The 51,011-nt window shown below is 55.0% G+C and carries 46 protein-coding genes, 1 pseudogene and 1 riboswitch; of the genes and pseudogenes, 31 read left to right on the top strand and 16 right to left on the bottom strand.

Annotated features, from left to right (window positions below; all coding sequences use genetic code 11):
- Positions 1-176: 176 nt before the first annotated feature.
- The gene (locus tag L0H14_RS03075; protein ID WP_367618697.1) at positions 177-449 is read left to right on the top strand and encodes a hypothetical protein; all 273 of its coding nucleotides are present in this window, start codon (positions 177-179) and stop codon (positions 447-449) included.
- Between the two features lie 53 nt (positions 450-502).
- On the opposite strand, the gene L0H14_RS03070 is transcribed toward L0H14_RS03075, so the two are convergent.
- Both L0H14_RS03070 and L0H14_RS03065 read right to left on the bottom strand, forming a co-directional pair.
- The gene (locus tag L0H14_RS03070; protein WP_301418295.1) at positions 503-709 is read right to left on the bottom strand and encodes a hypothetical protein; all 207 of its coding nucleotides are present in this window, start codon (positions 707-709) and stop codon (positions 503-505) included.
- A complete protein-coding gene (locus L0H14_RS03065) occupies positions 706-2,325 on the bottom strand; it encodes an acyl-CoA carboxylase subunit beta (protein WP_301418297.1) in 1,620 nt (539 codons plus the stop codon). Before L0H14_RS03065 ends, L0H14_RS03070 begins: the two co-directional genes overlap by 4 nt.
- A gap of 74 nt (positions 2,326-2,399) precedes the next feature.
- On the opposite strand from L0H14_RS03065, the gene L0H14_RS03060 reads away from it, so the two are divergent.
- From L0H14_RS03060 to L0H14_RS03010, 11 genes are all read left to right on the top strand, one after another.
- Positions 2,400-3,131: a biotin--[acetyl-CoA-carboxylase] ligase gene (locus L0H14_RS03060; protein ID WP_301418299.1), complete on the top strand. Its 732-nt coding sequence runs from the start codon at positions 2,400-2,402 to the stop codon at positions 3,129-3,131.
- 28 nt (positions 3,132-3,159) lie between these two features.
- Positions 3,160-3,699 (top strand): PH domain-containing protein, encoded by a 540-nt coding sequence (locus L0H14_RS03055; RefSeq protein WP_301418301.1) that lies wholly within the window; start codon positions 3,160-3,162, stop codon positions 3,697-3,699.
- The gene (locus L0H14_RS03050) at positions 3,696-4,853 is read left to right on the top strand and encodes an adenylate/guanylate cyclase domain-containing protein (RefSeq protein ID WP_301418303.1); all 1,158 of its coding nucleotides are present in this window, start codon (positions 3,696-3,698) and stop codon (positions 4,851-4,853) included. The genes L0H14_RS03055 and L0H14_RS03050 overlap by 4 nt, the downstream gene beginning before the upstream one ends.
- Positions 4,853-5,575: a PP2C family serine/threonine-protein phosphatase gene (locus L0H14_RS03045; protein WP_301418305.1), complete on the top strand. Its 723-nt coding sequence runs from the start codon at positions 4,853-4,855 to the stop codon at positions 5,573-5,575. The genes L0H14_RS03050 and L0H14_RS03045 overlap by 1 nt, the downstream gene beginning before the upstream one ends.
- A 7-nt stretch (positions 5,576-5,582) precedes the next feature.
- Positions 5,583-7,790, top strand: coding sequence for an NAD-dependent DNA ligase LigA (gene ligA / locus L0H14_RS03040; protein WP_301421381.1), 2,208 nt, complete (start codon positions 5,583-5,585; stop codon positions 7,788-7,790).
- Positions 7,787-8,854 carry an inositol monophosphatase family protein gene (locus L0H14_RS03035; RefSeq protein WP_301418309.1) on the top strand — a complete coding sequence of 356 codons (1,068 nt, stop codon included), beginning with the start codon at positions 7,787-7,789 and terminating at the stop codon, positions 8,852-8,854. Before ligA ends, L0H14_RS03035 begins: the two co-directional genes overlap by 4 nt.
- Complete coding sequence (locus L0H14_RS03030) at positions 8,848-9,387, top strand: GNAT family N-acetyltransferase (RefSeq protein WP_301418311.1); 540 nt, start codon at positions 8,848-8,850, stop codon at positions 9,385-9,387. Before L0H14_RS03035 ends, L0H14_RS03030 begins: the two co-directional genes overlap by 7 nt.
- Complete coding sequence (gene gatC / locus L0H14_RS03025) at positions 9,380-9,646, top strand: Asp-tRNA(Asn)/Glu-tRNA(Gln) amidotransferase subunit GatC (protein WP_301418313.1); 267 nt, start codon at positions 9,380-9,382, stop codon at positions 9,644-9,646. The genes L0H14_RS03030 and gatC overlap by 8 nt, the downstream gene beginning before the upstream one ends.
- Positions 9,646-10,920: an amidase gene (locus L0H14_RS03020; RefSeq protein WP_301418315.1), complete on the top strand. Its 1,275-nt coding sequence runs from the start codon at positions 9,646-9,648 to the stop codon at positions 10,918-10,920. Before gatC ends, L0H14_RS03020 begins: the two co-directional genes overlap by 1 nt.
- Entirely contained in the window at positions 10,917-12,389 is a 1,473-nt protein-coding gene (gene gatB, locus L0H14_RS03015; protein WP_301421380.1) for an Asp-tRNA(Asn)/Glu-tRNA(Gln) amidotransferase subunit GatB, read from the top strand. Before L0H14_RS03020 ends, gatB begins: the two co-directional genes overlap by 4 nt.
- Positions 12,390-12,496: 107 nt before the next feature.
- Positions 12,497-13,561 (top strand): FAD-binding oxidoreductase, encoded by a 1,065-nt coding sequence (locus L0H14_RS03010; protein ID WP_301418319.1) that lies wholly within the window; start codon positions 12,497-12,499, stop codon positions 13,559-13,561.
- Here the strand turns inward: L0H14_RS03010 and L0H14_RS03005 are convergent.
- Positions 13,558-14,391, bottom strand: a complete 834-nt coding sequence (locus L0H14_RS03005) for a phosphotransferase (protein WP_301418321.1) — start codon at positions 14,389-14,391, stop codon at positions 13,558-13,560. The two genes, L0H14_RS03010 and L0H14_RS03005, sit on opposite strands and share 4 nt — an antisense overlap.
- A gap of 528 nt (positions 14,392-14,919) precedes the next feature.
- On the opposite strand from L0H14_RS03005, the gene L0H14_RS03000 reads away from it, so the two are divergent.
- Entirely contained in the window at positions 14,920-15,606 is a 687-nt protein-coding gene (locus tag L0H14_RS03000) for a hemolysin III family protein (RefSeq protein ID WP_301418323.1), read from the top strand.
- Positions 15,607-15,913: 307 nt separating this feature from the next.
- Complete coding sequence (locus tag L0H14_RS02995; protein WP_301418325.1) at positions 15,914-16,801, top strand: VOC family protein; 888 nt, start codon at positions 15,914-15,916, stop codon at positions 16,799-16,801.
- A 116-nt stretch (positions 16,802-16,917) separates the two neighbouring features.
- Here L0H14_RS02995 and L0H14_RS02990 read toward each other — a convergent pair whose 3' ends face one another.
- Both L0H14_RS02990 and L0H14_RS02985 read right to left on the bottom strand, forming a co-directional pair.
- Positions 16,918-17,562, bottom strand: coding sequence for a VOC family protein (locus L0H14_RS02990; protein WP_301418327.1), 645 nt, complete (start codon positions 17,560-17,562; stop codon positions 16,918-16,920).
- A 141-nt stretch (positions 17,563-17,703) separates the two neighbouring features.
- Positions 17,704-18,798: a hypothetical protein gene (locus L0H14_RS02985; RefSeq protein WP_301418329.1), complete on the bottom strand. Its 1,095-nt coding sequence runs from the start codon at positions 18,796-18,798 to the stop codon at positions 17,704-17,706.
- A gap of 146 nt (positions 18,799-18,944) precedes the next feature.
- A riboswitch (SAM riboswitch) is annotated at positions 18,945-19,056 on the top strand.
- 75 nt (positions 19,057-19,131) lie between these two features.
- Here L0H14_RS02985 and L0H14_RS02980 point away from each other — a divergent pair.
- From L0H14_RS02980 to L0H14_RS02970, 3 genes are read left to right on the top strand one after another with little or no spacing between them, the layout of a single operon-like run.
- On the top strand, positions 19,132-20,469 hold the full coding sequence (locus L0H14_RS02980) for an O-acetylhomoserine aminocarboxypropyltransferase/cysteine synthase family protein (protein WP_301421379.1): 1,338 nt from the start codon (positions 19,132-19,134) through the stop codon (positions 20,467-20,469).
- A 16-nt stretch (positions 20,470-20,485) separates the two neighbouring features.
- Positions 20,486-21,619 (top strand): homoserine O-acetyltransferase, encoded by a 1,134-nt coding sequence (locus L0H14_RS02975; protein WP_301418333.1) that lies wholly within the window; start codon positions 20,486-20,488, stop codon positions 21,617-21,619.
- A 6-nt stretch (positions 21,620-21,625) separates the two neighbouring features.
- Positions 21,626-22,261: an alpha/beta hydrolase gene (locus L0H14_RS02970; RefSeq protein ID WP_301418335.1), complete on the top strand. Its 636-nt coding sequence runs from the start codon at positions 21,626-21,628 to the stop codon at positions 22,259-22,261.
- Between the two features lie 23 nt (positions 22,262-22,284).
- Here the strand turns inward: L0H14_RS02970 and L0H14_RS02965 are convergent, their stop codons facing one another.
- Positions 22,285-22,515, bottom strand: coding sequence for an RNA-binding S4 domain-containing protein (locus tag L0H14_RS02965; protein ID WP_301418337.1), 231 nt, complete (start codon positions 22,513-22,515; stop codon positions 22,285-22,287).
- 115 nt (positions 22,516-22,630) lie between these two features.
- Between L0H14_RS02965 and L0H14_RS02960 the strand changes: the two genes are divergently transcribed.
- From L0H14_RS02960 to L0H14_RS02950, 3 genes are read left to right on the top strand one after another with little or no spacing between them, the layout of a single operon-like run.
- A complete protein-coding gene (locus L0H14_RS02960; protein ID WP_301418339.1) occupies positions 22,631-24,007 on the top strand; it encodes a glycine--tRNA ligase in 1,377 nt (458 codons plus the stop codon).
- Positions 24,008-24,874 carry a GNAT family N-acetyltransferase gene (locus L0H14_RS02955; protein ID WP_301418341.1) on the top strand — a complete coding sequence of 289 codons (867 nt, stop codon included), beginning with the start codon at positions 24,008-24,010 and terminating at the stop codon, positions 24,872-24,874.
- Positions 24,867-26,087 carry a YibE/F family protein gene (locus tag L0H14_RS02950; RefSeq protein WP_301421378.1) on the top strand — a complete coding sequence of 407 codons (1,221 nt, stop codon included), beginning with the start codon at positions 24,867-24,869 and terminating at the stop codon, positions 26,085-26,087. Before L0H14_RS02955 ends, L0H14_RS02950 begins: the two co-directional genes overlap by 8 nt.
- Before the next feature lie 39 nt (positions 26,088-26,126).
- Here L0H14_RS02950 and L0H14_RS02945 read toward each other — a convergent pair whose 3' ends face one another.
- From L0H14_RS02945 to L0H14_RS02935, 3 genes are all read right to left on the bottom strand, one after another.
- A complete protein-coding gene (locus L0H14_RS02945; protein WP_301421377.1) occupies positions 26,127-26,444 on the bottom strand; it encodes a hypothetical protein in 318 nt (105 codons plus the stop codon).
- Positions 26,445-26,584: 140 nt separating this feature from the next.
- A complete protein-coding gene (locus L0H14_RS02940) occupies positions 26,585-27,781 on the bottom strand; it encodes an MFS transporter (RefSeq protein ID WP_301421376.1) in 1,197 nt (398 codons plus the stop codon).
- Complete coding sequence (locus tag L0H14_RS02935) at positions 27,778-28,470, bottom strand: bifunctional 2-polyprenyl-6-hydroxyphenol methylase/3-demethylubiquinol 3-O-methyltransferase UbiG (protein WP_301421375.1); 693 nt, start codon at positions 28,468-28,470, stop codon at positions 27,778-27,780. Before L0H14_RS02935 ends, L0H14_RS02940 begins: the two co-directional genes overlap by 4 nt.
- Before the next feature lie 255 nt (positions 28,471-28,725).
- Between L0H14_RS02935 and L0H14_RS02930 the strand changes: the two genes are divergently transcribed.
- Genes L0H14_RS02930 through L0H14_RS02915 form a run of 4 tightly spaced genes read left to right on the top strand, consistent with a single transcriptional unit; the run spans position 28,726 to position 32,957 of the window.
- Positions 28,726-30,222: a CoA-acylating methylmalonate-semialdehyde dehydrogenase gene (locus tag L0H14_RS02930; protein WP_301421374.1), complete on the top strand. Its 1,497-nt coding sequence runs from the start codon at positions 28,726-28,728 to the stop codon at positions 30,220-30,222.
- A gap of 8 nt (positions 30,223-30,230) precedes the next feature.
- Positions 30,231-31,286, top strand: coding sequence for an enoyl-CoA hydratase/isomerase family protein (locus L0H14_RS02925; protein WP_301415828.1), 1,056 nt, complete (start codon positions 30,231-30,233; stop codon positions 31,284-31,286).
- Positions 31,287-31,302: 16 nt separating this feature from the next.
- Positions 31,303-32,181 (top strand): 3-hydroxyisobutyrate dehydrogenase, encoded by an 879-nt coding sequence (gene mmsB, locus L0H14_RS02920; RefSeq protein ID WP_301415830.1) that lies wholly within the window; start codon positions 31,303-31,305, stop codon positions 32,179-32,181.
- 2 nt (positions 32,182-32,183) lie between these two features.
- Entirely contained in the window at positions 32,184-32,957 is a 774-nt protein-coding gene (locus tag L0H14_RS02915) for an enoyl-CoA hydratase (RefSeq protein ID WP_301415832.1), read from the top strand.
- 187 nt (positions 32,958-33,144) lie between these two features.
- On the opposite strand, the gene L0H14_RS02910 is transcribed toward L0H14_RS02915, so the two are convergent.
- Positions 33,145-34,905, bottom strand: coding sequence for an AMP-binding protein (locus tag L0H14_RS02910; protein ID WP_301415834.1), 1,761 nt, complete (start codon positions 34,903-34,905; stop codon positions 33,145-33,147).
- Between the two features lie 333 nt (positions 34,906-35,238).
- Between L0H14_RS02910 and L0H14_RS02905 the strand changes: the two genes are divergently transcribed.
- From L0H14_RS02905 to L0H14_RS02890, 4 genes are read left to right on the top strand one after another with little or no spacing between them, the layout of a single operon-like run.
- Positions 35,239-36,441 (top strand): acyl-CoA dehydrogenase family protein, encoded by a 1,203-nt coding sequence (locus L0H14_RS02905; protein ID WP_301415836.1) that lies wholly within the window; start codon positions 35,239-35,241, stop codon positions 36,439-36,441.
- 12 nt (positions 36,442-36,453) lie between these two features.
- Positions 36,454-37,215, top strand: coding sequence for an SDR family NAD(P)-dependent oxidoreductase (locus tag L0H14_RS02900; protein WP_301415838.1), 762 nt, complete (start codon positions 36,454-36,456; stop codon positions 37,213-37,215).
- A gap of 44 nt (positions 37,216-37,259) precedes the next feature.
- On the top strand, positions 37,260-38,414 hold the full coding sequence (locus L0H14_RS02895; RefSeq protein ID WP_301415840.1) for an acetyl-CoA C-acetyltransferase: 1,155 nt from the start codon (positions 37,260-37,262) through the stop codon (positions 38,412-38,414).
- Between the two features lie 54 nt (positions 38,415-38,468).
- Complete coding sequence (locus L0H14_RS02890; RefSeq protein ID WP_301415842.1) at positions 38,469-40,043, top strand: fatty acyl-CoA synthetase; 1,575 nt, start codon at positions 38,469-38,471, stop codon at positions 40,041-40,043.
- A 20-nt stretch (positions 40,044-40,063) separates the two neighbouring features.
- Here the strand turns inward: L0H14_RS02890 and L0H14_RS02885 are convergent, their stop codons facing one another.
- Together L0H14_RS02885 and L0H14_RS02880 are read right to left on the bottom strand one after the other, a co-directional pair.
- Positions 40,064-41,821, bottom strand: coding sequence for an AMP-binding protein (locus L0H14_RS02885; protein WP_301415844.1), 1,758 nt, complete (start codon positions 41,819-41,821; stop codon positions 40,064-40,066).
- Positions 41,822-41,920: 99 nt separating this feature from the next.
- Positions 41,921-42,943 (bottom strand): LLM class flavin-dependent oxidoreductase, encoded by a 1,023-nt coding sequence (locus L0H14_RS02880; RefSeq protein ID WP_301415846.1) that lies wholly within the window; start codon positions 42,941-42,943, stop codon positions 41,921-41,923.
- A 244-nt stretch (positions 42,944-43,187) separates the two neighbouring features.
- Between L0H14_RS02880 and dusB the strand changes: the two genes are divergently transcribed.
- Positions 43,188-44,336, top strand: coding sequence for a tRNA dihydrouridine synthase DusB (dusB, locus tag L0H14_RS02875; protein ID WP_301416003.1), 1,149 nt, complete (start codon positions 43,188-43,190; stop codon positions 44,334-44,336).
- Between the two features lie 72 nt (positions 44,337-44,408).
- The gene (locus L0H14_RS02870; protein ID WP_301416005.1) at positions 44,409-45,743 is read left to right on the top strand and encodes a deoxyguanosinetriphosphate triphosphohydrolase; all 1,335 of its coding nucleotides are present in this window, start codon (positions 44,409-44,411) and stop codon (positions 45,741-45,743) included.
- Here the strand turns inward: L0H14_RS02870 and L0H14_RS02865 are convergent.
- The 3 genes and pseudogenes from L0H14_RS02865 to L0H14_RS02855 form a co-directional block, all read right to left on the bottom strand.
- Entirely contained in the window at positions 45,740-46,531 is a 792-nt protein-coding gene (locus tag L0H14_RS02865) for an NAD-dependent deacylase (protein ID WP_301415848.1), read from the bottom strand. The two genes, L0H14_RS02870 and L0H14_RS02865, sit on opposite strands and share 4 nt — an antisense overlap.
- Positions 46,528-47,241: pseudogene (locus L0H14_RS02860) on the bottom strand (NAD-dependent deacetylase). Before L0H14_RS02860 ends, L0H14_RS02865 begins: the two are co-directional and overlap by 4 nt.
- A gap of 258 nt (positions 47,242-47,499) precedes the next feature.
- Entirely contained in the window at positions 47,500-48,120 is a 621-nt protein-coding gene (locus tag L0H14_RS02855) for a hypothetical protein (RefSeq protein ID WP_301415850.1), read from the bottom strand.
- A 230-nt stretch (positions 48,121-48,350) separates the two neighbouring features.
- Here L0H14_RS02855 and dnaG point away from each other — a divergent pair, with 230 nt between their 5' ends.
- Positions 48,351-50,216: a DNA primase gene (gene dnaG / locus L0H14_RS02850; RefSeq protein WP_301415852.1), complete on the top strand. Its 1,866-nt coding sequence runs from the start codon at positions 48,351-48,353 to the stop codon at positions 50,214-50,216.
- Positions 50,217-50,336: 120 nt separating this feature from the next.
- Here dnaG and L0H14_RS02845 read toward each other — a convergent pair whose 3' ends face one another.
- Entirely contained in the window at positions 50,337-50,753 is a 417-nt protein-coding gene (locus tag L0H14_RS02845) for a hypothetical protein (protein WP_301415854.1), read from the bottom strand.
- Positions 50,754-51,011: the final 258 nt, after the last annotated feature.

The raw sequence follows: 51,011 nt of genomic DNA, 5'->3' as shown, positions 1-51,011 counted from the left end.
TGCTGTGCTGTTTGGGGCGTTTCAAGCGCTCACTGATATAGGTGTGGAAATACCAGCCGGCCAGGTCTGTATTGTCGTGGGACCTCCGGCCCCGGACTCTGCTTATTATGCGGTGATTGTTGCGCTCGGGGTGCGATCGCTGCCAAGGGCAGCGTGAAGCGGCCATGGCTGTGGGCATGACGCCGACAGGATCGCTTCGAGTCGTAGAAGTCCCACAATCGCTCGTAGCGATGCTGCCGTCTTTGGTCGCGCAGTTTGTGATTATCCTCAGGGACTCAGCACTGGGTTATATCATCGGCTTTTCTGAGTTACTGCGCTATTGTAGGCATCTTGGTGCCGGCTATGGCAACATTCTGCAGGCAATGGCAGTGGGCGATGGGGCATCCCCCGGGATGGTGAATTTTGCCGCGAATGCACCAGATGAACATGACAATATGTCAACTACATAAGCTCAGGCAATTATTCGCCAAGACCGGACGAAATGACGGCAGAACAGCCTAGCTTAGTGGCCTTTCGGCAAGGACTGCCAGGATTCCACGTCAGTCCAGGTCGAGGTGACCCGACGTTGAGTCGCATCATCAACAGGCGGCTGTGCCGGGGGAGTGTCGATCAGTTGTGTGTTAACGACTGCCAGTAGGGCGGCGGTTTCTTCTTCGGACAGGTGTGTGCCGTGGACTGTAATGCCGGTGGATTCAGGTTGCGTGGTCATAGAGGGATATTTCCATGCTTCTTGGCAGGACGGGATTGACGTTTCGCTGCGGTGGCGCGAAGTGCACGAACCACCTGAGCACGAGTTTCTGACGGGGCAATGACTGCATCAATATATCCAGAGTCTGCTGCCTCGTACGGATTCAGCAGTGCCGTTTCGTAGTCCTCGATCAACTCAGCGCGACGCGCTTCGACATCGTCGCCGGCTTCCTCTGTGGCGATGAGATCACGACGATACAAAATATTAACGGCACCCTGTGCGCCCATCACGCCAATCTGTGCTGTCGGCCATGCCAGGTTGAGATCGGCACCGAGTTTCTTAGAACCCATCACAATGTACGCGCCGCCAAAGGCCTTGCGCGTGATGATTGTGATTTTTGGGACGGTAGCCTCAGCGTAAGCATAAATGAGCTTGGCGCCACGACGAATAATACCGGAATGCTCCTGGTCCACGCCCGGGAGGAATCCAGGGACGTCGACAAGGGTGACGATCGGAATATTGAAGGCGTCACAGAAGCGCACGAACCGTGCCGCTTTTTCGGAGGCAGCAATGTCTAAGGTGCCGGCCAACTGGGATGGCTGGTTGGCAACCACGGAAACGGTGCGTCCTTCGATGCGACCCAGTCCAACAATGATGTTGGGAGCGTAGCGTTCCTGTACTTGCAGGAGCGCGCCGTCATCGACGATGGTGGCAATAACGTCCAACATGTCATAGGGCTGGTTGGCTGAATCCGGGATGATGGTATCGAGTGCCAGATCGTCAACGGTAGTTTCTAGATCCTGGTGGAACGTGGCTTCCTGGGAGATGAAGTTGTGGGCTGGAAGGTAATCCAGCAATTCAGAGACCCAGTCAAAGGCATCCTGTTCATCGGCTGCCATATATGCGGCAGTACCGGAGGTCTCATTATGCTGACGAGCACCACCCAGGGTTTCCATGTCGACTTCTTCACCGGTCACCGATTTGATGACATCAGGACCCGTAATGAACATGTGCGATGTTTGATCGACCATGACCACGAAATCTGTCAGGGCTGGCGAGTAGGCTGCACCGCCGGCGGCAGGTCCCATGATGATAGAGATCTGTGGGACCACTCCGGAAGCCATCACGTTATTGCGGAAGATATCAGCAAACATGGCCAGCGAATCCACACCTTCTTGGATGCGAGCGCCACCGCCGTCATTGATAGCGATCAGCGGGAAACCATTGGTTGCAGCAAATTCCTGGGTTTTAACAATTTTCTCGCCGTTGACCTTGGACAGCGAACCCCCAAAGACGGTGAAGTCTTGTGCAAAAACTGCCACATTACGACCGTCAATGGTGCCGTAGCCGGCGACGACGCCGTCGCCTTCTGGATGACGGGCGTCCATACCGAACGCGGTGGTCCGGTGGGTGCGCAGCTGGTCGAATTCGACAAAAGAGTCGTCGTCCAGCAGGGCGTCGATGCGTTCGCGTGCGGTTTGTTTGCCCCGGGAGTGTTGGCGATCGACGGGTCCTTGTCCAGTCGGCAACACTGCTGCTTCGCGCCGGTGGAAATAGTCTTCAAGTTTGCCAGCCGTCGTAGTGATGTCCGGGGTGGTAACACCCAGGTTTTCACCAGTGCGTTCGGGGTTGGTCAACGGGTCCTCCAGGGTAGAGTATGGCCTGTATCGTGGATAATACTACCGGTTGTATTTTGTGAAGGTTGTAGTGCGTGGCGAAAAAGGACCATCGATGGATCGCCTCAGGCGTGTATTGGGCTGATCAAGTAGCCTCCACTCAGGACGTTGTTGTAGCTGCTGACACAGATTTTGCTCATGGGGACGTGTTCGCAACAGACAACCAGACGGCCGGGCGAGGTAGACTGGATCGCCACTGGGATACCCCGGCTGGCACCGCTGCCGCCATGTCCCTGGTCCTTCGTCCCAACCTTGAGCCGCAGCTGCTTGGCATGCTAACACTCGTGGTTGCCGACGCGTTGGTGCGATGGTTTCGTGAACTTGGTGTGGATGCCGGCGTCAAATGGCCCAATGATGTGCTGGGTGCAGATGGCAGGAAACTGTGCGGCATTTTGGCGCAGTGGTTACCTCAAACCAATACCGTGGTGGTTGGTATAGGCACCAACTTAGAGTTTGGCGAAACCAGAGCCGTGGATACCGCTGCTGCGCTGGCCGACTACGGTGTGACTTTGGCGGCACAAGACTTTGTGAAGACAGCCCGCCAGCAGGTGATGGATGCGGTAGAAGAATTTGTCGCTGATCCGGTTGCACAGCGTGTAGAACCGACCATGTTAACGATCGGGCAGCGCGTGAAGGCGATCTTGCCGGATGGTAAAGATGTTGTCGGAACGGCTATTGGTCTGGGAAGGACGGGTAGCCTATTAATACAAGACGAAGCGGTGCACGAAGTTTTCGCCGCAGATATTGTGCATTTACGCCCTGCGTGACGCGGTGCTATTGGTTTCAAGGAGGGGCATGCGATCACATTATGTGACAGGTGAACACCTGCTGGTGCGCACCCGAGCGCACCCGTCGGTGCTAGTTCGGCCTGCCTGGAATCTGGTGCTCTGGGCCGCCGCGGCCGGTTTCATCTCGGGTGTGTTATCCAGCTACGCCCTGCCAGAATTTCTGCGAACCGCAGCGACGACCTTGACCACTATTGGTCTTGGACTCATCGCTATCGGCGTGTTTCTGAGCGTGGTACGTCCGGTGTGGCAGTGGTTGGTTTCTCGATATGAAATCACAACTCACCGGGTGGCACATAAACTCGGAGCTATCGCGGTCAAACGCCACTGGGTTGCCCTGCACTCGCTCGTCTCGCTACAAGTTCGCCAGTCACGCAGTCAGCGTCGCAAAGGATCCGGGGATCTACATTTGATGAACTCCCGCGGTCAAACGTGGGTATTGCATGACATCCCAAAAGTTTTAGAATTTCAGACGCTGGTCGATACAGAACGGTTTGGTTCCTATGGTCGGTACACCAGCGGTCCGCTCAGTGAAAGTAGGGGCATGTGAGCAACGATTCAACCGATGGTATCTACACGGATCCCACACCCACCAAGCCCCTGGACATTGTCCAATCGGGCTCACCGACATCTGCTGACCTCGGAGATGCCGAGCCATTTTCTGAAACCTGGACCCAAGCGATCAAGGTGCTCGACGAGGAACTCATCGGCGGCCCGCGCTATTTGACCCCACGAGCCCTCGCCAAGGAACTGGGTGTTTCTGTGGTCTCGGCTCGCAAGATCTGGCGTGCGATGGGCTTTCCCAATATTAAAGCCGATGAAAAGATGTTTACTGAGCAGGATGTGGCAGCAATGGCCACAATCGTGGAACTGGTGCGTGAAGATGTCCTGAACGAAGAAACCGCCATTTCAGTGGCTCGTTCAATCGGCCAGATGACCGACCGCATGGTGGTCTGGCAGATTGAAGCGCTGGTTGAAGACAAGATGAACGCAGAACAGCTTTCAGATCCAGTGGCTCGGCGTGAGGTCGTCCGTCTTTTGCCATCGGTGATCGAATCACTCGAAGACGTAGTCACGTACTCGTACCGCAGACAACTGAATTCGGCACTGCAACGCCTGACCGTACGGGTCGAAGCAGGCTTAGTGGCATCGGAAGAAGGGCGCGACGGTACAGAAGATGACGCGCCGTTGCCGTTAGCGCGGGCCGTTGGTTTCGCCGATATGGTTTCCTACACGGCGCTCTCTCGCACGATGAGCGAGCGCACGCTTGCGCAAATGGTGCAGCGATTTGAACAAACCTGTGCCGAAATCATCGCGGTCGGTGGTGGGCACTTGGTCAAAACCGTAGGTGATGAAGTGCTCTTCAACGCGGAAACCCCAGAAGCCGGCGCCGACATTGGCTTGGCGTTATCGCAGGCGCTGAGCGAAGACCCGGTGCTTCCTTCGGCTCGTGTTTCTGTGGTGTGGGGTCGTGTGCTCTCCCGCTTGGGCGATATTTATGGGCCCACTGTGAATTTGGCGGCCCGCTTGACTGCACTGGCCGACCCCGGGACTGTGTTGGTGGACCAGCTCACCGCAAACGTTCTGGCCGACGACGAACGGTATATTCTTATTCCACAACCGCCGCAATCGGTACGTGGATTTGGTCCGATTAATCCATCAATGCTCTTGCGCGGCGCCGGAGATGGGATAGAGGTTGACTAATGTATAGCTTTACGGCTGCAGCTGCTACACATGTGGGGCACGTACGAGACCTCAACGAAGATTCCTACCTGGTGCGCGATGGGCTGTTCCTGGTCGCAGACGGTATGGGCGGTCACGATGGAGGCGAACTCGCCTCAGCGGCCGTTGTCCAGACGTTTCGCCAAGCCTGGGAAGAAAATACCCAGCCATTAGAACTGGCCAGCTTACAGGAGTGGCTCACCCAGGCGAATCGCGCCGTATATGACATAGCCGAAGGGCGAGCAGGGACCACGTTGACTCTGTTAACCAACGTGTTCCACCAGGACAAAGACCAACTGGTGGTAGCGAACGTTGGAGACTCCAGGACCTATCGCTACCGGGCCAATGACGAAGCGTTCATCCAGTTGACCCAGGATCATTCTGCGGTGGCCGAGATGGTCCGGCTCGGCCAACTCACCGCAGAAGAAGCGCGTGAACATCCGGCACGCAACGTGATTACTCGAGCTGTTGGATCCTCGTTGCGGTTACTTGCCGACGTCGTCCTCCTGGACGCCGAAGTTGGCGACCGGTTTCTCCTATGTACTGACGGGCTGACCGGTGAAGTCGAAGACCAGGAAATCGGATTGGTGCTGGCATCAGCGTCATCGGTGCAGGATGCTGCAGATCAGCTGGTTGAACTCGGCCTGGAGACCGATGGCTCAGACAACATCACAGTGCTCGTCGCCGAAGTGACGGAGCAATAGCAGTACAATGTCAGGTGTGAACACTCCTGATCCTGAACTGCTGGAACGATACGAAGAGCTCAAAGACCAGGTGCGCTACCACCGCCGTGCCTATTACGTTGATGACGCCCCGGAAATTTCAGATGCCGCGTTTGACGCATTATTTCGTGAACTGGAAGATCTCGAGTCCTTACATCCCCAGATTGTGACCGGTGATTCACCAACCCAAGAGGTCGGTGGCAACGCAGTATTCTCTCCGGTTGAACACCTCAGCCAAATGTACTCGCTGGAAGATGTCTTCTCGGTGAGTGAGCTACAAACATGGTTCAGTCGGGTCGGTGGGGGACTGCAGCGTGTAGGGGCTGGCGATGATGTCGGCTGGTTAACTGAAGTGAAAATTGACGGCCTTGCTATCAACCTCGTCTACGAGAACGGGACCTTGGTTCGGGCCGCAACCCGTGGCGATGGCCGAGTGGGCGAAGACGTGACCCGTAACGTTTTGACCATCAAAGAAATCCCCAACCGTCTTGTCGGCGATGATATCCCAGAACAGCTCGAAGTGCGCGGCGAAGTGTTCATGCCGATCAAGGACTTCACCGAGTTCAACGAAGCGCGTGTAGAAGCCGGCGAGGTTCCCTTTGCGAACCCGCGTAATGCTGCTGCAGGTTCGCTACGACAAAAGAATCCGGCTGAAACAGCCAAACGCCCGCTGGCCATGTTTGTCCACGGGCTAGGCATCGTCTCCGGGACGACCATCACTTCTCAACACCAGGCATATGACCTGTTACAGCAGTGGGGATTGCCCGTCTCGCCATATACCAAACTGTTCCATGGGACATCTGACGAGGTCGCCGAACAAGTAGAGCATTACATTAGCTACTACGGCGAACACCGTCATGACCTCGTCCACCAAATCGATGGCATCGTCGTCAAAGTCGACCGCGTGACCTATCAGCAGCAACTTGGTTATACCTCGCGGACGCCGCGATGGTCGGTGGCCTACAAATATCCGCCTGAAGAAGTGCACACCAAATTGCTCGACATCCTGGTCAACGTCGGACGGACTGGACGAGTCACTCCCTATGCGGTTATGGAACCGGTGTTTGTGGATGGCTCTACCGTATCGATGGCCACCCTGCATAACCAGGATGTGGTGAAAGCCAAAGGCATCAAAATTGGTGACACCGTGGTGCTGCGCAAAGCCGGCGACATCATTCCAGAAATCGTAGGCCCAGTCATGCCGTTGCGTGGCGACGACGCCGTCGACTTTGTGATGCCCAGCAACTGTCCTGCGTGTGACACTGAACTGCGCTCCATGAAAGAAGGCGATGTCGACCTTCGTTGTCCAAACGCCGAAAGCTGCCCGGCACAACTTACCGGTCGCATCGAACACGCAGCCTCGCGCGGAGCATTCGACATCGAGGCTCTGGGCGAAGAAGCCGCCACCTGGCTCACCAATGGGCCCGGGCCCGACCCGGCAGAGAATTCCGGTGTTGTTGAACCCACCGGCGCAGGTGTATTAACCTCCGACGCCCAACTCTTCGAATTGGCTGAATCCGGCGATGAGGCGCTGAAAGCGCAGCTGGCGGATGTCTACGTATGGCGCCAAAAACGTTCCAAGGGCCAACCAACAGGCGGCTGGGAAAAGGTGCCCTACTTTTACACCCGGAGTGGCAACCCAACAGCCAACACCAAGCGGCTCTTTGAGGAACTCGAAAAAGCCAAACAGCAACCACTGTGGCGCGTACTTGTAGCCCTGTCCATTCGACACGTTGGCCCAACCGCGGCCCGAGCGATCGCCGCATCTTTCGGCTCCATGGAAGCCCTCCGTACGGCAGCATTGGCAGAAGACTACGAACGCTTCACCTACGTCGACGGCATTGGTGAAGTCATTGCCACAGCAGTCATGGAATTCTTTGCCACCGACTGGCGCCTAGCCATCATCGATGCCTGGGCGCAGGCCGGGGTGACCATGGCCGATGAAGTTTCCGAAAACTCAACGCTGTTAGAGGGCGTGACCATCGTTGTTACCGGAACGCTGGAGCAATACACTCGTGACTCGGCAAAGGAAGCGATCCTTTCGCGCGGCGGTAAATCCACCGGTTCGGTTTCCAAAAATACCGACTACCTGGTTGCCGGTGGTAACGCCGGATCGAAACTCACACGCGCTGAGGAACTGGGCGTGACAGTATTAGATGAGCAAGGATTCACCGAACTGTTGGCAGGAGAACGATGAAGGCTTTTTTAGCGGTTGCACGAGCTGCAGCACAGGCCGGTGCCGCCCAACTAGCCCGGCGTCCAGACAACACTGCACCGTTAGGCATTGAAGATTTGGGCGCAGAAACCAAATCTTCTGGTTCCGACTGGGTTACCGACTTCGATCGGCAAGCCGAAGACGCGATTCGCTTCGTGCTGCAATCGTACCGACCACACGACGAAATATACGGCGAAGAATATGGCGCCACAACCGTGGATGAACCCAGCGGATACCGCTGGTCAATCGATCCGCTAGATGGCACGACGAACTTCATTCGTGGGCTACCGCACTACTGTTCCTCGGTGGCAGTCGAATACCATGGACAATGGATTGCCGCAGCGATTGTCGCACCAGCTCTGGGTCGTTCGTGGTGGGCTGCGGCAGGATCAGGCGCCTACACCTCGATTGACGGGCCGCTGGATGTCGGTCTCACCGGTCGTCCTGCAGAACCAGTTCGACTAGCCGGGCCTGTGTTGGGTCGATCAGGACGTCTTTTAGCTTCTGGGTTCGCCTATGATTCCGCACGTCGGGTATTCCAATTTGAACAATTGCAGCGCATCTTAGGCGACGGCGACTTCGCGGATATGCGCCGAGCGGGTTCGGCCGCACTGGACCTCTGTTTAGTGGCCGACGGCACTCTGGACGCCTATGCCGAATACGGTTTGCAGGAATATGACTGGGCCGCAGGTGCACTCATAGCAGAAGAAGCCGGTGTACCCGTGCGTCGCGCAGCCTGGCCCCAGTCTGACACCACACCGGACTGGACACTCGCCGGCGATATCGGCATCCCGCACCCCGAGCTGGACCTGGATCCGCAGCATCCAATTGGGCGAACCACCCTCAACGGTACAGTTGATACCAATGATCCGGCGGGCTGGATTCAGGAACAGGCCGCTGCGTTCGGAGGACAGGACCGTGCCTGGACAGTTAAAAATTTCACCGTGGAGTGCGTCATCAGCTCAGGCATGGTGACCGTCACGGCAACTGGCCCAGCCGATGGCGTCGAGGCACTGAAGCAGCAGTTGAAAGAGGTCCGTTGGTAACCATCCGACCTGCTACGGTACGAGATTATCCCGCCGTTGCGGAACTGACATATCGAGCATATGTCGAATCTGGACACGTCGCCGCTTCAGATCCATACGCTGCACAACTGACGGATATTGAAGCTCGTGCAGCACAGCTTTTCGTTGCCGACGTTGATGGTCAAATAACCGGTAGCGTGAATATCGCCACCCCCGGGTCATCATTGATCGAGGTTGCCAACGGCAATGAACTCGAATTTCGCATGTTGGCCGTCCACCCGGACTACCAAGGTCAGGGCATTGGCCGTGCGCTAGTGGAGTTCGTGCTGGACTACGCTCGAAAAAACGACCTTTCCCAGGTGGTCATGACCACCATGGCCTCAATGACCACCGCCCAGGCGATGTACACCAGCTTAGGGTTCCAACGTGCACCAGACCGAGATTGGAATCTATACACCGCCGGTATCGTGGACTACGAACAAGGACTTGAAACCTTCTTCGTCTATGTCCACCCTTTAAACTTAGGACATCTAGTAAAGGAGAATCATGGTTGACAACATAGCAGCGACCGCCCATATAGCCCTGACGGAGGAAGATCGTCAACGTCTGATCACAGAGTTCGACCCGATTATTGCTTCGCTGGCAGTGACCGCAGATGACCAGCTACCAGTCACCGTTAACCCGCTGCCCGTCACCAACAAGCTCCGCGCTGACGTCGTCGCGAACGAGCTGTCCAACGAGCAGGCGCTCTCAGCAGCCCCAGAAGCCCAAGATGGACAATTCATGGTTCCCGCAATCCTGGACGGAGAATAATGCATCTCACACAACTGACTGCCACCCAAATGGCGGCAAAACTTCGTGCCGGTGAAACAACGGCCGTCGAGCTCGTACAAGCCCACCTGGATGCAGCCTCGACCGCATTCGTTTACATTAACGCTGACGACGCACTAGCTGCCGCCGCAGACGTCGATGCCGGCAACTATGATCATTCGCTGGCTGGTGTCCCGGTAGTCCTGTCGGATGTGTTGGTCACTGAGAACATGCCAACTGCTGCCGGATCCGCTTACCTCGACGGTTGGGTTGCCCCCTATGAAGCCACCGCTGTGGCGCGCCTACGAGCAGCCGGCTTACCAATTCTGGCCAAGGCTCGGGTTTCCGAATTCGGTATGGGACAAGACTCAGGAGCTCACGAAGCTGTAGCCAATCACCAAGCGCCTTTCGCAGTGGTGTCAGATACCGCAGGCACAGCGGGTCAAATTGCTGCAGAAACCGGCGTCGTCGCCGTCAAACCGACCTACGGTGCGATCTCGCGCTTCGGTCTCGTTGCAGCCGTCTCTTCGATGGACACTGTCACGCCGATTGCACGAAATACCGCTGATGCTAAAGCGTTGCACGAAGTCATGGTCGGGTCAGACGAATTGGACCCGACCAGCGTGGAATACGACTGGGACTTTTCCGCTGATTCAGCGATCTCAGGCAGCACCGTTGGCGTGCTGAATGAACAACCAGCCAACGTCTCTGTCGAATCCTGGGCAACATATCAGACCGGTTTGAAAACCCTGCAAGACGCTGGAATCGCCACGACTGAGATCACCATGGATACCCTGTCACAGGCATCTCAGGCAGCCCATATTATCGGGGCCGCAGAATTTTCAGCCAACCTGGCAAAATTCGACGGCATTCGCTTTGGGAACCGCGTTACTCCGGACAACGGCACGGTCCAGGACGTGATCATGGCATCGCGCGGTGCCGGATTCGGGTACGAAACCAAGCGCCGCATTATCGTCGGGACACACATGCTGTCCTCGGGGATCATTCACTCCCACTTCTATCCGGCACAAAAGATCCGCACAGCCATCATCAACGAATACAACACCGCGTTTAACACCGTTGATGCCATTGCCGTACCAGCGGCAATACAACAGGGCGAAGAATTCGAATCCACCAACGCAGGTATCGGTGCCTCATTGGCAGGCCTGCCCGCTGCAAGCGTGGCCGGCGTACACATTTGTGCACCAACCTATGCAGACGAACTGGTCTACCGCATCAGCGCCGTCGTTGAAACCACGGCAGGAGCAACAGCATGAAAACCGCATTACAAACCTACGAACCCGTTCTCGGCTTTGAAGTTCACGTAGAACTCAATACCGCGACCAAAATGTTCTCCACGGCCACCAACGCGTTCGGAGATCAACCCAACTCCAACGTGACCGCAGGGGACCTGGGAATGCCGGGCACCCTGCCAACCATCAACCAGGCCGGTATCGATTACGGCATCAAACTTGGTTTGGCACTGAACTGTACGATCGCGCCGGAATCTCGTTTCGCCCGCAAACAGTATTTCTACCCGGACCTGGGCAAGAACTATCAAACATCCCAGTTAGAACCGGCCATCGCTTATGACGGCTACGTGGACGTGGAACTCGACGATGGCGAAATTTTCCGTGTCGAAATCGAACGCGCCCACATCGAAGAAGACGCCGGCAAGCTCACACACATGGGTTCTACCGGTCGCATCCATGATGCATCAGCCTCGCTGGTTGACTACAACCGGGCCGGAGTGCCCCTGGTAGAAATTGTCTCGCGCCCCATCACCGGAGCAGGCGAACGTGCACCAGAACTCGCTCGTGCTTACCTGGCCACCATCCGAGACATCGTCAAAGCACTGAACGTATCCGATGCCCGCATGGAACGCGGCAACATCCGTTGTGACGCCAATGTCTCGGTGATGCCGATTGGATCTGAAACTTTTGGTACCCGCACAGAGACCAAAAACGTGAACTCCACACGCGCCGTCGCGGCTGCCGTGGAATCTGAAATCATTCGTCAGGCCAAAGCTTTAGACACGGGCGAATCTATCACTCAGGAAACACGTCACTGGGATGAAGAAGCCCGGTCTACTCGGTCCGGACGACCAAAATCTGATGCCGATGACTACCGGTATTTCGCTGACCCAGACCTGGTGCCAATCGTTACTGATGAAGCCTGGATTGAGCGCCTACGTGCTGAGCTGCCAGAGAATCCGTTAGAACGCCGCCGTCGTCTACGCGAGGAGTGGGCGTTTTCGGAATCTGAATTCCGCGACGTCGTTGCCGCCGGTGTACTCGATGAAATTCAAGCGACCATCGTGGAAGGCGCGACAGCTGAAGCAGCACGCAAATGGTGGATGGGCGAGATCGCGCGCATCGCCAATGAAAAGGGCGTCTCACCAGAAGGTCTAGGTGTTACCCCCGCCGATGTGGTCGAAATCGAACGTCTGATCGCCGACAAGACGATCAATGACAAGATCGCCCGCCAGGTGGTAGGCTATGTGGCCGACGGCGAAGGACGTCCCACAGAGGTTGTCGAAGCACGCTCACTAGCCGTGGTGTCTGACGACGGCGCTCTGACGACCGCGGTGGACGAGGCGATGGCCGCCAACCCGGATGTCGTTGAGCGCATCAAAGGCGGTCACATGCAAGCCGTTGGCGCCCTAATTGGACCCGTTATGAAGGCGACCAAAGGACAAGCCGATGCTGGCCGCGTCCGCGAAATCATTCTGGAAAAAATCGGCTAATTGAAGCCAACTTGTAGCGGGCAGTCCAATCCGGGCTGCCCGCTTTTTGACCGCAAACTGGCGTGCACCTGCGGCATCCCGAACAACCCCAGACGTAGGATACGAACATGATTATTATTGGCGGTGGGATAGCTGGCATCTCACTGGGACGCGAGCTATCCAAGCGCGGTCAGCAGGCCACACTGCTCGAAGCCGAAGATGAATTAGCGTACCACACCTCAGGACGCTCTGCCCAGCAACTGGTTTTAGGCTATGGCCCACCAGCGGTCCGTGAACTGACTGACCTCACCGTCAGCATGCTTGAGTCGCAACAGCGAGTATTAGATACACCAGTGGTGTGGCCATCGTCGTTCATGATGGTTGGTACCGATGCTGAGGTCGACACTCATGCGTACCCCGGCCAGATTCATCAAGGCGCCAGTGCTCTGCATGCAATGGTCCCAGAGTTGCGGCCTCAACGGTTTACTGCAGGATCGCTAGACACCCGGTCGTTGCGCATCAGAGCGATTGCCATGATCGACTGGCTGGTAGCAGAAGCGGAGCATCTGGACATCCGGCTCGGTGAGCGAGTTCTCGACGCCGTGTTCGAGAATGGGACCTGGTCTGTCACAACAAACCGGAACACGTATACAGCGCAAACGGTCATCAACGCCGCTGGCGCTTGGGCCGACCCGGTGGCTGAACTTTTTGGGATCGAGCCACTAGGCCTGACGCCGCTGCGTCGTAGCGCAGCCATCTTGGAAGTCGATAGAGCGATTCCGATGGACCGTTGCATGGTGATGAAGATCGGCGGATATTACTACCGCTACGAAGATGAGTATGCCGTCTTAGCCTCCCCACAAGAAGCTAAGCCATCCATTCCCGAAGACGCGAAACCCAGAGACGTCGATATTTCCGCGATGATCGAGGAGATCCAAGCTGATACGACACTGCGCATCACGGGGATCCGCAATGCGTGGACGGGACTTCGCACCGAAGCCTCCGACGGTGTACCGGTCGTTGGTTTTGATAAACGGCAGGGTTATTTCTGGTTGGCAGGACAATCCGGCTACGGCTTCCAAACAGCTTTAGGCTTTGCCAAACTTGCAGCCGATCTTTTGATCGATGCGAAAGCGGGGGACTGGGTCAGCCAGCAAGCTGTGACAGATTTGAAGCCGAGTCGGTTGCGCTAAGGCTCAGCGTGCTGCAACGATTCGTAGGCTAACTGGATCCGCGGTTGAACCTTTGCGTTGAGCCGACGCCAGCCAGCCGGCGACACGTTCCAGCTCAGTGCATCAGCCAGGGCATACAGGCCAAGCGCGCCTGACCAGACTCGCGCTCGGTTTGGCTGGTCCGTGATGTCTTCCAAAGCAATCCCATGCCAAAGATTCAGGTAGGTCGCGTTGAGTGCTGTATCCCAGACTGCTGCGTAATCCCAGTCCAGAATCCCGACAAGCTCACCATCTACCCAGTGCATATTGTGACCAGCCAAATCGCCGTGAACTAACCCAGCTCCCATACCCTCGTCTGTCCAAGCGTGAATGTGCTCGGCTATCGCACGGTGCATATCGTTTTCAACGGCCGTGTCTAAGCGGGTGAGCATCTGTTCGGTGATCCGACCGCGTTGGGCAAATGGTTGTCCTAAGCTCAAGTTCGAGGTGTCGTATTGTGCCAGCGTTTCTACGACCGCCGCCAGGGTTGCCGCGTTACCGCTATGATGTGCGTGCGCCGAACCCGGAATATAAGTTTGCAAGACTCCGTGGTCGACAGCAGATAGGGGAGTCGGCACTTTCCAAGGCAGCTCGAGTTGTTCCAGCAGGCGGGTCCTACGGGCAAGTTCTGGCTCAACACGACGAGGCAGTCGGGCGACGGCAAGCCCTTCAGCAATCACGAGAACATGATCTTTGCCGCGCTCTACAACTTTGGCTTGCTGCCAGTCATAGGTCTGGATTTGCGATGCTAGTGAAGTGGGCACCGTATCAAGGAGCTGATGAGCCAGTTTCTGAGCATGAGTGGCAGGCATGATTCGATTGTATACGCCGCAGAAACTGTCCTCTTCACGGCATGTGAGAAACCCTTGCTAGCGCCCTCGATTTCAACCAGGATTCGTGGCCTAGAGAACCCCTGGATCTGTAACACGGTAACTGTTGTCGGGTTTGCCACCACATTTGGAACGCTGATCCATAGCCATTTTCGGCATCGTATAGCAGTCAAGTTTGTGTCGACCAGATTGCCTGCTTCATCTGTACCTTGCTGGCCTCCAACCACCACGAGTTGGTCTGCATTGATTATCAACACGTCCATGAACAATCGGGCCTACGGTAGGACCCTATGTCCAGAACATGTAGCGGCATCGGCGTGAATGCGGACAAGATCATTAGAGTGGAAGTATCCGCGGTCCTCATTAGCGCTACAACAGAGTGAACAAAGTATGAGCACGATTCGGCAAAATTACCTGGGAAGAGGCCAGAAACTGTTCAGATTTTGGTTTAGCCGCAGGGTCGAATCCTTATACAGAGGAGCGTGACCGAATGATACGAAGGAAAACCACATGACGTCTCACGAAGCGGCCGACTCTGTCAATGATGTTCAGCAGGATTCTGTTCCGGCTGTCGTCCAGAAACCACTGCTGCGGGGTTGGATTCATCTGATCGCTACACCAGTGGCTCTGATAGCCGGCCTCATAGCAGTTGCGCAACCCGCTGAACTCTACGATCGGCTCAGTGTGGCAGTGTTTGTCCTGTGTTCAGTCGTCCTCTTCGGAGCATCGGCTGTCTATCATCTTGGTAATTGGGAGCCCACTCGTCGGGCGATTCTTCGACGCATTGATCATTCCAATATTTATCTACTCATTGCTGGCACGTACACTCCGTTGGCGGTGCTACTGCTCGAACCAGACACAAGAGCCTTGCTCCTAGGGATTATCTGGCCAGGCGCCTTCTTGGGCATTGCCGTGCGACAGTTCTGGATTTCTGCACCGCGGTGGATATATGTCCCGATCTATGTGGTACTGGGGTGGGTGGCGATCTGGTTCCTCCCGGATATCTACCATGCCGGCGGAAGTGCCGTCGTGTGGTTCGTAGTCCTAGGAGGGCTCATGTATACCGCCGGCGCGCTGATCTATGCATTAAAACGACCGAATTGGTTTCGATACACCTTTGGATTCCATGAAGCCTTTCACGTCTGTACGGTCATCGGGTGGGCGCTACACTTTTTAGCGATCGTGGCATCCTGGTGATGGAATGACCTTCACTTCTGCGTCAGACGTACTAAAACACTATGTAACCGTGGGCATCACGCCTTTGCTTATCCTCGAAGGTGCCTTGATGATGTAGTCCCGGGGCGGAAGGTTCAAGTACTTTGGCGTTCTGATCAACTACTGAGGTTCTGCGCGGCGTAGCACGCGATCGACGTGTTCCGTATGCTCTTCACCACTGCCGGAATACTTTCCGCAGCAAGTGAGTTATAGTAAGTGAAATGCTTCAAATTTGAACGCATGTACTCATGAAACGCGTGTGTTTCGACGCCATAGTTTAGGAACAGATATGACTCAGGATGGAATGACCCAGACGAAGACCCGCCTTGCCACTGAAACAGAAATGGGGGCGGTGACCTTGAAAGTCGCTGACCTCGATAACATGATTCGGTATTATACTCAGGCGTTACCTCTGAACGTCATCGATCAGCAGGGTCCGTCAGCCATTATCGGCCGAGGAAACCGTCCGCTGGTTATTCTGGAACATTCGCCAGAACTCAAGCACGCTTCCCCACGTGCAGCGGGCTTGTTTCACACAGCGATACTGTTTGAAACAGAAACTGCCTTGGCGGCTGCGGTGTATTCGGTAGCACAATACGCGCCTAATACCTTTACCGGCAGTTCTGACCATCTCGTGAGCAAGGCTTTCTATTTCAACGACCCGGAAGGTAACGGTATTGAACTGTACTGGGACCGCGATCGCAGCGAGTGGAGCTGGGTTCACGGACAGGTGGAAATGGATAGCCTCTTCCTAGACCCCAACCAGTACCTTCAGGACTACATGACTGAAGAAGCCATGAGCAATCCAGCAATCGGTGATGCCACCATTGGGCATGTGCACCTCCAGGTTGGAAACCTTGAAGGGGCACAGAAATTTTATGTAGATTGGCTCGGCTTCGACGCTACACAAGCTAACTTTCCAGGTGCCCTTTTCGTTAGCGCCGGCGGATATCACCACCACATGGCTATGAACGTCTGGAACAGCAGTGGCTCGGGCCGCCGCGATAATACCCTCGGCCTTGGCGAGATCGATATCGTATTGCCGACCAAGGAAGAGATTGGTGAGGTTGCCGAAAGAGTTCAGCATTACGGCGTTAAAGTCGCTGATGACGGCCACACCCTGCGATTCGAAGACCCTTGGGCGAATGTCCTGCGATTACAAACCTCGGAAGCTTAGAGTCGAATACTCACGGTAGACGAAAGCGACCATGACGTGAGATGTCATGGTCGCTTTATCCGCTCAGTGTCGAAGCCGAGCATACGAAGCTGGCAAGCGACACAGGTTGGAGAGTATTAGATGGTGACGGTGCCCTTGGGCGTCGAGAAGGATACTTCTGCAATCCCGGGCGTCCCTGAGGGGGCTAAGTATTTGATGTTGAGGTCGTCGACAAGCTCATCGGTGTCGCCCAGACCCAACCAATCACGTACGCGTGGTCGGTTCCCCGCGATTGTGATGGATTCGATCGAGGCGTTTGCCGGTTCTGCTTGGGATGGGTGCAGATCTTCGGTGTCCTCGAGCCAACGCAGAATGTAGGGCACCTGCGGATCGGCGATGAGGCCTTTGATACCGATCTGCTCCCATTCCAGTGTGCGACCGTCGGGGAATGTGCGCCCGCCGGGTACGGCACGGCGGTCGAGACGTTCTTCGAAAGGCGTCATGTCATCAACAGAGACGACCCAGCCCATCCAGCCTCCACCCATTTTCGAGCGGGCACGAACGGCCTGTCCGAACGGTGCTTTTTCAGCTGCTGGGTGTTCGAGAACTTCAACAATTTCAAAGTATTGACGGTTTTTCATCGGGAAGAAGAGATTACGTGTCCCAAAGCGCGGGTGGATACCACCATTGACCCAGTTGATACCGAGTTGCTGAGCAATTTTGTCAGCGGTAGCAACGAGTCCTTCGGGACCTACAGCATAAGAAACATGATCCAAGCGCATAGTCAACAGTTTTTCACGCTTCAGTCCATGAAAATGAAATAAGTCATGAAATGGGGTTAAAGCCACACTTTGTGAAGATGACTAAAACAAACTTGCCCCTCGGTTTCAAAACCGAGGGGCAAGTTTGTTTGACTGTCTTATTTAGTAGCGCATGAGTGCGGCAACGTTTTCAACGCGTCCATCAGAGATGATCACGATATCGCCTGAATTTAGTTTGGTGTGCAGAATTGCCGTATTCACATCGCCGGTACCGTCGGAGGCGTTGAGCGATGGATTGATGAATAGGGTATCGATACGACCTGCTACAGCTGCTTCACGGATCACATCCGGTTGAGTTTCGCCAAGGCCCGTACCGGAGACATCTGCGAATCGACCGAATGCAGCGTCATCGTTTGCCGCGAAGTGGGGCCGAACAACTTCCCAACCAGACTTCTGGAGTTCGCGATTAGATACTGAGTCTGGATTACCTGAGATGAAATCCTCTGCTACAACAGGGTAGGAGGATGAAGCTTTCAGAGCAGTCACATTTTCTGCGACACCAGCCAGGACCATCGGCTGGGAACGAGCACGTCCCAAGAGATCACCGAGCGAGTCGCCGACCTTGTGGAAATAGCGAGATACTTCGGCATCTTGACTATCAGCGATGCCGCCATGGCCATGGAACATAGTGCCATTGCTGCCCACGGAGCGATTTTGCAGCGTCGCCTGGCGATCATCCGTGTTGGTAACTTCCTCGAACGATTCAGGAACGATGTCTTGCAGATCTAGTTGAACGACGGAATCTTTAGTGGCGTCGAGTAAGCGAACTTTATTCTGCGAAACACCGAGAATATAGAACGAGTGGGATTTCGTTAGAGTTTCTGAGATCGGGCGAAGTACGAAATGTTCGGCAACGTGAGTATATTCGGCGACCGGGACCCCCAAGCGGTAGACCAGGTTGAGTCCTTTCGCTGCGAATAGCGCAAGGGATTCTCCTTGCTGGCGTAGGAAAGGAGCATCGGTGGCTATTGCGTCAAAGGATGCCATCATGTCTTTGGCATCTGATTCGGGTACGCCAGCATTGACGAGTTTTCGACGAGCCTCGTTCACCAGCGACTTGACACGTGTGGCCGTGTCTTGCGGTTGATGTTGCGGAGGTGCAGTGGGCAGATAGATAGTGACCTTCGGGCCTGTGGCTGCAGCCATCGCCTTCAAGTCATCAGCTGTGATGTCATCAAAGTATCCGAGTTGTTCCATGCATCAACACTACAACGAGTAATCCAGCTTTTGCAGGGTTCAAAACCGTCCAATTCGTTGCTACCGGCTTAAAGTGAGAGAGTCGTCTGGCGCCGCTCGGTGGTAAGTCGCCATTCGAGGCTTTTTCTGGCATAGTAGTGGGTATTGGTCACGAGTGTCAGTAGTAATGCCCCGGCTTACTGACCGGCAACCCTCCTCCGCGGTGGGGTGCCCCGGGTGAGGACCAGGTCTCATGGCAAATTGGGACAAGCGCGGGTCTTCGCGCACGTCATATAACCTGCGCGGTAGACGTAGCGTTGAAAGACCCCTTGAAATTCAGAAGGAGTCTTTGCATTGACACAACGTGATATCACCGACCAGTCCACCTGGGGATTGACTACCCGTCAGATTCATTCCGGGATGGTCGAAGACACAGACTTTGGGGCAACACAACTGCCCATTTATCAGTCAACGAGTTTTAACTTTCCAGATACGGCTACGGCAGCCGGAAGATTCGGGCTGTCAGAGCTGGGTCCTATCTACTCGCGACTCACCAACCCCACCAATGATGCTGTTGAAAACAAAATCGCAGCACTCGAAGGCGGCGTCGGTGCAGTTCTACTGTCCTCAGGACAGTCTGCAACCACACTGAGTGTGCTAAATGTTGCTGGCGCGGGTGATTCTGTCGTGGTGTCTACGTCGTTGTATGGCGGTACACAAAACCTATTTAAACACACGCTTCCTCGGCTTGGCATTGAGACTATTTTTGTGCAGAATCCAGAAGACCTGGATGAGTGGCGCAATGCCATCAAACCAAACACCAAAGCTGTGTTTGCTGAAGTCTTGGGTAACCCAAAGGCTGATGTACTCGATGTTCGCGCAGTATCCGATGTGGCACACAACGCTGGGGTCCCGCTCATTATCGATTCAACGTTGACCCCACCGACGGTATTTCGTCCCTTCGAGCATGGGGCCGATATCACTGTGCACTCCACCACGAAGTACCTGAGTGGTCATGCCGCCGTGGTTGGGGGAGTGATTGTTGATTCTGGGAACTTTGACTGGACCGCAAACCCGGATAAATTCCCTTGGTTCAATGAGCCAGACGAGTCCTACCACGGTGTAGTTTTCGGCACCGATTTTGGTCCAAATGGGCCACTAGGGGCCAACCTCTCCTACATCCTTCGCATACGCACACAATTGCTGCGCGACCTGGGTAATTCCGCTTCGCCCTTCAACTCCTTCCTACTGAACCTCGGGCTAGAGACGCTGTCACTGCGGATGGAGCGCCATTTGGAGAACGCTCAGCGTGTTGCCGAATGGCTCGAGGCGCATCCACAAGTCGAAAGCGTGCAGTACGCCGGTTTGAAATCCTCACCGTATTACGACCGTGCGCAGCAGTTGTTGCCAAACGGGACCTCCGGCATCGTTGCCTTCAACATCGCAGGTGGCAAGGATGCAGGCCAAAAGTTTGCGGAATCTCTGACATTGCACAAACTGGTTGCAAACCTCGGCGATGTGCGTTCCCTGGTTGTACATCCTGCCACCACCACCCACGCTCAACTCTCCGAAGCAGAACAGCTTGCCGCGGGTGTCAACCCCGGGCTAGTACGACTTTCGGTTGGCCTGGAAGATATCACAGACATTTTGGACGACCTGCAGTCCGGCTTTGCCGCCGCTGCAGCTGTTTAACAAGGAGTGAAAGGTCATGTCATTGGATCTTGAATCTGTGACCGACCCGGCAACTTATGTGGCAGCAGGATCTGCCCTCAAGACAGTAGCTATCGGTGAGCTGCATTTTGAAACCGGTGGGTATTTGCCGCAGGTCGAGGTCGCATATGAAACATGGGGCAAACTCAACACTGAAAAAACTAACGCGGTACTCATTCAGCATGCCTTGACCGGTGATAGCCACGTTGCCTCGTCTGCACAGCTACCCGAACCCGGCTGGTGGGAATATCTCGTTGGCCCGGGTAAACCTATCGACACGGATAAGTGGTTCGTCATCGCCACCAACATGATAGGTGGTTGCTACGGTTCGACAGGGCCCTCATCCTTAGACGAAGACCAGCAGCCCTATGGTGCACGATTCCCATTTGTTACCATTCGGGACTCGGTCAATGCCGAAGCCAAACTCGCCAATATCTTGGGAATCGAACGGTTCCACGCGGTAATAGGCGGTTCCATGGGCGGCGGGCGTGCACTTGAATGGGCAGCAATGTATCCAGCTCGTGTGGCAGGGGTAGGTGTTATCGCATGTGGTGGGTATTCCACCGCAGAGCAAATCGCGTTTGCTCAAGCACAGGTTGAAGCCATCCGGCTGGACCCGAACTTCAACAACGGTGACTACTATGACGGCCCCGCTCCCGTACAAGGACTCGGAATCGCCCGTCGTATCGCCCATATTAACTACCGCTCTGAATCAGAACTGAACGCTCGTTTTGGGCGCAAATTCCAGAATGAGGAAGACCCACTGAGTTCACCGGTTTCTGAGCGAAGCGGCCGGTATCAAATCGAGTCGTATCTGGATTACAAAGCCAAAGATCTGGCCGTACGGTTTGATGCGAATTCTTATGTTGCGCTTACGGAAGCCTTAATGTCGCATGACGTCGGTCGAGGACGTGGGGGACAGGCCGCTGCTGTTTCCGGGATTACCGCAACACCGTTCATTGTGGCGGTCAACTCGGATAGGCTATATTTCCCAGAACAGAGCTACCAATTGGCCGCTGACTTCGGGCCTCACACTCCGGTGCACCTGATCGATTCGCCCATCGGCCACGACGGGTTTTTGACAGATCTACACCAGGTAGCTGATGCCATGATCGATACGTTAGGACTCTGAATAAGCATGCACGTTCGTTGGTCGCACGAAACACCCCGCCCCGAATCGGATCTCGTTGTCTTTCTCCACGGGTTCGGAGCAGACGAAAATGATCTGGTCCCACTGGGAAATTCTTTCGACGACCGGTATACGATCGCGAGCGTGCAAGCACCCAAAAAACTGCCAGAACACTTCGGGGGTTACTGCTGGTTTCCGATCTCGACCGAGCTTGAAGCCAATGGCCAAGACATCGTTACTCCGGTGAAGCAGCTCGATGACTGGGTGCAATCCGTAGCTTCCGACTATCGCAGCGTATCTCTGCTCGGATTCTCCCAGGGCATGGCCATGGCTACGTCGCTGATGCGCATGCGGCCGGGCGCATACGCGACCATTATTGGTCTCTCAGGCTTTGTTGTGGACGCTACTGGCACACCTGAACTGCAATCCCTGTTCCAGGACGACCAGGTTGCCGCAACCAAGCAGCCCTTCTTTTGGGGCTATGACCCAGGCGACCCGATCGTAGCATCCGATCGGATCGCGGAAACTGGTGCCTGGCTACGACCACGCGTCAATCTCGAAGAACGTACCTATAACGGGATCGGTCACGGCATTCACCCGCAGGAAATCGCACACTTCATGACGTTTCTCAACGAACACATGTAGCGAAACCCTGCGAGCATCGCAGGCTACTCGGTTTCGATCACGACATCGAGCTCAAGTTTGTCGAGGGTAATCACGTCGTCGGCAAAAAGTTGTCGTCCGCGGCGCGTCTCCGTTTCCCCATTAACCAGAACTTCTCCGGCCGTAATCATATCCCGGGCGTCAACCCCGTCTTCCACTACATTGGCCAGCTTCAAAGCCTGACCAAGGCGGATCATATCGTCACGGATCACAAGTGTTTCGCTATTGGTGCTCATACCTCCATTGTCACCCACAAGCGCGAAAGAATCGACTAACCTAAACTAGCTACAGGTCTATTCATGACCTCACCATCAAACGTGTAATTTTTCGATAATGGAAAGTGATACCTCCATGGCACAACCGTCCACTCTCGACCAGGTCATTAACCTGGCAAAACGCCGCGGATTCGTCTTCCAGGCCGGTGAGATTTACGGCGGTTCACGCTCAGCATGGGACTACGGTCCACTCGGCGTCGAACTCAAAGAAAACATCAAATCTCAGTGGTGGAACAACTTTGTTCGAGGTCGCGGCGACATGGTCGGTCTGGACTCTTCCATTATCCTGCCCCGTAAAGTCTGGGAAGCATCCGGCCACGTCGAAACTTTCGTCGATCCGCTGGCCGAGTGCACCGCATGTAACCACCGCCACCGTGACGACCACTTGATTGAAGCATTCGAAGACAAGCACGGCCGCACCCCGGCACGTGAAGAACTCGTCTGCCCAAACTGTGGCACCCGCGGCAAAATGACCGAAGCGCGCACCTTCTCAGGTCTGATCCGGACCTTCCTCGGCCCAGTAGCTGACGAAGACGGGCTACACTACCTGCGGCCAGAAACCGCACAGGGCATGTACCTGAACTTCTTGAACGTGGTAAATACTTCTCGAAAGAAGCCACCATTCGGCATCGGTCAGATTGGTAAAGCCTTCCGCAACGAAATCACCCCCGGAAACTTCATCTTCCGCACCCGTGAATTCGAACAGATGGAAATCCAATTCTTTATCCCACCTGCTGAAGCGGATACCTGGTTCGATACCTGGGTCAACCAAGCACAAGATTGGTTCTTTGACCTTGGCCTCAACCCAGAAAACCTGCGCCAATATAATGTGCCAGACGGCGAACGCGCGCATTACTCCTCGGTGACCATCGACCTCGAATACAAATTCGGTTTTGCTGGCGGCGACTGGGGCGAACTCATGGGTATCGCCAATCGTGGTGACTTCGACCTGAGTAATCACACCGAGGGCTCCGGCACCAAGATGCAGTACTTCGACCAGGCCTCTGGTGAGCGGTACACACCGTACGTCATCGAACCATCATGGGGTCTGACACGCTCGCTCATGGCCTTCCTCGTTGATGCCTACTCTGAAGATGAAGCTCCGAATACAAAAGGTGGCATTGATACACGTACCGTGCTGCGTCTGGATCCTCGCTTGGCGCCTGTGAAAGCTGCTGTCCTCCCGCTGTCGAAGAAGGCAGAACTGGCAGAACCAGCCAATAAGCTTGCCGCCGATCTGCGTAAGCGTTGGAATGTCGACTACGACGACGCCGGGGCTATCGGGCGCCGTTACCGTCGTCACGATGAAATTGGTACACCGTACTGTGTGACCTTCGACTTTGACTCGCTCGACGATAACGCCGTGACAATTCGCGACCGTGACACCATGGCTCAAGAACGCGTTTCACTCGATAAGGTCGAAAGCTACCTATCGGAACACCTGGGAGTTTAAGTGGAATTCCGCGATTGGCACGACGGCGATGACCTTCGTCTGCTGGAACTGTTTTCAGATCCACACAACGCACAACATCACCATGACCGCGCCATGTTGGGTCCCTCGACGCAGAAACCCTTCGGCGTGGGCCTGGTGGCCGTCGACGATGAGATCCCGGTTGCAGCCGGGGCTCTTCGAGCCCAGGCTATCCACCCGCAACGGATGTGGTGTTATATCGAAACCGCCCCGCTGCAACGCCAACGCGGCATCGCCACTGCACTGCTAAATCAACTGCTGGAACGCGCCCCAGAAAATATAGAACTGAAAACCCGATCAGCCTCCACGGACCTGACGACGGCCAACTGGTTGACGAATCAGGGTTTTTCGCCGATTCAGCACACACAACGCGTAATTGTGGCTTCAAAGTCATTTGAATCCAAGGATTTTGAAGTCCAACAGCTAGCGACAGGCTCGGTCGAATTGTCCAAAGTGGTCGCTGAGTACTACAACGCTACTCACGATTGGGACCCTTCTCATCTCACACTCACTCAGGCACAGCAGTTATTGCTTGCCCCACAAACGGGTGCGCAGCAAGCGTTTATCACGCGTGAAGACACGGGCATCACAGCTTTTGCGATTGCATATCCTGGGCCGGTGCCAAACGTGGTTGACTTATTCATCGGACACGATCCGAACCACCCGGATCCGACCGATCATATCCGGGCGCTACTGTCCACTGCAGGTGAAGAACGTAGCTTAGCCATCGAGATCGACAACTCCACTACGGTGCTGAATTCGTTGATCGAGACGGCGGTCGAATCGGATACCGCCATCGTCGAACATGAGTCCACCATTTGGGCGACTGACGTCCCACCACATGCATAACGTACCCTCGAGTATTCCTGCCACGCGGCGCAGGGTGATCATCTGGATGGTCAGTATCTTGGTGCCCATGGGCATTGCCCTCATTGGTGCCATGATCTGGCTTTGGCCGTCCGGTGTTCATCAAGAACTCTCACTCGATGATCCGTACGGGACCACCGAGAGCTTCGCGGTAGAATCTGGATCGGTGACGTCGGTTGCGGCTAACGCATGCGAAGATGCTTCCGATACCGGTAGCCCCACGGACGTGCAAGTCGATATCGAGTGTCAAACCGCACAGGTTGGGACCGACTCGGGCACTTATGACGTGGAGATTCCCGTCCAAGTCTCAGCTTCATCAGAAGTAGTGCGCGGCGATAATGTCAAGATTCTCGTGGGCGAGGATCTAGCTGAGACCGGAGTCTTTGTCGACTTTGAGCGAACGATTCCGGTCGGTCTCCTGGCCGCACTGTATGCAGTAGTTGTCATAGTCGTTGCACGGTGGCGAGGTGTACGCGCGATCGGTGGACTGGTCCTGTCGTTTGTCGTGCTTTTCGGGTTTATGATCCCAGCACTGTTGGAGGGCAGGCCGCCTTTCTGGGTAGGGCTTATCGGCAGCATGTTGATCATGTTGGTGGTGCTGTATTTTGCCCACGGATTTTCGCTGCGTACTACTACAGCGCTCCTGGGCACCTTTATTGGATTGCTGCTTACCGCGGGGCTTGCTGCCTGGGCATCTGATTCGGCTTATCTGATCGGGCTTGGTGAAGAATATTCCTATATGTTGGCCTCGGTCGTACCGGAAATACGACTTTCCGGTATCGTGCTGACCGGATTACTGGTCGCCGGTCTGGGTGTGCTCAACGATGTCACGATTACTCAGTCTTCGGCGGTCTGGGAAATCAAAGCCGCACAACCGACTATCTCGCCGCGCAATCTTTTTGCCGCTGGTATGCGAATTGGCCGGGACCACATTGCCTCAACGGTCTATACCATTGCCTTCGCCTACGCTGGGGCGGCTTTGCCGATGCTCATCGTGGTTTCGCTGTACGACAGGTCTATGCTCGATACGCTCATGTCAGCAGAGATGGTTGAAGAGGTCGTTCGTATCCTTGTTGGTTCTGTTGGTCTCGTGCTGGCGATCCCCATAACCACCGGTATCGCTGTTGCGGTGGCCAATGCAGTGGCAGAGCCGACGGGTCAAATCTCACGAGCCACTGAACCTCAGGTGCACTAGCAAACAAGGGATCACCACCGGGTAAACGGTGGAGCGGAATTAATCGTCTGGTTGCTCGTCGGTAGATCCATGTTTTTTACCGCGTTTGACAGCTTGCAACACGAGTTCCTGTTCCTCTGACGGATCGAAGTCGCCGGTGCGGTACTGAATCACGTCGATGTCGAAATTCTGTTTACTGGGGTCCGACATGAAGAAGCACACGAGCGTACTCACGGGGTATGCAAGCAACGAGGCACTCAGTGTTTCGTAGTCGCGTAGGATGCCGAAGGCAAAGGGTGCTGTGATGACCAGCGATACGATGCCAACAATTTGCCCCGCACGGAGTCCGAAGAACCCCAAAGGCCATGAGTTCTGCATAGGTTGTTTCTCAACAAGGTGCTCAAACACCACGCAAAGTGTGATGCATGTCATCGTGTAGAGCGTGGTTGACCTGGGGTGGGGAGTGACGGTCTTTTATAGAGTGACCGCATTGGTGGCTTGCAAAAATGCAGAGGTGTTTAGCGCTTTGCTGGAGCTTGCTCTGCCTGCGGACTTTTCGGCGACAAGAAATACAAAACAAAAAAGAGGCCTACCATCGTCAATGCGATGGCACAGACGATATAGGTTATCGCGGGGCCCCAGTATGTGAAGCCAAAACCGCCTACCAGTCCGGCGACGCCTAATCCAATATCGAACGTCATATTCCAAGCGACACTTCCACGATTGGTGCTACCGGACTGCTCAAAGCACAGCAATAAACTTGAGGCCTGTACAGCACCGATGCCAAAGCCTAAGACCATCATGGCGATAATCAGAGCTGTGCCTGCAGGTAAGAGGGCAGTAAATATGAGACCGATTAGCGTGACCACGATTCCTGCACTCATGACCGATACGGGGGCTCGCCGATCCAATGACGAGCTGGCAAGGAATCTGCCGATGATTGCAAAGATCTGCATGCTCACGATGTAGAGCGCTGGAGATACGCTGTGTGCTGCTGGCCCAAACGCTAGGAGCAAGCCGAATGTTGTGAGCACGATAGAGACAGGCAGTAATACTGTAATGAGACCGCCCCACCGCATACGCCCATCGACTGGCTGCTCAACATCTCGTGACGCAGTATTGCTCGTCTGATGTTGCTGTGGAATGGCTAGTAGCGCGGGCAATGCTAACAGAATGAACCCGAATGCTAGCCATCGAAATCCGATGGCTGGCATGATGTTTATGAGCCATAACCCTGCAGGAGCACCAATGGCCGTAGCACCTGAGGTGGTCACACCAAAATATCCCAAGGCTTTACCTAATCGCTCTGGCGCCACGGTTGAAGGCACGGCCGCTGTTCCGATCACCACCAGAATGCCGAACCCTAGACCGCCAACTACACTGCCTGAGACGAGAGCAAACAGGGGGAAATGTGTCAACAGGCTCAAAAGATTTCCTGCGGCTTGTAGGCTGAGCGCAGCGAAAAACGTCATTCGCGGACCAAAATGGTTGTTTAGTACCGGCGCCAGTGGTTGAACTGCAACGACCGCTACCATCATGATCGTGAGTATTGTGCCCGCTGCGACTGCAGTCAAGCCCATATTGGTGCCGATGGAGACCAGGGTTGAGTAGTTCAAGAAGAACGTACCGAAGCCAAATAAAGCAATGCACATCACGGCCAGCAACGCTGGGGTCAATGTGCGCTGCATTTTTGGGGAAGGGGCAGAGGTGGTCAACGGGAGGATTTCAAGCAGAGCACGGCCAGCAGAAATTCCCCATCCTCAACGAAGGGTTCGAACTGCCACGTGCCGAAACGTTGAACGACCTCTAATCCGGCCGCTTCGGCATCGTTTGTGAATTGCTGATTTGAATATCCTCGGGCCAACTGGAACCCGGTGACGTAACGCGACGAGGCATGCATGTGCTTGGCAATATTCTCAAGCGCCGGGAGACGTTCCCAGTCTGCAAGAAAAGTCTGCACATTGCCGGCGGCAACAAGGATGTCAAAGGTTTGCAGTTCGCCTGCGTCGTCATACAGCGCAAAGTCAGCCAGATCCGCCACTTCGAAGTGAGCTTCAGGATATTTGGAGTTGGCGACTTCTACCAGATAGGGGTCAAGGTCAACTCCCATTGTTTTATGACCTGCGCGAGCAAGATAACCTGCCAGCCGGCCGTTGCCTGAACCGGCATCCAGAATCGTGGAGCCGCGGTCCGCCAGGGCATCAATGGCACGACCTTCGCCGTCGATATCTTTGCCTTCGGTCTCCATGCGTTCCCATCGTTCGGCATAGCGTGTCGAATGCGTTGGATCCTGCATGGCGGCACGCCACTTATTTATTTCCTGCGGTGCAGCGGGTTTGTCTGTTGCAGACAGAGATAAGGCACGAGCGCCGGGGGGTGTGGGAACAAAACCTTCGTTGGACATGCCCTCATTCTAGGCAGCCTAACGAAAGTTGGCTGACCTTTTGACGCACAGCGTAGATGACGCCTGTGTGCATATGTGCACACGAGCTGTGAAGCATTCGGTACCGACGATCTTGGCTGTAATGTGGCCAACACCACTACCGAGCTGGCATATTGGACACTAGCGGATGCAGCAAACGTTCAATGCTGCACCATCAGAAACATTGCCGAACCGTAGGGCATTCTCTACGGTTCGGGTCATGTCGGAAGGGACAAGATGACACAGACTCTTACGCACTTTATCAACGGTGCTGCCGTAGAAGGCACTTCGGGCCGCTTAGCCGATGTGTATCACCCAGCGGTCGGAGAGGTCGCAGCACAGGTACCTTTGGCCTCGGTTGAAGAGGTCAACAATGCTGTTGGCATTGCGGCGAAAGCCCAGCTCGGCTGGGAAGCTCTTAATGCACAGCGTCGGGCACGGATACTTGGCCGCTTTGTGGATCTCTGTCACGACAACATGGATGACTTGGCTACCGCCCTGTCAAACGAGCACGGGAAAACATTTGACGATGCCAAAGGCGACGTGCAGCGCGGTTTAGAGGTCATCGAATTTTGCATGGGTGCCCCGCACCTGTTGAAAGGCGAATTTTCTGATGAGTCGGGTAGGGGTATCGATACCTATTCGATGCGCCAGGCACTCGGAGTCTGTGTCGGAATCTCACCGTTCAACTTTCCAGCGATGATTCCTCTCTGGCAGGCTGGCCCTGCGCTAGCCGCCGGCAACGCCTTTATCCTGAAGCCTTCGGAACGCGATCCGTCTGTCCCCCTGATGCTTGCTGAGCTATTCAAACAAGCCGGCATGCCAGATGGCGTTTTCCAGGTGATCAATGGTGACAAAGCCGCTGTCGATGCGCTCTTGGATCACCCCGAGGTCCAAAGCGTTGGCTTTGTGGGATCGACTCCGATCGCTCAGTCGATCTACACCACAGCCGCTGTAAACGGAAAGCGTGCCCAGTGCTTCGGCGGAGCCAAGAACCACGCCATCATCATGCCGGATGCTGACCTCGATCAGGCTGCGGATGCATTGATCGGTGCCGCATTCGGCGCTGCTGGTGAACGCTGCATGGCACTGTCGGTGGCCGTACCAGTTGGTCAGGAAACTGCCGACGCCCTCGTTGCTAAAGTGCTCGAAAAAGCCAAGAAACTCAAGGTCGGACCATCGCTGGATTCTTCCTCGGACTTTGGCCCGGTTGTGACCGCTGAAGCGAAACAACGCATCGAAGCTGCCATTGCGGCAGGCGTCGAAGAAGGCGCAGAGCTTGTACTTGATGGTCGCGGTGTCACCGTCGATGGTCACGAAAAGGGATTTTACGTAGGCGCCACAATCTTCGATAAGGCCACGAAGGACATGTCCGTTTACCTCGACGAAATTTTTGGGCCGGTCCTGACGATCGTTCGTGCGGATGACTTCGAGGAAGCGCTTGCGCTGCCAACAGAGCACCAGTACGGCAATGGCGTTGCCATCTTCACCCGTGACGGGGATTCAGCTCGTGAATTCACCCGACGGGTAAACGTCGGCATGGTCGGAGTCAACGTACCAATCCCTGTACCCATCGCGTACTACACCTTCGGTGGTTGGAAAGCGTCAGGCTTCGGAGATCTCAACCAGCACGGTGCTGATGCATTCAAATTTGTCACCAAAACCAAGACGGTTACTTCACGGTGGCCCTCGGGTGTCAAAGAAGAAGCCAGCTTCGTAATGCCTCTGCAGTAAAGGACCTCATGTCACAAGATGAACTTCTGACATCCGTTCAGGGCGGGTTGGGCGTTTTAACGCTCAACCGCCCCAAAGCGGTGAATGCACTCTCGTACAACATGATTGGGCTCATTGACCAAGCCCTTACAGAATTCGAACACAACGACGATGTCCACGCTGTGCTGGTCCGTGGCTCGGGCGACCGTGGGCTGTGTGCCGGTGGTGACGTTGTATCAATTCACGACAACGCTATTAAAAATGATCTTGCCGCAGCGGTGCCGTTCTTTCGTGACGAGTACACGCTCAATAACAGGATTTATAACTACCCAAAGCCGTATATCGCCATCATGAATGGCCTGGTACTTGGCGGGGGAGTAGGTATCTCTTCGCCAGGTTCGCACCGTGTGGCCACTGATTCTACAAAACTGGGAATGCCGGAAGTAGGTATTGGTTTCAGCCCAGATGTCGGGGGTTCATATTTTCTAGCGAATGCACCGCAAAACGTCGGCAACTATATGGCACTCACCGCGACTCACGTCTCTGGCGCAGACGCAGTTTATGTGGGTATGGCAGATGTTCGGGTACCAGACGCGCGGATCGAGGCGCTGATTGAACGACTCGAAAGTGTCACCGCCCCAGAACAGGTCGACGAAATTCTGGCGGAATTCCATGAACCGGGTGAATCCGCCCTAGAAAATGAATCCACCTGGATCGATGAAGCCTTTGGTGCCGCTACCGTTGAGGAAATCCTCACCGCGGTAGAGGTAGTTGCCGCGCAGGGCAACGAGGTTGCTCAAAAGGCGCTCAAAGTTCTGCAACGGCACTCGCCGACCGGACTCAAAGTCACTTTGGAAGCTGTTCGTCGAGCCCAAGACATGCAGTTTGCTGAAGTCCTGGCGCAAGACTTACGCACCACCATGCACGCTATGGAAGGGGTCGACCTTGCAGAGGGCATTCGAGCCCAGATCATTGATAAAGACCGAAACCCTCAGTGGGACCCTGCGAGGCTGATTGATGTCACCGATGCCGCTGTACAAGCGTTCTTCGGCCCCGTAGACGGCATCGAGGATCTCACCGTCTAATACGTAAGGACACGGTATGAAAATCGCTTTTCTAGGCCTTGGGAATATGGGTTCCCACATGGCCCGAAATCTCGTTGACGCAGGATATAGCGTCACCGGCTTTGACGTCGTTCAGGCGGCGATCAAAGTTGCAGCAGAACACGGTGTGACCCCGGCTGAAACAGCAGAAGACGCTGTAAATGGTGCCGACGTCGTTATCACGATGTTCCCCGCCGGAAAACACGTTTTAGAGGCGTATTCCAGTGGGTTGTTGGCAGCAGCCGATCCAGGAATATTGTTTATCGACTCTTCTACGATTGCAGTCGACGATGCCGTTCAAGCAGCTAAACTGGCCACCGATGCCGGACACTTGGCCTTAGACGCACCGGTCTCCGGTGGTACAACAGGCGCTGAAAAAGGGACCCTCACGTTTATGGTTGGGGGCAGTCAGGAGGCGTTTGATAAGGCCAAGCCATTATTTGACGTGATGGGCCGACAGGTTGTCCACGCGGGCGAGTCCGGTACCGGACAGGCGGCAAAGATCGTGAACAACATGGCACTGGCTATCAACACCATTGGGACTGCCGAAGCGTTTACTCTGGGTAAGAACCTGGGTCTGAGTCATCAGACGCTTTACGACGTCATGTCTACTTCGGCCGCGCAGTCGTGGTCCGTCACTACGAATTGTCCTGTCCCCGGGCCGGTACCAGGATCACCGGCATCAAATGATTATCGCCCCGGTTTCGCGACGGGACTCATGGCAAAGGATTTGACGTTGGCACGAGAAGCCATTGAATCGACCAACACTCCTGCAGACTTCGGGATGGCAGCGTACCGTGCGTACACTGAGTTTAACTCCGAAGACACTTCGGGCAAAGACTTCTCCGCCATCATTGCCACCAAGCAGAAAGGCTAACTGTGTCTGACCAAGTGATACTTACCGAAACCGTCGATCGGGTGGGCGTCATTCGCCTTAACCGGCCCGACGCTCTGAATGCACTGAACGTTGACATCATGAATGCCATCGTTGACGCTTCCGAAGCATTCCAGGACGATGCCAATATTATGGCCATCGTCGTCACCGGCAATGACAAGGCATTCGCCGCCGGAGCCGACATCAAAGAAATGCAGACCAAATCCTATATTGACATGCAGCAGGCAGACTGGTTTGGGCATTGGAGCCGCTTCACGGCGATCCGCCTACCAATCATTGCTGCGGTCAATGGCTACGCACTCGGTGGTGGGTGTGAACTGGCGATGATGGCCGACATGATCATCGCCGGTCCGAAATCGAAATTCGGCCAGCCTGAAATTAACCTGGGAGTTATTCCTGGGATGGGCGGTTCTCAACGTCTGACGCGCGCGATTGGTAAATCCAAGGCGATGGACCTGGTACTTACCGGTCGGATGATTGACGGAGAAGAAGCCGAACGCGCTGGCCTCGTTGCTCGACTTGTTGAAGATAGCCAGGTGTTCGATACCGCCATGGAAATCGCACAGACTATAGCTTCGAAGTCTCGTCCTGTGGTGATGGCTGCCAAAGAGGGAGTCAACAACGCATTCGAGACCACGTTGCAGCAGGGTCTGATGTTTGAGCGGCGTACCTTCCACTCGTTGTTTGCGCTCGAGGACCAAAAAGAGGGTATGGACGCGTTTTCTAATAAGCGTCAGCCTGAGTTCAAGGATCGGTAGTTACCACCAACAATAGTGGTGCTGTCTAGGTAGGGCCGCTGTGGTCTACTAGCCAGGGGCTCGGATGGTGTGTTCATTGCCCAGACAGAACTGACGACCACAGAGACAAAGACACCGGAAGCTTTTGCTTCCGGTGTCTTGCGTTTGATGCAGGTTAGTTTGGTGCTCGCCGCATCATCCTGGCTGGTTACTTGAAGTCCGATGCGGCAAACTCGTGGTTATACCCGCCAGTTGTTGTCCGAGCCGCAAGCGACGGTTCAGTCATTTCCCCATCTACACCATGGAACTCGGCTTCCTTCTTCCGTAATTCAACGCGACGAATTTTGCCAGAAATAGTCTTCGGGAGCTCAGAGAATTCCAGGCGACGGATTTTTGCATAGGGCGGCAATTTGCTGTCCGTAAATGCCAAAATATCCTGAGCAGTCTCTGCATTCGGTGTATACCCCTCCGCAAGCACAACATACGCTTTGGGTACTGCTAGGCGAATTGGGTCTGGGGAGGGAACAACCGCTGCTTCAGATACGCCGGGATGCTCGATGATCGCGGATTCAAGTTCGAACGGTGACAGCTTGTAGTCGGATGCCTTGAACACGTCATCGGAACGGCCAATATACGTGAAAACATCGTCTTGGTCTCGGTTCATAATGTCCCCGGTGCGGTAATAGCCATCGCGGAACGCAGCTGCATTCTTCGCTGGGTCCTTGTGGTAACCAGCCATGAGTCCCACGGGTCTTGGATCGATAGTCAAACAGACCTCGCCTTCGCCTGGACCCTCGACAACTTCGTCTGTCGCGGGATCAATAAGCACGACGTTATAGCCGGGAAGTACTCGCCCCAGGGAGCCTGCTTTAACATTCTGGCCGGGAGTATTCGCAATTTGTAGTGTGCTTTCAGTCTGTCCAAAACCATCGCGAATGTCAGCATTCCACGCGGTATTCACTGCTTCGATGACCACCGGGTTCAATGGTTCTCCAGCGGCTAGGACCTTTCTGGGTGGAGTAATCATCTTTGTCATGTCAGCTTGGATAAGCATGCGCCATACCGTTGGTGGGGCACAGACCGAAGTCACTCCTTCAGCATCCATGACCGACATCATCTCCTGAGCGTCAAAACGAGCGTAGTTATAGAGGAAGATGGTGGCTTCACCGATCAGAGGCGCAAAGAAGTTGGACCAAGCATGTTTTGCCCACCCGGGCGAAGCCACATTGAGGTGAACATCGCCTGGTTCCAGTCCAATCCAGTAGAGGGTCGAAAGGTGCCCCACCGGGTACGTCGTGTGGGTGTGGGCGACCATCTTCGAGCGAGACGTAGTCCCCGACGTGAAATAGATTAGGGCAACATCATCGGCTGGGGTGGGCTCGGTAACCTCAAATTGTGTCGGTGCCATATCGGCATCGGCGTAGAGGTGCTGCGGGTGGACGGTGACGGAAGGCAGCTGATCTGTTGAGGTTGTAATGACTTCAAAGTCGCCAGGAACGCTATCAAATTTTGCAGTGTTTTCTGGGTTGGTCACAACCCAAGTGGCTTCTGATCGTGTGATGCGTTCATCGATTTGTTCGGGCCCGAGCATGACGGTGGTGGGGAGCAGCACCGCACCGAGTTTGAACCCTGCCAGCATCGTTTCCCATAGCTCGTACTGGTTGTCGAGCATAATGATGATGCCGTCGCCACGTTTCACACCGAGATTGCGCAACCAATTGGCCACCTGAGAAGATCGCGCAGAGAGCTCAGCATAGGTTGCGGAATACCGCGTGCCGTCCTCCTCGAGAATGACCAAGACATCCTGATCCGCGCGTTCTTCTGATGCTGCGATCTTGTCGAACCAGTCCAATGCGAAGTTGAAATTCTCAAAGCGCGGCCAATCGAAACTTTTTCGAGCAGCTTCGATATCAGTGCGGTGCGTAAGCAACACGTCGCGAGCTTGGCGGTACTGAGCGGTAACAGACATGGGGCTCCTTCATTCGAGGTAGAGAACTTCTTTTCAGAAGTAGACTAAGTGCGCTGTGACATAGCGTACAGAAAAATTCATGATTGTGTGCCGAGCCATACTCGCTTGACGGGGCTGAACGGGGGTCTTTTGGTCCCCGGCTTGCCCCTTGAGTTGCGCGCAAAATAGCAGCCTGACAAGGGCGAATATAATTTCCGCACAGGGCGTGTGCAGGAAATGCACGACGATCTCGACGTTCGAATTTTCGGTGGAGGCCCACTCGCTGTACACTTGTGCAGTAGGTGATGAGTGAGGGTTGCATCACCATGTTTTTGGAATGAGAAAAGGACTCGTATGACAGCCGTGGAATCGAATGGACTTATTCATAACGTTCATGATGCACCATTCCCCGATGCTGACATTTTGGACGTTATCTCACTGCTGAGTCCAGACGAGCAAGAACAGCTGCTCGAGATTCGTCAGCATCTGCAAGACAACATTCGCAAACAGGTCATTGAATACTGGAATCGGGAAGAGTTTCCTTTCGAGATGCTCCCTGCACTTGGGGATTTGGGGCTTGGCGAGCTCGCCGTGAGTGACTGCTCATGGCTGTTTCGGGGATTGGTATATGCAGAAGTTGCTCGAGTCGACGTCTCCTTGTGCGCCCTGGTTGGTATTCACAATGAGCTCATCCTGGGAATGGTCCACCAACTCGGCTCCGATGCCCAACGTGCCCAGTGGCTAGATAAGCTGCGCAATTTTGAAGCCACTGGATGTTTTGCCATGACCGAGCCCGACCACGGCTCAGACGTTGCCGGAGGGATGGAAACTACCGCTACGAAAACAGCCAACGGGTGGATTATTCATGGCGAAAAACGGTGGATAGGTGGCGGAACATCTGCGGACTTTGCCCTGGTTTGGGCCCGTGACACGGACACGGAAAACGTGAAAGGCTTTCTCGTGCGGATGGATCTGCCGGGAGTTTCGGCTGAAAAGATCTCCGACAAAATCGGTCTACGGGTCATCCAGAATGCGGACATCGTCTTTGACAACGTTGAACTTTCCGATGCTGATGCACTGCCCGGTGCCGCAGAATTCAGTGCGGCCAACGAGATGCTTCGGAACTCACGAATCTGGGTCGGCTGGCAGGCCTACGGGGCACAAATGCATGCTTTCGACGTTGCTCGCGACTATGTGCTTGGCCGGAAGCAGTTTGGGCAACCGCTCGCGAAATTCCAGCTCGTACAGCAGGACCTTGCTGAGATGATTTCCAATGCCATGGCATCGTTTGGACTGATGCACCAGGTTGCACGCTTGCAAGCGGAAGGTCGCGTACAGATGGTCCATGCGGCCATGGCGAAATCTACGGGCTCACGAATGTTGCGTGACTCCGCGGCGCGAGCTCGGAACATGCTCGGTGGCAACGGTATCATCTCCACCTACGAAGCGGCCAAGATTTTTACCGATGCAGAGATCGTGCATACTTACGAAGGAACCTACGAAATCAACTCACTCATTGTGGCACGTGCCATCACGGGTATGTCGTCATTTGTGTAGCTAGGAATCAATATGGAAATGCAAGGACAAGCAGCAATTGTTACCGGTGGCGCCTCCGGCCTCGGCGCAACGACCGCTAAGGCCCTGGCTGAAAAAGGCATGAAGGTATACGCCTTCGACTTGGCTCAGGGAATTGAACAGGCCCCGCCCGTTGACAACGTGGAGTACCTGGAAGTCAACGTCACCGACCACGACTCAATCCGGACAGCGATGAGCCACATTGCAGAAGGAAGCGAACCGTTACGAGTGGTCATCAACTGCGCAGGTATTGGGACACCCGGTCGTATCTTGTCGAAAAAAGGGCCCCACGACCTGGATCAATTCGCCAACGTTATTAATGTCAACCTTTTGGGCACGTTCAACGTCATGACCCTCGGCGCGGAATTGGTTGCCAAACAAGAACCCGTCGACGATGACGGCCAACGCGGTATTGTCATCAACACCGCCTCCGTGGCAGCATTTGAAGGACAAATTGGTCAGGCAGCCTATGCAGCTTCCAAAGGTGGCGTGCACTCACTCACCATTTCAGCTGCCCGGGACCTGGCCTCCCACGGCATCCGTGTCAATACCGTTGCACCCGGGATCGTTGAAACACCGATGATGGCGGGCATTACTCCAGAGTTCCGCGAAACACTGGAAGCTTCGGTACCGTTCCCGGCTCGCCTGGGGCGTCCAGATGAATACGCGCAACTGGTGCTTGATCTTATCGGCCATAACTACATTAATGGTCACACCGTTCGGATGGATGGCGCACTGCGGATGGGACCACGTTAGTTGCGTGTAGCCACAGAGTTGATGAATGGTCCAGGAGGAACCCGATGACACAAGCATTTATCGTTGATGCGCTTCGCACACCAGTAGGACGCCGCAATGGTGCTTTGGCGGATATCCACTCCGCTGACCTCGCTGCCGCGCCTTTGTCGACCATGTTCGATCGGGTGGGCGTTGATACCGAAGAATATGACGAAATCATTCTCGGTTGTATCGACCAGATCGGACCGCAAGGTTTCGACATCGCTCGTACAGCATGGCTCGCTGCCGGTGGTTCAGAAGCAGTACCTGGAACTACTATCGATAGGCAATGTGGCTCAGGCCAGCAGGCCATCCACTATGCCGCACAAGCCGTCATGTCGGGAACCTCGGATCTGATTGTCGCCGGTGGCGTCCAGAATATGTCGACCATTCCCCTCGGCACTTCGAACTCGATTATGAAGGATCAGGGGTTCCCGACACCCTTTGCTGGGTCAAAGGCGTGGGCTGATCGCTACGGCGACCAAGTGATTTCTCAGTTCCACGGTGCAGAAATGATCGCCAATCGCTGGGGGATTACCCGCGACCAAGCTGAAGCTTTTGCCGCAGAATCGCATCGCCGCGCGCTCGCAGCCCAAGAAGCCGGATTCTTTGCTGAGGAAATTCTTCCATTGGGTGGACTTCGCGACGATGAAGGCCCTCGGACACCGAACCGTGCCAAAATGCGCGAACTCCAAACCCTGCGACCAAATGGCATACATACCGCAGCAAGCGCTTCGCAAATTAGCGACGGAGCCGCACTCCTAACAATCGCATCCGAACACGCCGTTGAAGCATACGGTTTGGTTCCACGCGCTCGTATTCACCATATTTCAGCGCGCGCTGATGACCCGGTTATGATGCTGTCAGCCCCAATCCGGGCGACTCGTTTTGCACTGGAACGCACTGGTATGGATATTGATGACTTCGACGCCATCGAGATTAACGAAGCCTTCGCTTCCGTCGTCTTGGCCTGGGAGAAAGAGCTCGGGCCGGATATGTCCAAGGTCAACAAGCATGGCGGAGCCATCGCACTGGGCCACCCTATCGGAGCGACAGGTGCTCGTTTGATGACGACATTGCTGCACTCACTTGAAGAATCAGGTGGACGATATGGTCTCCAGACCATGTGTGAAGGCGGCGGTCAAGCCAACGTGACGATCATTGAGCGCCTCGAGAGCTAACCGGCCCGGACGTTGACGTCAGCCACTGTACATAATTATTTACGGAGCTACCTTATGAACACCACGGGTCTACGCTCGTCTTCGGTCGAAGAACAGATTCGAACCAGCCAACGAAATTCCGTCTCATTGCAGCTAGCTCGAGTTGCTGCAACGCAGCGCGACAACATCGCGCTGAAGTACCAGGACCGTAGCTGGACGTACACTGCGCTGAATCAGGCCATTACTGCCGCAGCAGCACAACTCCGTGGCTTGGGGCTACAAGCCGGTGACCGCTTGGCAGTCATGGGGAAGAACTCAGATACATTCCTCATACTGTTTTTCGCAGCTTCTCGTGCCGGGGTGGTGCACGTACCGATCAACTTTGCCTTGACCGGGCCTGAACTGCAGTACCTTATTGACGACAGCGCGGCGGCTACCATCATCGTGGACGACGAGTACGAGGGCACGGTGCGTGGTATCGCCGAATCAAGTGGACTCGACAATGTCGTGAAGATCTCTCAGATCCTTGAAGATATTGAGTTGGTCTTGGCAGATGACCAGACCCTAGAAGATGCCTTCGCACTGGAACCATGGGATACTGCCGAAGAAGCAGACCTGGCGCAGCTGCTCTACACTTCGGGCACCACCTCAGCTCCGAAGGGGGCAATGCTCACACAACGAGCCCTGCTGGCCCACTACAACGGCACCATACAGTCGCTTGACATGACCGCAGATGATAATCCGCTGGTTCCTATGCCGCTGTATCACTCAGCTGCCATGCACGTGTTTAGTGCACCATATCTGATGCTGGGTGCCACCATCCGATTGATGCGTATCCCAGATATTCCCGAGATCCTCCGGCGGATTGAAGAAGAACAGATCGGTTCCTTGTTTTTGGCCCCAACCGTGTGGGTTCCGCTGTCACAGCACCCGGACCTAGAAAAGCGCGATCTTTCCTCGCTGCAGAAGGCTCAATACGGGGCCTCCATCATGCCCGTTACTGTGCTGCAACGGCTACGAGAGGAATACCCCAAGATTGGCTTCTATAACTGCTTTGGTCAAAGTGAAATGGCACCGTTGTGTACAGTTTTGCGCCCCGAAGAGCATGACGAACGTCCTGCCTCGGCTGGCCGTCCGGTGGTGACGGTACAGCTCCGCGTCGTCGATCCTTCCACGGGTGAAGAAGTCGGTGTTGGGACTCCCGGAGAAGTACAATATCGCTCACCACAACTGTTCTCAGGTTACTGGAACAAACCAGAACAAACCGCGGAAGCCTTTATGGATGGTTGGTTCCGTTCTGGCGACCTCGTGGTCATGGATGAAGACGGCTATATCGAAGTCGTGGACCGGATCAAAGACGTTATCAATACCGGTGGCGTCCTGGTAGCATCCCGTGAAGTTGAGGACGCCATTTACCGGCATCCGGCAGTTGCAGAAGTGGCCGTTGTTGGCCGCGCACACGAAAAGTGGATCGAACAGGTCACCGCAGTGATCGTGCTTAAAGATGGTATAGAAACCGTCAGCCCTGACGAGATCCGCGACCTCACACGAGAGACCTTGGCTCGGCACAAAGTGCCTGGACATATCGAATTCGTTGAGGAGCTACCGCGGAACCAGTCGGGCAAACTGCTCAAACGTGAATTGAAATAGGCGACGCCGGGAACCGCTGTTTAGCGGAACTGGGCATCGGAGTATTCATGCCCGTAGCCCTCAGTTGTTGTTCGATTGGCTAGGACTGTGGCTGTGTGCTGCCCTTGATCGCCGTGCACTTGAACTTCGTCATGTCGAAGCGCGACTCGACGTGTTTTGCCCGAAACAGTCTTGGGCAAGCCCGTCACAAATTCTAGACGGCGGATCCGCGCGTACGGTTGCAGTGCACTTCGAGCGTGGACAAAAATAGCCTCGGCGGTTTCCGCGTTCGGGGAGTAGCCGGGTGCCAACACAATATAGGCTTTTGGCACCGCTGTACGGATGGGGTCCGGACTAGGCACAATCGCGACTTCTGAAATAGACGGGTAGCCCATCAGGCCGTTTTCCAGCTCAAACGGTGACAGCTTATAGTCCGAGGCTTTAAATAAATCATCAGCACGGCCCACGTAGGTGTACACACCGTCGTCATCACGGGACATCAGATCCCCGGTCAAATACAGGTCCGAACCGAATGCCTGAACGTTGCGTTCTTCATCCAAATAATATCCCGGTGTCAGTCCAACGGGTTTGGGATCCAGACGGAGGGCAACTTGTCCGGTACCAGCTCCGGTGATGACTTCCTCAGTGAGCTCATCGACGAGTTCTACTTGGAAACCCGGCAATGGTTTCCCCAGGGCCCCGGCAGGTACATGAAGTCCCGGAGTCGTAGCAATTTGAAGGGTGGTTTCGGTCTGACCATAACCGTCACGAATGGTCACGCCCCAGGCCTCGCGCACACTTTCCAGAGTCGAAAGGTTGAGTGGTTCGCCCGCTGATAGGGCATTGGTCGGTGGATTCTGTACTTGCGCCATATTCGAGTGAATCAACATGCGCCACACTGTGGGAGGTGCGCATAGGCTGGTCACCGAAAATTCCTCGATCACGTTTAGCATCGTGGTGGCATCGAAACGCGCGTAGTTGACCGATAATACGGTAGCTTCCCCGATCCAGGGGGCAAAGAATGACGACCATGCGTGCTTACCCCAGCCTGGCGAAGAAATGTTCAGGTGGACGTCGTCGGCATTGACCCCCAACCAGTACAGGGTGGAGAAATGTCCGACCGAATACGACTCTTGGGTGTGCAGAACCATCTTTGGTTCACTGGTGGTGCCTGAGGTGAAATACACCAGCATTTCTGCATCGGCGGGAGTTGGCCCATCAATGGTCAACTCATGGGTGGAAGCGTAGGCATCGGTATAGGCATAGGCGCCATCGACGGGATCGTGGCCGGTGACGAACAACCCTACGGATGCCGAGTCGACGCCAAAATCGGCGAGCTCACTGAATTTGCCAATGTTTTGCTGGTTGGTCAGGGCCCACTGCACCCCCGCGCGTTTGACGCGTGAGGCCAGCGCCTTGGAATCCAACATCACTGTGGTGGGGAGAATGACAGCACCAATTTTGATGGCGGCCAACATCGCTTCCCACAGCTCGATCTCGTTATCCAACATCATCATGAATTTATCGCCGCGAGCTACACCGAGTGACTGGAACCAACCCGCCACTTGTGTTGAGCGGGCCGACAGTTCGGCAAAAGTCAGAGTCTGGGTACCAGTGTCTCCGGTAACGATCAGAGCTGGTTGGTCGCCTCGGGCTGGATTCTGGGCGATCGCATCGAACCAGTCCAAGCCAAAATTGAAGTGCTCAAACTCTGGCCACGTGAACTTTTCGGCAACATCGGTTGGATCCAACACCATGAGACGATCACGCGCTGCACGATATTGTTCGGTCACATTCATTGAGCATCCTTCATAACAACAGGTCAGATCCGAAGATCATTCTAATCAACGACGACGCACACGTTGGTATGTGAGTCGTCAAGTAACTCTTGGGAAACTTTACTTCCAGCCCAGCAGCTTGAAGACCTCATACCAGCCGGCAAAGATTTCCCGATTCCGTTCGGGCCCCAGCTGGGCGGGGTTGGCGAAGAGAACGTAGTCGGCATCGACCACAGCCTGGTCCTGGGACAGCATTTCAGCCAGCGTCTCTACGTTGCCAACATACGTTGGGCCAGAACGTGCGGGACCGCCCTCGAGTTGGCCGGCCTGGTCTCGGCTGTTGCCGGCATAGCCGAACATTCGCTCGTCTTGGATCGAGCGGAGCGCATACATCGAGCGGCTGACTGCCGCCAAGCCACCGGTTGTGAATCCTGACGCAGCGTAGGCATCCTGGTATTGCTGAATTTGGTCGGCTTGTTGAATGTGGAACGGGCGACCGTCATCTTGGAGTAATAGCGTTGAAGACAGCAAATTATATCCGTGCTGCCCTGCGGTGATTCCCGAGCTGGTGGAACCTGATCCCCACCAGAGACGATTCACTAGTCCGGGGGACTGGGGTTGTGTCACAAGTTGAGTTGCTCCGCCCGGAGACCACGGCGAGTTTGGGTCACCGGTCGCTACGGGATGGCCAGACACAGCGTTGCGGATGCGTTGTCCGCGTTCTCGGGCGAGATCGGCCCAGGTTTGACCGGGTTCTAGGGTGTACCCAAATTGTTTCTGACCATCAATAGCTGCCTCAGGTGAGCCGCGCGAGATACCAAGCTGCAAGCGCCCATCTGAGATGAGGTCGGTGGTAGCAGCCTGTTCAGCAAAATACAGGGGATTTTCATAACGGAGGTCAATCACACCGGTGCCCAACTCGATGCTGTTGGTCTGTGCGGCCATGGCAGACAGTGTAGGAAACGGTGCTGACATCATCCACTGGAAATGGTGGACCCGAATCCAAGCACCATCCAGTCCCTCTTCTTCGGCTGCCACGGTCATGGCGAGTTGATCATCGAAAGCCGCTTTCGGGTCGACGGTCCCCGTTGCGCGGTCGTAACCAAAGTTGCCGAAATTCAAAAATCCAAGTTTTTTCTGCATACAAGACTCAACGATGCGCCATATAAATGTATTCCGGCTCAGGTGCGGGACACTATTTCACCATGATTTCTCCACAGGCTCAGATGTCGACTGGGCGTTTGGGGCTGGAGTCTGGGATACTAGGTGTGTTATGACTACCGTTTCATCAAAGACAGCGACCACAGGCCCGGGCCCCGCCTTTTCAACCCGCGATCGTGGCAGCGGAGACCAGGGTTCTCAACACCCTGTACCATCGGTAACTTCAATGCGCCTATCACCGCTACAGATTGGCAACATGACTATTGATACGCCAGTTGTTTTGGCACCCATGGCAGGTATTACCAATACTGCGTTTCGGCGTCTATGTCGCGAATACGGGGGAGGCCTCTACGTCTCCGAGATGGTGACCGCGCGAGCTCTGGTGGAACGTCACCCGGAGTCTATGCGCATCATCGAACACGACGCAGATGAAGTCCCACGCTCAGTGCAGCTGTACTCGGTGGACCCGGTGTACACGCGCAAAGCAGTCCGGATGCTGGTCGAAGAAGACCGTGCCGACCACATTGACCTGAACTTCGGCTGTCCAGTCCCTAAAGTCACCCGCAATGGTGGTGGCTCTGCGCTTCCGTGGAAGATCGATCTCTTCACCGCAATCGTGGCCGGTGCGGTCAAAGAGGCCGAGCGCGCCAATATCCCGGTCACCATCAAAATGCGTCGGGGCATTGATGAAGAACACCTTACTTATATCGAAGCCGCCCGTCGTGCAGTAGACGTCGGAGTCTCTGCAGTCGCACTGCACGGTCGCACTATGCGCCAACACTATTCCGGCGAAGCGAACTGGGATTCCATCGCACGACTCAAAGAAGCGGTGACAGAAGTACCCGTGCTCGGCAACGGCGACATCTGGTCGGCCGAAGATGCCATGGCAATGATTGAATATACGGGAGCTGACGGCGTTGTCATCGGGCGCGGCTGTCAGGGGCGCCCCTGGCTATTCGGAGATGTCCAAAACGCTTTCACTGGTTCTGACCAACGCTTCCATCCCGACCAGGGCACCGTAACCGACGTGCTGTACCGGCACGCGGAACTCCTGGTTGAAACGTTCGGCGGCAATGAAGACAAAGCTCTGCGCGACATCCGCAAGCACGTGTCCTGGTATTTTAAGGGCTACCCGGTCGGCGGCGATATGCGTCGAGCACTGACCGCAGTCGAAACACTAGACCGATTGCGAGAGCTCTTAGATACCGTTGACCGCACAGTGCCTTATCCTGGCGCTGATGCCGAAGGACCCCGGGGGCGAGCAGGAGCACCGAAGAAACCACATTTGCCTGACGGCTGGCTGGACTCTCAAGAGATCACAGACGAACATCGCGCACAGATTCACGAAGCAGAACTGGATATCTCAGGGGGCTAAACGGTGAGCAACACCGGTCAAGGACTCAACGGGCAGAATGCAAAAGCCCCTAGAAATTCGCAACAGCCCAGCCTGTTCTGGCCGCAATATCGGCCACCATACGCCGGCGAAGCAACCCAAACCCCCGGCTATGCTCCCTGGGATATGGCCCGATGGGTACCAGAACCCAAGAAATCCACGTACCGCTCGGACTTTGAACGCGACCGCGCTCGTATTCTGCACTCGGCCGCACTGCGTCGCCTCGCTGCAAAAACACAGGTGGTTTCGCCGGGAGATGACGATTTCATCCGTAACCGGCTAACGCACTCGTTAGAAGTTGCCCAGGTGGGGCGTGAATTCGGGCGCTCGCTCGGCTGCGACCCGGATGTCGTCGAGGCGGCTTGTCTTTCACACGATTTGGGACACCCGCCGTTTGGCCATAATGGTGAAAAGGCCCTGGACGAAGCTGCCGCTGAAATCGGTGGATTTGAAGGAAACGCGCAAACCCTGCGGTTATTGTCCCGCCTTGAACCAAAGAAAATGACGGACCACGGCACCCCGGCAGGACTGAATCTCACACGTGCCGCACTGGACGCGGCAACCAAATACCCGTGGCTGAAACAAGATGCGCCGCTAAAGTCTGATGGCAAACCCACTCGAAAATTTGGGGTTTACGATGACGACGAAGCGGTGTTTAACTGGTTCCGGGAAGGCGTCGGCACCCAGCGGTTATCCATGGAAGCCCAAGTGATGGACTTGGCCGACGACGTTTCCTACTGTGTCCACGACGTAGAAGACGGCATTGTTTCAGGCATGTTCCAACTAGGCTGGCTCACCGATCCCGAACAGCGCGCGGGTGCTATTGAGACGACCCGCCAGTGGTATCTACCCGCCACGGAACTCGAGGCCATCGAGGCGGCGTTGTCTCGGCTTGAAGCAACACCCACGTGGGTGATGAGCGCCGATGGGGCCCGCAATGCACATGCTGCATTGAAAGATATGACCTCGCAGCTCATCGGACGGTTCTCTACCGCCGCTTTTGAAGCCACCCGCGATGCTTACGGCAATGATCCGCTCACCCGCCACACAGCGGACGTCATCGTTCCAGAGGAAACTGAAATCGAAATCGCGACCATGAAGGGAATCGCTGCGCACTACGTTATGTCTTCTGCACGTCGTCAGCCACTGTACGAAGCGCAACGAGAGATTCTCCTGGAGCTCGTTGAATTCTTGCTCAACACTGATGCCCAGTTTTTAGAACCCATGCATGCTCAGGACTGGCGAGCTGCGCCCAACGATGCCGTGCGAAAACGCGTGGTCATCGACCAGGTGGCCTCTCTAACCGATACATCGGCCCTAGTGTGGCACGGGAACTTAGTACGTGGGACTGCCCAACCAACGACGCTGCCGCATGGGATGCAGCTCTAGGCCAGTAGTTCGTCTAACAGTTGTGGCATCATGGCTGCTGCGGTTGATTTCAGGTAAATATCCGCCGTGTTCGACAGGTCTGTGTGCACCGGATTCATTTCAACGAGCTTCGCCCCTGCTTCTTGGCCGATGACCGGCAATGAGGCGGCTGGTTGGACCAGGCCTGAAGTCCCAACCACGAGGACCAGGTCGGCTTGCTGAAGCGCATGTATTGCCGAGCTAAAAGCATCTTGCGGTAGCATTTCACCGAACCAGACGACGCCGGGCCGAAGGATACCGGTAGCGCAATGTGGACAGGCTACTGGCTCAAGTATGTTGTCCTCATCGAATTCTCGTTCGGCGCGAATCCCGGCAGCCCTCGGATCAAACGCTGCTGGTCGGCTGCACTCGAGACACCGATAGTTATGCAGCGAACCATGCAGGTGTAATACATCGTCAGCTCCGCCACGCTCATGGAGGTCGTCGACATTCTGCGTGGCCACGGTCAAGGATCCATTATTGACTGCCAAATGCTTTTGCCATGCACCGATAGCCGTATGGCCGGCATTCGGTATGGCAGTATCAATGAGCATGGATCGCCACACATACCAGGTCCATACAAGAGACGGGTCGGCCCGGAAAGCATCTTCAGTCGCTAGATGTTCCGGTTCAAAGCGTTCCCAGAGTCCGGTTTGGGCATCACGGAACGTAGGGACGGAAGATTCCGCTGACATACCAGCGCCCGTTAACACCACGACTGAACGTGCTTCGGCTACCCATTTGGCCGCTATTTCAATATCGGCCATCATGTGTAGAGCTCAGGCAATACGTTGCGAGCCGTGCCTTGAATATAAACATCGGCCTCCTCGGATAGGGGAGTAGCATTTGGGTTTATCTCGATGATCTTGGCACCTGCTGCAGAAGCGGCAATGGGCAGTGAAGCAGCCGGCTGCACGATATTTGATGTGCCGATGACTAGTGCAACATCGGCGGATCGCACGGCGTCCAGGGCGTCATCTATGGCCTGTTGCGGCAGCATCTCACCGAACAGAACAATGTCTGGTCGGATGAATCCGTGTTGACAGTTAGTACATGAGGGCGGATCCTCCAGGATCAATTGGTCGAGTTCCGGAGTGGCTGCTAATTGTTCTGGGGTGCCTGTTTGAAGTGCATAGTCAGATGGCGCGTCACATTCGAAGCATCGAAAAGTGAATGTTGAACCGTGCAAATGAGCCAGTACTTCTGCGTTTCCACGTTCGTGGAGGTCATCGATGTTCTGAGTGATGATATCTAATGAACCACCATTTTTGCTCAGTTCTTGTTGCCATGTGCCTAAGATGCTGTGTCCTTCATGGGGCTCTACGGAGCGCATGACACGTGCTTGATGCAAGATCCATGACCAGACGAGCTCAGGTTGATCCGACATGGCTTAGGCTGTTGCCAGTTGTTCTGGTGAATATTTCTCCCACAAACCAGTCTGAGCATCGCGATAGGTCGGGATGCCTGATTCTGCTGACATACCTGCACCTGTGAGCACTGCGATGCGTTGAGCATCGTTCAGGTGGGCTCGAGCGTTGCCAATTGCTGAACGTAAATCATTGCGCATGCCACCACTGTAGGCCAGGCGTATTGTGGCGGCGAATTTTCGGGGCGCAAGATGGTCTCAAGCAGTTAAAGATCGACGGCGCCTAGCATCGTGCGCCCTCTCTTGATGAGCCAGCGATGCAAGACGCCGTCCTGGTGAAGTACAGGCTAGTGCTGACTTCGACCGTTAGTACTATGTGGCAGGAACTTCGAGCTCGATGTCCTCGTCATTGTCGCCCTCAAAGTCAACTTCCCAGTGAATCGATCCGTCGTCTTCGTCGAGCTGGATCTGGTCGAAGCGTGCATCAGCGTGCTGGCTGAATGCCTTATCCAATGCTTCGGACACAGTAACCGTTGCCTGTTCTGCCTCACGGATGTCGTCGTCATCAGTATCGGTCTCATCGACGGTGATTGTTCCATCTGCAGTGACATCCAACTGGTGGACCTCGTTATCAGCCACGACGTCTACTTCGTATGTTGAACCGTCATCTTCTCGGTCGATGTCGACGATAAATCCGTTGCTGTATTCAGCCTCGACGGCGTCGATGATGGAATAAACTTCGTCATCTCCGGAGGCTTCGCCATTCTCGGTGGCTTCGTCCGAAGCATCAGTTTGGTCATCGGTCTCGTCATCGGCCGTGGTGGTCTCATCATCTGCGGGAGCGCTGGTGTCTTGCTGCTCGGTCTGTTGATCAGCAGGCTGCTCTTCCTGTGCTGGTTCTTCCGCTGTGCACGCCGTGAAGAGAGCTAGCGCGGCGACGCCAGCGAGACCAGCATAAAGTTTGGATTGACCTGGTTCAGGTTTCTTAAACATGGGATCGTGTCCTTCGGTAATTTCGTTGATTTTCGTTTTTGCGAAATTGGTCCTCAAAAGGTCCAATTCAGCTCCAGCCTATCGAATTCCCAGCATCGTGTCTGTAATTGTGTTGTGTTTTACCCTGACTGACGCTCCACGCGCGGAACAGTGAGCCGATGCTGATATGTTGTCCACAGCCGAATGGGTTACGCTGCGCGAAAATCCAGATTCGGCATAGACTGATGCACATGGCTGGACGCATCACTCGGCAATCAATCGACAAGGTACTTGAAGTAACAGATCTGAAGTCCGTGATTGAAGAACACGTTTCACTTCGTACTGCAGGTATTGGCTCATATAAAGGCTTATGCCCATTTCATGATGAACGCACGCCTTCTTTCCATGTGACACCCGCCAAAGGGTTCTATCATTGCTTTGGTTGCCAGGAATCGGGCGATGCTATTAAATTCCTGATGGAGATTCAGCACACGTCTTTTACTGAAACCGTAGAGATTCTTGCTGTGGGTACCAACATTAGCTTGGAATATGAAGAAGGGGACGTGCCGGATCGTCCTACGGTTGCTACACGTCAACGTATGCTCCAGGCACACCAAGTTGCCGATGAATTCTACCAAGCGGCAATCAACTCGCCGGCGGGCGCTGAGGGCAGAAAATTCTTAGCAAACAAAGGGTTCACCAAGGAGGATGCTGAACACTTCGGAGTGGGCTACGCGCCGGAGGGATGGAGCAATCTTTTGTCCCATTTGCAGCAGCGCGGATTCTCGATTGAAGAACTGACCGAAACAGGCCTTTTCTCAGAAGGCCGTCGTGGTCTCTATGATCGGTTCCGTAATCGGTTAATGTGGCCGATTAAAGATATGACGGGCAACACCATAGGCTTCGGTGCTCGGCAGCTAGCTGCCGATGATAATGGCCCCAAGTACCTCAATACGCCCGAAACGAGCCTTTATAAGAAATCCCAGGTTCTGTATGGACTGAATCTGGCGAAGAGTGACGTGGCTCGGAAACGTCAGCTCGTTGTCGTCGAAGGCTATACCGATGTTATGGCTGCACACCTTGCTGGAATCACGACGGCAGTGGCGACATGTGGAACGGCTTTTGGGGAGGGTCACGTGCGAATCGCCCGTCGGCTCATCACCGATGATGGCTCCGGTGGTGAAATAATCTTTACCTTTGACGGAGACGAGGCCGGCCAAAAAGCGGCCATGCGTGCCTTTGAATTCGACAACCAGATCGTGGCGAAAACCTTCGTCGCCGTAGCGCCGCAGGGACAAGACCCAAATGACCTGCGTCAGCATTTTGGTGACGACGCAGTACGACAACTCATCGAATCACGAGAACCGCTATTCGAGTTTGCGATTAAGACGCGACTGAAGGACTACAACCTCGATTCGGTGGAAGGTCGAACGGGCGCATTGCACTATGCAGCACCTATCGTCAATGAAATTCGTGATCCCGTTATGCGAGATGGATATGTTCGCGAACTCGCAGGATGGTTGGGAATGGACGTAGATTCGGTGCATGGAGCCGTGCAGCGGGCGCCCAAAGCTTCCGCCGTGAACAGACGCGGGGATCGTCATCAGGCGTCGCAAGCGGTGGAAGCTGTTCCCGAACAAAATTTCCGACCTGATTTACGTGATCCAGTGGCTCGGATGGAAAAAGAAGCGTTGGAAGTCATTCTTCAGCGACCCGAATCATTGTCGCAAGAGCAGTGGAAGGCTCTCTTTACCTCGCAGTTCAAGGTCCCGGTGTATAGCGCAATCCAGGCGGCCATCTTGGCGGCAGCGCGTAATGCGCAAGACACTTCGAACTGGGTTCAGCATGTGACGGCCGAAGTACCGCAGCCACTGTATTCGTTTGTGACTGAACTGGCGGTGGCGCCGTTGCCGGCTTCGACAGAGGAAGACGTGATGCGGTACAGCCGAGATATTATGAATCGGCTACTGGAAGTGCAGATTACCGAGCAAAAAGCGGACCTCATTGGGAAATTGCAGCGCTGTGATTCGGAAAAGGATCCAGAAGGTTTTCAGGCGATCCAACAACGTCTCGTTGAATTAGAAAACCAACGGCGTTTCCTGCGCCCCATTGACTAACATAAAGTCAGGGGGCAAGAAACGCCGCGGTTTTAAGGCCAGAACGTATCTGGGATGGGACCTCAAGAATGTGTATTCTGAAGTCGCTAACTTTGTGAAACGAACAAAGTCGTTACGAAGTTAGAGGGCCCAGGAAACTGCGTTACCGGCTAGACCGACAATGGACGTGGCGTTGCTTTCGCCAGCACCTTCAATTTCAGCGCCTTCTTGTCCAGTTTCCTCACCCATTGGATCTTCTGCTGGGGAGTCACCTTCAGCTGGCGCTTCGGCTGGGTCTTCGCCTTCAGCCGGTGATTCGGCTGGATCTTCACCCATTGGGTCTTCCTGGGCTGGATCTTCTGCTGGGGAGTCACCTTCTGCAGGATCCTCGCCCATTGGGTCTTCCTGAGCTGGGTCTTCTTGTTCGACTCCTGGATCTGCAGGTTCTTCTTCTGGGGCGGGTTCATCTCCACCGCATGCGGTGAAGAGGGCTAGCGCAGCGACTCCTGCGAAACCTGCGTACAGCTTGGAACGGTTAGAATCGGTTTTCTTAAACACTGGGTTTAGCTCCTTCGTTCTTTCGGTTCTTTCGTTGTATTTGGTTTTCAACGATGGTCCTCGAAAGGTCCAACTGACATTAAAATCTACGGGTTCATCGAAAAAATTTGCACCGGTCCTGCATCTTCAACAACCGATTTTGGAAGCATTCGGCCGATTAGACATCTGTGAGAAGCGTCTGATATAGTTTTCATTTGTTGCCTTCCCCCATAGCTCAACGGCAGAGCACTCGACTGTTAATCGAGGGGTTACTGGTTC

It is taken from the genome of Yaniella sp., assembly GCF_030453185.1.
Classification (GTDB): Bacteria; Actinomycetota; Actinomycetes; order Actinomycetales; family Micrococcaceae; genus Yaniella.
Note: the sequence above shows the minus strand (reverse complement) of the source record. Positions and strands in the feature narration are given on the sequence as shown.

Coding starts and splice junctions, on each gene's coding strand:
- L0H14_RS02930 (WP_301421374.1), top strand. CDS start 28,726: ATGACACAGACTCTTACGCACTTTATCAACGGTGCTGCCGTAGAAGGC.
- L0H14_RS03020 (WP_301418315.1), top strand. CDS start 9,646: ATGCATCTCACACAACTGACTGCCACCCAAATGGCGGCAAAACTTCGT.
- dusB (WP_301416003.1), top strand. CDS start 43,188: ATGCGCCTATCACCGCTACAGATTGGCAACATGACTATTGATACGCCA.
- gatC (WP_301418313.1), top strand. CDS start 9,380: ATGGTTGACAACATAGCAGCGACCGCCCATATAGCCCTGACGGAGGAA.
- L0H14_RS03035 (WP_301418309.1), top strand. CDS start 7,787: ATGAAGGCTTTTTTAGCGGTTGCACGAGCTGCAGCACAGGCCGGTGCC.
- L0H14_RS02995 (WP_301418325.1), top strand. CDS start 15,914: ATGACTCAGGATGGAATGACCCAGACGAAGACCCGCCTTGCCACTGAA.
- L0H14_RS02925 (WP_301415828.1), top strand. CDS start 30,231: ATGTCACAAGATGAACTTCTGACATCCGTTCAGGGCGGGTTGGGCGTT.
- gatB (WP_301421380.1), top strand. CDS start 10,917: ATGAAAACCGCATTACAAACCTACGAACCCGTTCTCGGCTTTGAAGTT.
- L0H14_RS03055 (WP_301418301.1), top strand. CDS start 3,160: ATGCGATCACATTATGTGACAGGTGAACACCTGCTGGTGCGCACCCGA.
- L0H14_RS02905 (WP_301415836.1), top strand. CDS start 35,239: ATGACAGCCGTGGAATCGAATGGACTTATTCATAACGTTCATGATGCA.
- L0H14_RS02900 (WP_301415838.1), top strand. CDS start 36,454: ATGGAAATGCAAGGACAAGCAGCAATTGTTACCGGTGGCGCCTCCGGC.
- L0H14_RS02895 (WP_301415840.1), top strand. CDS start 37,260: ATGACACAAGCATTTATCGTTGATGCGCTTCGCACACCAGTAGGACGC.
- L0H14_RS02865 (WP_301415848.1), bottom strand. CDS start 46,531: ATGATGGCCGATATTGAAATAGCGGCCAAATGGGTAGCCGAAGCACGT.
- L0H14_RS02975 (WP_301418333.1), top strand. CDS start 20,486: ATGTCATTGGATCTTGAATCTGTGACCGACCCGGCAACTTATGTGGCA.
- L0H14_RS02965 (WP_301418337.1), bottom strand. CDS start 22,515: ATGAGCACCAATAGCGAAACACTTGTGATCCGTGACGATATGATCCGC.
- dnaG (WP_301415852.1), top strand. CDS start 48,351: ATGGCTGGACGCATCACTCGGCAATCAATCGACAAGGTACTTGAAGTA.
- L0H14_RS02950 (WP_301421378.1), top strand. CDS start 24,867: ATGCATAACGTACCCTCGAGTATTCCTGCCACGCGGCGCAGGGTGATC.
- L0H14_RS02910 (WP_301415834.1), bottom strand. CDS start 34,905: ATGTCTGTTACCGCTCAGTACCGCCAAGCTCGCGACGTGTTGCTTACG.
- L0H14_RS02935 (WP_301421375.1), bottom strand. CDS start 28,470: ATGTCCAACGAAGGTTTTGTTCCCACACCCCCCGGCGCTCGTGCCTTA.
- L0H14_RS03075 (WP_367618697.1), top strand. CDS start 177: ATGACGCCGACAGGATCGCTTCGAGTCGTAGAAGTCCCACAATCGCTC.
- L0H14_RS02990 (WP_301418327.1), bottom strand. CDS start 17,562: ATGCGCTTGGATCATGTTTCTTATGCTGTAGGTCCCGAAGGACTCGTT.
- L0H14_RS02985 (WP_301418329.1), bottom strand. CDS start 18,798: ATGGAACAACTCGGATACTTTGATGACATCACAGCTGATGACTTGAAG.
- ligA (WP_301421381.1), top strand. CDS start 5,583: ATGTCAGGTGTGAACACTCCTGATCCTGAACTGCTGGAACGATACGAA.
- mmsB (WP_301415830.1), top strand. CDS start 31,303: ATGAAAATCGCTTTTCTAGGCCTTGGGAATATGGGTTCCCACATGGCC.
- L0H14_RS02890 (WP_301415842.1), top strand. CDS start 38,469: ATGAACACCACGGGTCTACGCTCGTCTTCGGTCGAAGAACAGATTCGA.
- L0H14_RS03005 (WP_301418321.1), bottom strand. CDS start 14,391: ATGCCTGCCACTCATGCTCAGAAACTGGCTCATCAGCTCCTTGATACG.
- L0H14_RS02855 (WP_301415850.1), bottom strand. CDS start 48,120: ATGTTTAAGAAACCTGAACCAGGTCAATCCAAACTTTATGCTGGTCTC.
- L0H14_RS02945 (WP_301421377.1), bottom strand. CDS start 26,444: ATGCAGAACTCATGGCCTTTGGGGTTCTTCGGACTCCGTGCGGGGCAA.
- L0H14_RS03045 (WP_301418305.1), top strand. CDS start 4,853: ATGTATAGCTTTACGGCTGCAGCTGCTACACATGTGGGGCACGTACGA.
- L0H14_RS03070 (WP_301418295.1), bottom strand. CDS start 709: ATGACCACGCAACCTGAATCCACCGGCATTACAGTCCACGGCACACAC.
- L0H14_RS02885 (WP_301415844.1), bottom strand. CDS start 41,821: ATGAATGTGACCGAACAATATCGTGCAGCGCGTGATCGTCTCATGGTG.
- L0H14_RS02970 (WP_301418335.1), top strand. CDS start 21,626: ATGCACGTTCGTTGGTCGCACGAAACACCCCGCCCCGAATCGGATCTC.
- L0H14_RS03010 (WP_301418319.1), top strand. CDS start 12,497: ATGATTATTATTGGCGGTGGGATAGCTGGCATCTCACTGGGACGCGAG.
- L0H14_RS02960 (WP_301418339.1), top strand. CDS start 22,631: ATGGCACAACCGTCCACTCTCGACCAGGTCATTAACCTGGCAAAACGC.
- L0H14_RS02880 (WP_301415846.1), bottom strand. CDS start 42,943: ATGCAGAAAAAACTTGGATTTTTGAATTTCGGCAACTTTGGTTACGAC.
- L0H14_RS03000 (WP_301418323.1), top strand. CDS start 14,920: ATGACGTCTCACGAAGCGGCCGACTCTGTCAATGATGTTCAGCAGGAT.